The sequence below is a fragment of the Roseimaritima multifibrata genome (assembly GCF_007741495.1).
Lineage (GTDB): Bacteria > Planctomycetota > Planctomycetia > Pirellulales > Pirellulaceae > Roseimaritima > Roseimaritima multifibrata.
The window spans coordinates 3,171,928-3,229,598 of record NZ_CP036262.1; the positions used below are offsets into that span (position 1 = coordinate 3,171,928).

The window sequence follows — 57,671 nt, forward strand, 5'->3', positions numbered from 1 at the left end:
GTTCGAATAAGAGAACGGATGATGGAGGACCCCTCGCGTTTGCAGGGGATCCGGCAATGGCAGCAGGGCGATTCACTCCGTCAGGTGCACTGGGCGGCAACGGCAAGGACGGGGACGCTGCACAGCAAAATCTACGAACAGACTTCCGTCGTAGGAGCAACGCTGGTCGTCGATTTGCATGAAAAGACCAATCCTCCGCAGAATGAACCGATGCGTTCGGAGTTGGCGATCACCATGGCCGCTTCGATCGCGTCGGCTTTGTATGAAATGAACCAGCCCGTCGGTTTGGTAAGCAACGGTCGCGACGCAGTCGATCGGATTCGGACCTCGGGCTGGGCCTCCGATTTTAGGACTCGAAAAATTGCTCGACAGCAAGCCGCGATGAAAGCGGAAGATGATCGGCTCCGCCCCGTCGTGATTGGGGCCGGTCGTGGGCCGCTTGGTTTTCAAGCGATTCAGCGGCAGCTAGCAAGTCTGGAGCGGACGGACGGGCTGACGCTTGCGGAATTGCTGATTGAAGCGGAGTCTAGAATTGCTCGAGATACCTCATTGTTGGTCATTGCACAGGCCTGCGATCCCGCTTCGATTGTCGCCCTGGTCGGATTATCTCGAAGGGGCTGGGCGGTTAGTGTTATCTTAAATGTGTTCGATGCGACCGAATTTGCGAACTCGGCCGGTCCCCTGATTTCCGGGGGGATCGCGGTCATGCAGTTGCGTGAAATGGAGCAGATTCCAGAGGTTTGTCGGCAAGTAGTTTTACGCTAGAGCCCAACTTGCTTGCACACAAACCGAATAAGTTGCGTAGAATACGGTAGCGGCCTGAAATACTGAACTTGCCGCTATCAGCGTACTATCTTAGGATTCGACGGTTCAAACCCCGACCACTCCTTCACTTAAACCCATCACGGATTAGTCGTATGCCTCTCCCCGCCGGACGTTTCGGTTTCCGAATACTTTTAGTGGCATTGGCGGTCTTAACGACCGTCGGTGCGATGCCACGCTTTGCAGCGGCCGATGAGCCTGCTCCAACCGAAAACGATCGCCGCGTTTCTATCATCGTTTCGACGCTTCTACCACGTCGACACCTCTCGCGCCGAGAGTTAGATGACAGTGCCAGCCAACGTGCTTTGGGGCTTTTCATTAAAGCCTTGGACCCCTTGAAGCTGTATTTTTATCAGTCGGACTTCGACGAATTTTCCGCCTATCAGACGACTTTGGATGATTCCGTCAAAAAAGGTGATTTGACCACCACCTACAAAATTTTCAATCGCTTTCTTGAGCGAGTCGATGAACGTGTCGCCGTTGTCGACAAATTGTTGAGCGAACCTTTTGACTTTTCCCGTCAAGAAATGCTGGTCACCGACCCGGATGCCGCACGTTACCCACTGAACGCCGATGAAGCGACCGACCGTTGGCGTAAGCAGCTGAAATACAACCTGCTGGATCTGAAGGATGAAGGCAAAGAGGGTGAAGAAGCGATCGAACAGTTGCGCCGCCGCTATCAGCGTTACGCGCGACGTTGGCATCAGACCGAATCGGATGATGTCCTGGAATTGTTTCTGACTTCGATCACTAGTTCGTACGATCCACACACGACCTACATGTCGCCTAGCTCCCTAGACGATTTTGAAATGCTGATGCGGTTAAGCCTGGATGGTATCGGGGCTGCTCTGCGTGAAAAAGATGGCTACACCGTGGTCACGAATGTGATTCCTGGTGGAGCCGCCGACAAGCACGGCAAACTGAAAGAAGACGATTACGTCGTCAGTGTGGGCCAGGGCAAAGAAGGCGAAGGCGAGATGGTCGACATTGTTGAAATGCCGCTGAAGCAAGTCGTTCAGATGATTCGTGGTGCCGCTGGTACCACGGTTCGCTTAGGTGTGAAACCAGGTGGCGTCGGCGACGTGCTGACCTACGAAATTGTTCGTGCCAAGGTTCAGTTAGAAGACAGTGCCGCTAGAGGCCAGGTCATCGAGCACGAAATGGAAGAGGGAGGTAAGAAAATGAAAATTGGCTATATCAACCTCCCCAGTTTCTATATGGACATGGAAGCGGCTCGTCAGAATCGTCCTGATTACCGCAGTAGCACACGTGACGTCCGCCGCTTGCTAGATGGCTTCCGTGACGAAAACGTCGAATGTGTGGTTCTGGATTTGAGCAAAAATGGTGGCGGTAGTTTGACCGAAGCGATCAGCCTGACCGGGTTGTTTATCGATCAGGGAACCGTTGTCCAAGTCAAAAATTCCGATGGAAGCGTCGATCAGTATGACGACGAAGAAGCGGGCGTCGCTTGGGATGGACCTCTGGTTGTGATGACCAGTCAGTTCAGTGCCAGTGCGAGTGAAATTTTGGCTGGTGCGATCAAAGATTACCGCCGTGGACTAATTGTCGGTGACGAAAAAACCCACGGCAAAGGGACCGTTCAAACGTTGATGGACCTAGCTCGTGAATTGCTAGGAACCAATCGTGAGAACTTTGGTGCCTTGAAGGTGACGTTGCAGCAGTTCTATCTTCCCGATGGAGATAGTACACAGAAGGCTGGAGTCGCTGCCGACGTGATTCTGCCATCGCTGACCACTCATATGGATGTTGGCGAAGATGACCTTGAATACGCACTTGAACATGACCGAGTCCCCCGATCGAACCATCGTATCTACAACATGGTTCCCGCAGATGTCTTGGGACAAGTGCGAGCCCAATCGGCTGATCGTATCGCCAAGAACGAAGAGTTCACAAAACTCCAGAGACAAATCGATTCCTATCGCAAACAAAAAGACGAGCAGTTTATCTCGTTGGACGAGGAGCAATTCTTCGCCCGACGTAAAGAACTGAATGCCGATAAGGAAGACATCGAAGCCGAAGTGGAACAGCAGTCTCCTGATGATGAGGTTTTCACCAAGACGTATTACAACGACGAAGTGCTAAACATCGCACAAGACTACGCGACGGACCTACAGCGACAGAACCTGGCTAGCGCCAAGTAGTTTCTGCAGAGACGTTCAATCAACGCATGATCGACCGGAACTAAAATTCCGGTCGATTTTTTATGGATAAAGAACGCGATGGTTTCGTTAAGTGCGACATCGGGTTAGCGACCAGCGGTTTTTTTCCCGATTCGACCGATAAGGCGCATCCCTGCCCTTCTTAGCGGAACGGCGCAAGCCGTCCGGCCACCGTGCTGGAACTTGTCGCGCATTGGCCGGAGGGCTCGTGCCCTACCTTCTTAGCGGCACGGCGCAAGCCGTCCGGCCGTCGTCCTGGAACCTGTCGCGCATTGGCCGGAGGGCTCGTGTCTGCCCTTCTTAGCGGAACGGCGCAAGCCGTCCGGCCATCGTCCTGGAACTTGTCGCGCATCGGCCGGAGGGCTCGCGCCTGCCTACTTAGCGGAACGGCGCAAGCCGTCCGGCCGTCGGCCTGGAACTTGTCGCGCATTGGCCGGAGGGCTGGTGTCTGCCCTTCTTAGCGGAACGGCGCAAGCCGTCCGGCCATCGTGCTGGAATCTGTCGCGTATTGGCCGGAGGGCTGGTGTCTGCCCTTCTTAGCGGAACGGCGCAAGCCGTCCGGCCATCGTGCTGGAATCTGTCGCGTATTGGCCGGAGGGCTGGTGTCTGCCCTTCTTAGCGGAACGGCGCAAGCCGTCCGGCCATCGTCTTGGAACTTGTCGCGTATTGGCCGGAGGGCTCGCGCCCTGCCGCTAAGAAGTTCTTGCGGAGGGGTCGTGCCCTGCCGCTAAGAAGTTCTTGCGGAGGGCTTGCGCCGTTCCGCTTGGAACATGATCCGTAGGATGCCGGTGTCGGACTTGCTGGGCAGAGGGCGTTCTCTGCTGCGGCTTACTTCAAGTACTGACGGATGGTTTCTGATACTTGGTTTGCCAGTACTTTTTGTGCGGCGGCGGTCATGTGGACTCCGTCGGACGCGATTAGGTCGTCGGTTGACTGACCGTCTGCTGGTGTGGCGATGGCCGCGTTCAGGTCGTTTACTGGGACTTCCAGCTCTTTCATCACCTTCAAGGCGATTGCGTTGTATTGCTGGATGCTTGCGTTTAGCAGTTCGTAATCTCGCCCTTTTCGGTAGTCGCTCGCTCGCTGGTCATGCAGCGGGGTGGTTGTCGCGAAGATTACGATCGCTTCGGTGTTCTCTCGGATTTGCTTGACAATCTCGCGGAGGTTTTTTTCATACTGATCGGGTGAGACCTGGAAAGAACCGTCGGCGATCGTCTTTTTAATGTCATGAATGCCGCAGTTGAAATGGACGATGGCAGGTTGCTTGTTGAGTACCCACGCTGGCAAGTTTTTCAGCACGTTGCGGCTGTCCTGACCGTTTGCCGCAGCACTGATGATTTGTACTTGTCCCTCCAGTTGCTTGGCAACTTTCGGAGCATAACTAAGGCGGATTGAATCGCCCACTAAGACCACTTTAGGGAGGAGTGTGTCAGCTTTTTTTTCAGCGTCCGCTGGCGGAGCTGCGTGCAGTGTCGAGCAAACCGTCAACAGGCCGGCGAGAAAGTATTTCGTGTGCATCTTGAAATCCGAGTTGCTAAGTAACAATGTGCTGTGGGGGATTCCCAATCCGATTACCGCACTAAGTTACCAAGATGGGCCGGGCATTGCCAAGAAGAACGCTATCCAGGGCCGAATCTAGTTTTGATCCCGCCTATTGGCTGTCTCGTTTTAGTCCGCTTCGCGAAGCGAGCGCCTGGGTCGGATCCTCTGGCCAATGGTGTTTGGAATACCGCCGGCGTAGGTCTTTCCGAACCTGCGGGTAGGTGTGTTCCCAAAAACTTGCTAGGTCTTCTGTGATCTGTTGGGGCTGGCGGTTAGGGCCCAGCAGATGTAACAGCAGCGGGACGCGTCCATTGGCCACACACGGTGTTTTGTCCCATCCAAATAATTCTTGCAGGCGAACCGCAAGGATTGGCGGTTTGTCCTCTTGGTACTCGATAGCGACTTCATTTCCGCTGGGGACTTTGATTCGTTCGGGAGCGTGCGTCTGGAGGGCTTGCTGTTGCTGGTAGGAGAGTTTTCCCAGGATGAAATCCCGCCAAGGGGCTTTGGCTAAATCGAGGAAACTCTTTCGTCCTCGACAAAGCTGGAAACAGACCGCGTGGAGGGATTCGGTATCAAGAGCTGGCAGTTCAAGTTCCGGATTCCACTTTTGCAGGAAGCGGATGCGAGCGAGCAGGCGTTGCAGTCCGGTATCTTCCTGCGGGAAGATTCGATCCCAGTTACGGATCGCATGTTCGTGCAACAACGCTTGGCTTTGGTCGTCATCGGCACTTTCGATTGGCGTTTCTTTGAGGAGTAAATCGTTCCAGTACAAACGTCGTCTAGCTGCGATCTGTCGCAGGGAGGGATGGAAAAAAGCTTCGTCCCGTTCCGAAAAACCAGCGGGATCCAGCCATTCATGTTCGACCATGGATGCTTGCCGTACTTTTGCGTCGCCCGTTGCCTGCTGGACGTCGATCACCAAGAACAGATCCCCTTCCTGGACTTTTGATTCGCCGCTCAGTTTGACGCCTTGTCCATTGCCGATAATGGCTCGGTCGCTTCCTCGGGAACGCCGTTTCGCCAAGCGATCGGGATAGGCGGCCAGCAGGGCTCGCATGATCGCGATATCGGAATCTTCTGCATTCGATTCCTGTTTTCCCTTTCCCCCTTCCAGCATCCCTGCCAACTGCTCGGCAACACGGAAGATGTGTCTGGCCGCTGCTTCGTTTGCTTGAGGGTCTTCGGCGCCGTCTGCGTATTTTTCTAAACGATTCAGGGCGTTAAGTATGTCCGATCGGCTATCGAGCAGGTTGTGGTTGCCTCGGTTTTTTCCTCGGACGGTTTTCGGAGGCCCACTGCCGCGGCGAAACGGATCGCGTTCACTCAGCATGGCTGCGGTGACTGCGATACGTTTTGGGATCCCAAATTCTTCGCCTGCTATCAGTAGGCGTGCTAGTCGGGGATGAACCGGCAAACGCAACATTCGTCGCCCGGTCGGAGTGATCCCAGCGTCGTCGATGGCACCCAGGCTTTTCAGCAGGGATTCGGCCGTCGCGACCGCTTCGGGGAATGGAGCATCCAGCCAAGGGAAATCGGCCACACTCCGTTCACCCCAGCCGGCCAGTTGCAGCACCGCTCCGGCTAAATCGGTGCGAAGGATTTCTGGAGTATCAAATTCGGGGCGGCTGCGATGAGTCGCTTGCGTCCACAATCGCTGAGCCATTCCCGCTTCGGTTCGTCCTGCACGTCCGGCGCGTTGATCGGCCGCCGCCATGGAAATAGGTTCGATCTGCAATCGGGGAAAACCGACATCGGGGTCGTAACGCATGACCCTCGCGGCCCCGCTATCGATGACGGCGGTGATCCCGGGGATCGTGACCGATGTTTCCGCGACATTGGTTGAAAGTACGATTTTTCGTTGCCGACTTTCGCGGAGGACTCGGTCTTGTTTGTCGGGAGACAGGTCCCCATACAGGCGGAGGATTTCGGCGCCGCGTGTTTCTGGCAATTGCCGGATCAGAGTTTCGGTTTTCCGGATTTCCCCGACGCCGGGAAGGAACACCAGCAGATGTCCCGGCGTTGCTCGGAGCACGCTTGGTAACGCCGCGGCAACTTGTTCCTCGATGGTGCTGCGGTCCCACTTTTTGGCATAGCGGATTTCGACGGGGTAGCTTCTTCCTTCACTCTCCACCACATCGACTGCGGCGCCGTCCTGGCTGAGGAAATCGGCGATCGGCTGCGGGGCCATCGTGGCACTCATCACGATCAGTTTCAGGTCGGGCCGGACCGTCTGCTTTAATCGCAACAGCATGCCAAGGGAAAGGTCCGATTCCAGACCTCGCTCGTGGAATTCGTCTAGCAGGACCGCATCGATGCCTTCCAGATACGGATCGGCCTGAAGCTGGCGCAACAGGATGCCGTAGGTGACTGCAACCATTTTTGTGTCGCTTCGCCAACGCCGGTCGAAACGTACTTGGTATCCAACGTCATGTCCGATTTGGCTACCCATCAGGTCGGCCAGTCTTGCCGCGGCGGAGCGAGCGGCCAGACGCCGCGGTTGGGCGATCAGGATTCGGCTGGTGATCAAACCGGCCTCTTCCATCGCGATCGGAACGCCCGTTGTCTTGCCGGCACCCGGAGGCGCTTTGATGACGACGGTTCCGCTGGTTTTTAACGCCGCAACGATGTCCGAGAGGACTTCGTTAATGGGAAGACTGCTGGGGATGCGGGTCATGTTGCCTGCAGTTGTTTTTGAATCTCGGCAACCAGGGCGTCATTCATGTCGGGACCAATGGTGTGCGGTCCAGCAAAAGACATGAAGCGAACGTCTAGTTCGGCATTCTTGAGCAGCTGGTAGAGTGCTTCGGCGCTGCTGTAGGGAAGGATGGGGTCACTGGTTCCATGGCTTTGCAGCACTTTGGTATTCGCTAGTCTTGTCGACAGCAACGGTTCCCAGATCGGTTGGCAGATCAACGTGCCGGACATCTGCATCAAAACCGCTGGCGGTTTGTCGATTCCGCGAAGAGCGGTATCCATCGCCAGCATCGCACCCTGCGAAAAACCACCCAGGATCAGCGACGGGTTGGGGCCGTCTAAGGTTTTTACAAGAGCCTCGATCGTTTCGGATAGTGCCTTGCGGGCGACATCTAAACCGGCCGGTTCGTGTTGATGAAGTTCATCAAATTGTTCGGCGTCCATGGCGTCCATCAACCGTTGCATATTCAACGGCCACCAGGCGCGAGCCATCGGCATGCCCAGGTCGGCAAGGTCAAATGGGGCTGCAGGAAAAACAAAGCGGCAACGTTCTGCATCTTCCCCTAACAGATCGACCCATTGGGCTCCGAGGGGAACCAGGTCTTCGCCAGGTGCACCGTAGCCATGGCAAACCACGACCCCAACCGAAGCGGGCTGCTCTCCATCGATAACAATACAGTTCAGAGGGCCCAGTTTCGTTTCGTATGCCTGCATCATTCTTTTTCGGGGTCGAGGTAGAAAGAAGGTTAAGGGAGCGGAAAGCGAAAGCTCAGCTCGCATCGCAGCTCGCTCGCCTATTGTGCGGCGGCTTGCTGTTGCTGCCAGAGCCGTTCCCACTTGTCTGCCATTTCCGAGACGCGCTGCGGGTCTTGTTTGGCTAGGTCATTCGTTTCGGCACGGTCTTTTGCCAAATCGTACAGTTCCCAAGCTTCGCCGGAGGAAGCGACCAATTTCCAGTCCCCGATCCGAATCGCTCGGTTGCCTTCGTGTAACCACCAACGCGTCAGGGAAGGGTTTTGGTCGGCCGAAAAGCTAGCCTGTAAACTTCGTCCCGGCAATGGCATTGGAATCTCGCTAGGCAGGGGAACTCCGGCGACGTCTAAGATGGTTGGAGAAATGTCGACCACATGCGCGACATCATGGCGGAGAGGATCGTCCGCTTTGATTCTTGCCGGCCAATGAACGATCAAGGGCGTCGAAATGCCACCTTCATGAACCAACGTTTTGTGGCGGCGGAATGGGGTGTTCGAAACGGTCGACCAGCCGGGGCCAAGGCATAGGTACGAAGCGGCCGACCCGGGGGCGGCTTGAGGGTCATGCCCATCATTGCGGACCATGATTTCGGCGCTCGCTCCGTTATCCGAGAGAAACAAGATCAACGTGTTTTCCCAGGCATTCATTTCGCGCAGTTGAGCGAAGATGCGGCCAAGTTCTTGGTCGACACGATCGATCATCGCTGCATGCAACGTCATCTTGGTGGCCTGGAATTGTTTCTGTTCGGCTGTTAGGTCGTCCCAGGGAACCGGCCGGTTGATTTCGCCGGGGCCAAGTTGTTCGATTGCGTCGGGGAAAGGGTAGGGGGGCCCCAACTGACGCTCGACGTCTGAGATCGGAGCGTTTACCAAACCAAGTGCTTGGATCCGTTTCCAGCGTTCAGCACGAACCACTTCCCAGCCTTCGTCATACCTGCCTTCGTATTTAGCGATGTCTTCCGGGAGGGCGTGCAGCGGAAAGTGTGGAGCCGTGAAGGCGACGTAGTGGAAGAATGGAGCGTCGACATGCTCTTCTGCATGTTCCTGTAGGCACTCGATGGCATGGTCCGCGATCGCGGTCGTTCCGTAGAAACCTGAATCCCGCGGTATCGCGGGCAGTTTGACGTCATCTTTAAAGTGAGTTTGAGGGCTAAAGAATCGGCCCTGGTCTTGGAGATAGTACGACCGGTCGAAACCCGTTTGAAGCGGTTTGCCATCCAGGTGCCACTTTCCGCTGTGGTAGGAACGGTAGCCCGCTTGAGAGAGATAACTGGGGAGCAGCTTGCCCCATTCCGGACGCTGCCCGCGACCGCCACTTTTAATTCCCGGAACTTGATCTCTGCGGACGGCATGTGGATAAAAACCGGTCAGCAGGGATGCTCTTGTCGGCCAGCAACGGCCCGTATTGTAGAACTGGGTGTAGCGGATGCCGGCGTTTGCCAGGCGGTCCAGATGAGGCGTTTCGATTTCACTGCCATAGCAGCCGAGGTCACTGAAGCCCAGGTCATCGACCATCACCAACAGCACGTTGGGCGGCGTTCGGTCGTCGGCGAATGACGATGAAACGGTCAGCGCCAGCAGGCCCAGCGTTAGCAATCGGCGTGGCAGCGAAATAGCGAAAGGTAACATCCGATTTAAGATCCCGATTGGACGTTTAGGCAGCACAGGCGATTCCCGATGCGGAGCAATAGTCGGCCATCGCTAAGTAGCGGAGTCGCACCGACGGGACCGCCCAAATCGAATTTGGCGATTTCTGCGTACTCCGTTTTCGCAGCCAACACGGTTGCTTCGCCGTTCAGACTGATCACGAGTAGTTTATCGCCAGCGACCAATGGAGACGCGCCGTAGTTTCCGCCGACGCGTTTCATCCAGTGAACGTCCCCTGTGGCGGCGTCGATGCACGAAGCAAAACCTTTGTCGTCGATGAGGAACATCGATGACTGGGCAACAACGGGCGACGGTACGTACGGGGCACCACGAGTGATTCGGTAGACCTCGGCAGCGGAGTCGCCCGTTGGGCGTACGGCGACCAAGTGATTTCCGCCGCCTCCGCTTCCTGCAGTGCCAACGATCAAATCGCCAGCGACCACGGGTGAACTAACGCAGCGTGCGGAGAAGACCTTTTCGTTCCACAGTTTCTTTCCTGTTGCATAATCCAATCCAAACAGGCCGTCGCCGGTGTTGGCGGCAACGATCTGCTTTTTGCCACCGGCGGGTGCGTAGAGTGCGGGGACTCCGTAGCAAACACGGGTTGTCGTCAGCGGGGTTTCCCAGACGGTTTCGCCGGTCGCGGGTTGAACCGCAATCATTCGGCTTTGCCCCGGCGGAACGCCTGCAGGAAGTTGGCCGCCTTGTTGGGAATCAAAAAAGACCAGGAGGTCTCCGATCAGCGCCGGTGAGGTGCCGAAGCCGTGTTGGCTGACCCAGCTGCCAAAATTCCGTGTCCAAACTTCCTCACCATCATGGGTGAAGCATTTCAGAATGGTCTGAGTCGGTTCTCCCCAGGCGACAAACAGGTGCGTGTCATTCGCCGCCGGGGTACTGCTGGCGTAAGTGTTGCGGCTGTGTGTGTGATAGGGCGCGATTGGATAGGAACGCTCCCAGAGGGATTGGCCTGAAGCCAAATCGATCGCAACGACCTTGCGATTTTTGCTGTCGGGGCTGGTTGCCAGCAGGAAAACCTTGCCACCCTGGACGATTGGGCTGCCGACGTCGCGTGAGCCGAAATCGAACTGCCAGTCGTAGTCGTCGGCATCCCACTGGTCCGGGATCGACGCTTGAGGCAGGTAACCATTGCCACCTGGGCCGCGAAAACGAGGCCACTGCGTCGAATCCGCTGCGGGTTCTGCCGCCAGCAATGGGACACAGGCGAGAAGAAGAATCAGCACTCCGCAGAAGCGGATTTGGGGAAGAAGTCGCATCGTGGGCCCTTGTTCGGGTAGGGAATGGTTTGGAGGGGAGCAACTTATTTTAGATCCAAGACCCAAAGAAGCGGTCCTATTATCCCGGAATTTCGCTGTGCGGTTTGTCATTTCGCATTATTTCGCCGTGCGGATGATCATTTCGCCGTGCGGATCGTAGCGATGGTAGCGGTCCGATATCGCAGGAATTCAGACGATTTTAGCCAACCATCCCCGATGACGTGAGGCTCCCTTAGCTCTGACCTACAGTTTCTTGGAAATAGCCCCCTGAAGGACCCCAAGACGTGCTTACGATAGAACGCGAAAACGATTTTGCCTTGCTCGACAACTCGGATCAATGGGATGCCATCAGTGGCGGAATCCCGTTTCGTCAATCGCATTGGCTGCGGACATGGTGGAACGCATTTGCCGAGGATTTGGGACCGTCCGCCGAACCGTACCTCGTCACCGCTCGAGACGAAAATCAGAATTTGGTTGCGGTTTTGCCCCTTTATCGATTTCGCCACCGCGGACGCTCGGTTTTGTCGGCGATAGGCCAAGGAGCCGCCTGCACCGATTTTGTATCCGTCCTAAGTTCGTTGGATGTCGATCGTTTGGAACTGGGGCGTCAGATCGGGATCGGGGTGGGCGAACTGTCGCGGTCGCCAGCAGATGCCTGGGACCGGATCGATTTGGATGGGATGGTCGAAGGGGACGACGCCATTGGCGGATTGGCAAGCGGGCTGCAGGAATGCCGAGCCACCGTCCAAGCGATCTCTCGAATGAGCGTCTGGGCTCGGTCGACCGATGGATTGACCTGGGATGAATACACCAGTCAGCTAAGCCGCACCAACCGGCGTAAAACAAGACAGCGAAGCCTCCGCGTTGAATCGACCGACGATCTCGCTTGGAAATTTCCGGAAACCGAAGCGGAAGTCGTCGAAGCAACCGAAATGCTCATCAAGATCCATCAGAAAAGATGGACCGCCGTTGGTCAGCCCGGCAGTTTTGCCCTGCCAGCGATGAAACGATTTATCGGTGACTTGACGATTGAATTGTTTCGCAAGAATCAACTCAGGATGCCCATCTTGTGCCGCTCGGGAGAACCGATTGCGGTGGAGCTTCAGATCCAGGCGGAAAACCGCGTCTTGTACAACTACTCAACCGGCATGGACTGCAACCACGAGGATATCGAACCGGGGCATATCATGACGATGTCTTCGCTGCGATACGCGTTCGAGAACGGTTTGTTGGCAATGAATCTGATGCGTGGGGACGAACCGTATAAAGCTAGAATGCGAGCGGAGCCTCAGAAGTTGATCCGAATGTTCGCGTTGGCTCCGGCACGCTCGACTCCCATCCAGCGTGCCGCGTGGCAAGCCGCTTGGGATGCCAAGCAGTGGGTTCGCCATCAGCTTGGCCGCCCCTCGGTTGATCAGATCAATCTGACGGGAGAATCGACGGAGTCCGATGAAAAAATTCTGCCGTCGGACCAAAGTGAAACCGCGAATCTGAACTAAACGCTATTACTGAGTGTCGACCAAGAAGGTTCCGTTGTCAGCAACGTTGAACAGTGGCCGGTTGTAACCGTCGCACTTGCCGGTTGCACCACATGGTCGCCAAACCACCGACATCGAAACATTCCAGTTCTCTTCGTGGACTCCGAAGGTCCGTTCGCCGTCGCCTGGATTCAGGTAGGTGAATCCTCCGCGAAGTCCCCAGCGGCCACGCATCGGAGTGGATGCGATGATGCCGAAGAGTGTGTCTTCGTTGTCGGTCGTGCCGATGAAGCCGTCGACGTAACCGTCTCCGCCAAGGTCTCGGCGGTAAAAGAAGCGGTGTTGGTCGGTTGCTTCCAGCGACAGAAGTCCCATCACGGTGGCACCCGTGTCGTCGATCAGAGCGGTACGTGAGGAGGAATCGCTGACGCCTCCGGTGAATCGATAACCAAATTCGTGGCAGGTTCCGGTCTTCCAGCTGAATTCGCCGCGAAGTTGAGCAAGGTTGGCGTTGTAGTACCAGTCGTCGCTCAGGTAATCGATGACCATTCCCATCTGCAACCCGTAATCGACGCGTCGGAAGAATCCACCGGTCACGAAGACTTGGTTGCGTTGGTCATTGCTGAAGGGAGTCTTTTCAAGGTTATTCTGAGTCGTTCGGAAACCGAGTTGGGCTCCCCAGTCGATTCCGATGATCGGTTTCAGCGAGCGGCTTTCGTTCAGTCCTTCGTGAAATCCGAAACTGCCTGCTCCGCTACGATCATTCAGTAGCCCGCCAGCCGCAAAGTTTGGAGCTCCCGTAAATCCTTGAACCCCTGCAAAGAATTCGAATCGACACCAGTTGATCGGAAGGATTGGCAGAAACAGAGGGACACATTCCGCTGTGCCGCAACCTGGCCCGACTCCGCACGATGCACCGTAGACGGCGCTACCGCAGGAGTCACAGCCTGGTTGGCCACACGCGAAACCTTCGACGCCGCAAGCGGGTTCGAAGATTCCACCTGGTCCTCCGCCACAAGTTCCTCCACAGCTACCCGAGCAATACCCTTCGGCTCCACAAGCCGGTTCGCAGCTGCAAACCGGGCCGTCGCATCCACAGGATGCTTCGATCCCACAGGACGGGCCCTGCCCGTAGTAGGATGCTGGCTGTAGGCCGTTGGGAATGGGGGCTGCGTTTAGTTGTCCATGAGCCGCTTGCCGAACCACTGAAGGGCGGCGTGAAACGCTGGCTGGCTTGCTGCCACCGAGACGTCCAAACAGCGGCTGAGGCTGGTTGTTCGTGGGCTGCGAAGCTCGCGTTGTGCGGTTTCGGTTTGTTGTATGGGAAGTCCGAGAGACAACCGGTTTACGGCGGACCGCCGGTGCTGGAACCGCTTTGGTTCGCTGATCTCGATAGACGACCCGTTGGACCGTGGATTCGTCTGCGGGCGGCCGAGGAATCATCAGATCCTCATCGGCATCCGAGCGAACCTTTTGGGTTGCGGTTACCGGTGTCGCATGCTGGAGATCGATTTGACGCGATGCGTAAGAGGAGTCCTCGCCAAAACTCGAGTGACTGCTAGCAATCCCAGTGAGGAGAGCAAATGCACATCCCCAGCATCCACGAGTAGCGATCTTCAATCCGTTTCGCGAAAGCCATTCCATCGACTTCACCCTTTTGACGTTATCAATAACGCTCTAAATGAACGTGCTCGGGAACCTGCAGTCGGTTCCTTATAAACGTCTATCGGCCGGCAAAGTCGTTAACATTAGAAAAGTTCCCCTAACCGGAATAAATTACCGAATCGGTAACTTCAGCCAGTATTTTGCAGGCTATTTCTTTGTCCAATAGTCGACCACCAGCACTTTTTCCAAGTGAGGCTGCAAAATTTTGACAAAAGCTTTGTGGGCTGGATGAGGCAAATATTTTTCGCGGCCCTCTTCCGATTTGAAGGTGACAGTGAAGCAATGCGTGAATCCATCGGCCAAACCTTCCGGGCTGTTGTCGGTCCCGTATTCAAAGTCGACGATCGAATCGATTTGTCCGGGCAACTTAGCGAAAGCTGTAACGATCTCCTGCACTTCCTCAGGCGTAGCCGAATCATTGAATTTGAACAAAACAACGTGGCGAAGCAGCGAGGGAGTTTGGGTTTCTGTTTCTGTTTCCGTAGCCGCATTCGCGGTCGATTGAGTTGGCATGAACGCATTCAGCACGAAAACGGCTGGCAGAACGAGGGCGAGGGTGGTGGCAATAACCGTCAAACGTCGATTCATCGGGGGAGTCTCTTGTGCGATTTAGGTGGGATGGGGAAGAGGTGCCCCTATTCTATCCAACCAAGCGTTCCAGTTCATCTGGTTTGTCGCCCAAGTTTCGCCAAAGCCGGAAAAAGCGGAAGATGTCGCCACGGCTTTTCCTAGCGGAACGGCGCGAGCCGTGCGGTGAATAAATGAAGAAAGTCTGGCTCCCCTCGCCCCTAAGCGAGCTCTTTGTTGCGGAAGAAATCTCTGCTAGCTCGTTACGTAATCTCTGCCTCTTTGTTTGATTTAGTGGAGCTTGCTTGGGGGAGAGGGGCTGGGGGTGGACTGTCAAAAATGGTTTGGTGCTGCATTTTGCACTACCCGAGAGATTCCAGGGATGCTTCGGCAAAGGCGATCCGTCGTTTCGAATTAAGCGTCTGACCAAGATTATCCTCCACCCAGGCACGCATTTGCTTGGTTGAAATAGACGACAGACACGTACGCACTGACGAAGCGTCCCAGCGACGAAGCACCATCGGCATCGCCGATACCAAACTGGTCAATCCGCCTTTGCTCTGCTGACCTTCGAGTTGTTTAAATGCGCCGAAACTTGACTCCATGTTTTCGGTTGATAACCAGGCGCGATCTCGCGTGGCTAGCTTCGATTCGTTAGCCAGCACAAATTCGATGAGCGTTTCGATTAATCTGTCACATACTTCACATGCTGGCTGATCTTGGCATTCGTCTTCAAACGCCTTGCGAAGTTTCTTCGCTGTTCCATGAGCGAGCCCTTCTCGGTTGATCAATCGCAGGCCGATCTGAATAACCCTTTGGCATCGACTCCAAATCGACAAGTCCTCCCGATAGCCACGAATCCAACCGAATTTTTCATTGAAGCGTTTTGCTGTGACACCTTGCCGAGACCTCGACCGCGGATGCGACGCTTGGTAGGACAACATCTGTCCCCAACGCAGAACTGGTCCAAGATTCATGAAGCGAGCCTTGGTCTTGAGCGTTGGCGGTGTGAGGTGACACAGCTCGGTCTGTTGTACCGTAGAGCGACTGCGGCCTAACCAGCTCAGATAGCTTTGGAAGCGATCGTTGCTTTTCAAAATTCGCTCCAATGCATTGGCGGCGAAGTGCTTGAAATCACCCAGTACGATGGTTGATCTTTCTGCGTTTTGCAGTACATCCGCACTCTCACGTAGTTCTACCGCCCCGTCGCTAAGCAAGAATTTTGGCGTGCCGTGGATCGCCTGAAGCTCGCGATACACTTGCCGCATGTCGTCGCGTTTCCACTGGATTCCCGGGCGAACGGCCAGTGGTCGAAGTTGTTCACGAGCGAGTGTTTGACCCGGCGGCGGTAAATCTTTGGCCCGGATGGCGAGTACCTGTAAAACCTTCTCTTGTCCGACTTGGTTGGAGTGATCGACCATCCAGATCCAATCGTCAGCCTCCTCCGGAGGTTCCCCGAGAACTGCCACTCCGGCGCGGCACGCCCATGTACGGATGGTTTCTGCCGTGGGGATTTTACTGATGATCCCAAAGGCTTCAAAGACGATTTGAAGAGCGGACACCGCTGGTCGAAAGCCGATACGACGAGCAAGGTTCAAGCACAAGGCGATCGTCGCAGCACCGTATTGATGTCCTGGCAATGGTAGATCGCCCCGAAGCGTTGGAACTCTGTTGCGGCATTGCCGCTGTTGCTCGCATAGTGATTGGATCTCAGCGTGAGCCTCTCGCAGATCGTGCTTCGCTTGGTCGAGGCATCGCTGCTGCTGCTCAAGAGAAGCTCGTAACTGGCGATTTTCTTGTTTGATCCGTTCAGCCCTGACAGCCTGATTATTTCGACTTCGCAGCAATGTGCGTGCGGTTTCATAAAGAGATGAGCTGTACTGACCGAGAGAATTTGTGAATAATGCCATCGCTGTTGCGTTCCTTCGCTTTGGGAGATTTCGTAACCAACCAATACGAAAGTTCGTAGCAGCTTCCAATCCAAATTTTTACCGTGCTTACCAAAACGGCCTTCTTTTTGACGGTCCAGGCTGGGGGAGAGGGGGAGATTTTCAGGCGGCGATTTTGCAGCGAAGACGCGGTGAAAGCCTCGGATTTCAGCCGATTATGCCACGCCTTGCCCAACGCTGTCGGCCCCTCTCCCCCAGCCCCTCTCCCCAAAAACAAGCCTTTAAATTGACCTTAATTGAATTAGCTGGCGAACCGTTGATCCGGTATCAAACCTGTTTTAGGCGAGCTTGTTTTGAGGGCGAGGGGAGCCAGACTTACTTCATTTACAGATCGTGCGTCCTCTGAGGCGGAGAGCTTAGCAAGCACGAGTCTCGGAGAGACTCTACTACGTGCCATTGCCCAAAAAAAGTGGCTATGAATGAACAATGGTGTCGCGTCGGTCCTGCACTCGTAGCTCCGCCTCTCGGGACGTGCGATAAATAAATGAAGAAAGTATGGCTCCCCTCGCCCCTAAGCGAGCTCTTTGGGGCGGAATAAATCTCTGCTAGCTCATTGCGTGATCTCTGCCTCTTTGTTTGTTTTAGTGGAGCTTGCTTGGGGGAGAGGGGCTGGGGGAGAGGGGGAGATTTCCAGGCGGCGATTTTGCAGCGAAGACGCGGTGAACGCCTCGGATTTCAAGCGATTATGCCACGCTTTGCCCAACGCTGTCGGCCCCCCTCCCCCAGCCCCTCTCCCCAAAAACAAGCCTTTGAATCGACCTTAATTGAATTAGCTGGCGAACCGTTGATCCAGTATCAAACCTGTTTTAAGCGAGCTTGTTTTGAGGGCGAGGGGAGCCAGACTTTCTTCATTTATAAATCGCACGTCCCCAAGCCGTGCGGATCGCCCCCCCTTCCCGCTTCACCGCATCATTGCGATTTCCATTGGCGATCGAGCCGTTACTTGCGGGACGACATTGATGGTATCGCTTGCCGCACAGCGTTGAATGTCCGCTCCAAATCCCAAACGGTCTAAATTCCGGCCCCCTTGAGACTGCCTCAACCGTTCTGCAAGCGATTGGCCTTGCTCGTCCTGCAGCCAGTATCGCCTAGCGATTTCGGCGGAGTCATTATCGATTTTGGCTCCGAACGATTTACAGCAAGCATCGACAATTCGCCCGGCAAGGAGGGTGTCTTCGCCCGTGATCGAACCGTCCGTACCGGCACAGATGATATGGATCGGTTGGTTGGAATGCGGCAGTGCAGCGACCACGGCGGCGGCGTTTGTAAAACTAGCGGTCAGGATCTTTTCAAAAGGCTGCGCGGCCTGCAGAGCCTTTGTCCCGTTGGTGGTTGTTAAGCAAAGGGTTTTGCCTTGAACCGTTTCTCGATCGTATTCCGCAGGCGAATTACCGAGGTCGAACCCTAGGATTGGCTGGCAATTCCTTTCGCCACATAGCAGGACGGCCTCTTGCTGATCCCGCAGCCCCATTGCGTGGGATCGTGCTTCCTCTAAGTCCGCGAACGTCAAAATTCGTTTTGCGCCGTTGGCAAGGGCGGCCGAGACGACGGAGGTCGCGCGGAGGACATCGATCACGATCGCCGTCGCGGGTAAAACACCGGAATCCTGACCGTCCGGAGCAACCGCTCCGAGTGGTTTAGGAAGCAGTTCGGAGGGTAAAAACGAAACGGTTATTCGCATCATGTGTTCGATCGTTCGCAAAATGGTCGACGCCCGGAAGGAGGTGCCTCTTCGCCGAGGAGCCTCCGGAGCGATGAAAAAGCCGCAAGCGGGGGCACTGCCACACTTTTTTAGGCGTTCTTATGGCGGTTCGTCAAAACCGTTAGATTGTAGAGAGCATATTGATCAGGACTTATCCTCTCTACACTACTTTGCTCGGCGAACGGACTCATGTCGCAATCATCGACTGTTGAAGCATCGGAAACGTTGCTGCCACGATTCGGATTGTCGGAGTTCCGTCCGGGGCAGGCTGACGTTGTCCAGAATGTATTGTCTGGCAAGGACGTCCTTTGTGTGATGCCAACGGGAGGTGGTAAAAGTCTTTGTTACCAGCTTCCAAGTTTAGCGATGGAGGGGACGACGATCGTTGTCTCGCCATTGATCGCCCTGATGAAAGATCAGGTCGACACGTTAACCCATCGTGGAATCCCCGCAGCGATTTTGAACAGCACACTTTCTGCCAGTGAACAAGCGGATGTGATGCAGCGAATGTCGCGGGGTGAATTCGAAATGGTTTACGTCGCGCCGGAACGTTTGCGCAATCGCCATTTTCAAGATGCCGTCCGGGGGGCCAATGTGACGTTGCTGGCGGTCGATGAAGCCCACTGCATGAGCGAGTGGGGGCACGACTTCCGCCCTGATTATGCACGTCTGGGGATGTTTCGCGAACGCTACCTGAATAATGTCCAGACGATCGCTTTGACCGCGACCGCAACGCCCACCGTTCGCGAAGACATCCAAGGGCTGCTGAATATGCAGCAGCCAGCCTGCTTCGTCACTGGGTTTGCCCGTTCGAACCTCTATTTCGGAGTCACCCACACCAAGGGCGACCGGGAAAAAGATGAGGAAGTCCTTAAATATCTGAAGGCTCAGAAGGGGACGGGAATCGTGTACGCGGCAACACGTAAACGCTGCGAGGAACTGGCCGATTGGTTGCCCGGAAAACTGGGCCGCCGCGTCGGGGTTTACCACGGCGGTTTGGATGGTAATCAACGCCGCGAAATGCAAAACAGTTTCATGGCCGGGGAACTGGCGGTGATTGTTGCCACAAACGCGTTTGGCATGGGGATCGATAAATCGGACCTTCGCTTTGTCGTGCATTACAACATGCCGGGAAGCTTGGAAGCCTACTATCAAGAGGCCGGACGTGCAGGACGCGATGGCCTGCCAAGTGAATGTCGCTTGTTTTTTGCTTACTCCGATCGCTATGTCCAAGAATTTTTCATCGAGAATCGTTATCCCAGCGCGGAAATGGTCCGGTCGGTATACGAGTATCTGCTCTCGCGATCCGAAGACCCTATCGAACTGACGTTGCAGCAGGTGCGTGACGCTTTGGGAGGCAAGATTTCTGCCGAATCGATCAGCACCGCAGAAGGACTGCTGGCCCGCGCCGGTGTCCTCAAAAGAATGGACAGTAGTGCCAACCACGCCGTGATCCGGATCGACAGTGATTTGTCAACGTTGCAGGACCTGCTCCCCCGCGAAGCGAAACTACGGCGTCGAGTCATGGCGGCGTGCGAGAAAGTTGTCGGGCGGCGTCGTGGCGAGGATGTTTATGTCCGCCCTCAACGACTGGCCGAACTGGCGGGACTGGAAAAGGATCAACTCACTCGCTCACTCCGCGAACTGCTGAAACTGCAGGCGTTCGATTATGTTCCTCCCTTCCGCGGCCGAGCCATCCATTTTCTGCGCCGTGATTTATCGTTCAACGAACTGAATATTGATTTTGAGGAATTGGCGCGGCGTAAGGGAGCGGAGTACGAGAAACTGGAAGCGGTTGTCTCGTTTGCCAGAAATGGTCGTTGTCGCCAGTTGGCAATCCTTGACTATTTCGGCGATCCCAATGCCGCCCGCTGTGGAAACTGCGATCTTTGCAATCCCTCCAAAGCCAAAGTCCTCGACGCGTCCGGGTTGAAATTGACAGCCGGAGTCGACGTCCAAGGAGTCGATAGCGAAGAATTGACGCGTGGGATTCGAGTCGCACTGAGTGGAGTCGCTCGGATGCACGGTCGGTTTGGGAAACAGATGATTGCCCAAATGCTGTCCGGTTCCCAAAGCAAAAAAATGCAGCAGTGGAAATTGAACCGCTTAAGTACCTACGGAATGCTGGGCGGTCTGAAACAGACCCAGGTCTCTGAGGTGCTCGATGCGATCTGCGATGCGGGGCTGGCGGAACAAGTCGAAGTGGATGAACGGCGGCCAACGATGAAATTGAGTGAATTAGGGCACGAGGTTATGAAAGGAGTCACCGTTGTCCCCGCGTCACTGCGATTAACGTTTCCGCTTGCAAAACGATTGGCAGCGTGTGCCGCAAAACTTGAACCTGCTGACATGCCTCGCAAGGAAGCGGGTGAGGAAGGGGCGGGGGATGCCGCCGCCACGTCGACGTCCAGTGATCGCCCTTCGAACGCGTCGTCCGAATCGACTTCCAAGCCAAATGAATTGGTCGTGGAAAAACTGAAACGCTGGCGACGGAAAGTTACCGCGGCGCTTGGAATCCCGGCTTTTCGAGTCCTTTCAAACGCAACGATGGAGCGGATCGCCGTCACGCTGCCAACCGATACCGAACAATTGTCGGCGATCAAAGGAATTGGCCCCTCCACGATCGAGCAGTTTGGATATGACATTGTCGAAATGGTGGTCACCGTCATTTCTCAGGAACCGGATGCGCCGCCGGCTGACCCGCCTGCTGCGGCCGCCGATCACAGCGACCCCGTTGAAGAAGAACCTCGCTCCAGCGAACAGCTCTCGGAACCGGAAGCCAGTCAGCCGCCTGGAAACCCAGCAGGGAACGATTCAACCGGGATTGATTCAACCGGGATTGATTCAACAACCGGTCAACCGACTCAAGATCGGCCTGCGTTGAAGTCGTCTCCTTCGGCGGACGCGTCAAGTACCGTTGCGTCTCGGCCGCAACGGGGCGGTGGCGACGGGCTTTTTAATTTTGAGGATGAGTCCGAAGAGGATTCAGACGTTTCTGCGAATGTGCCACCGTCGCCCCAAACCGCCGACGCCCCACCCGCGGACGATGTTTCTGTCGAAGATCAGCCCGCCTTCTATTGGACTTGGAGACTCTTTTCCGACGGCTATGGTATTCCTGAGGTTATGGCGATTCGGCAGCAGGACGGCTCTTCACTTATCAAAGACCTGTTGGCAGCCGCAGCGGCTGGCTATTCGGTCGAGTTGTCTTGGGTTATCGAAGACGAACTGCGACCGATCGTCGATCGATTCATGGACCTTTCGTTGCCGGAGCGAAGTCGCTTAGCATCCGAACTGCCGGCGGGTTTTGATTTAAATCTGTTGGAATTGGCACATCGACTCAGGTGAGTCGTCCGCGGTCGATGGTTTGAGCGAAAGGGGCATTTTGCCGACAGCCGCCGGATCACCGAAGATCGGACCGTCCTGAGGAAAAACATTCCTCGTTGGCTGGCTGGGCAGTTTGGCTTCGGCAGTCACGTAGCGACGCTCGCCAGGGCGTCAGAGACCGGCAATACGTCACGAATCGATTTCACGTCCCGAGCGAAAGGCGACAATCCCTAACTTGCAGCTCGTAGGTTTTGGGGGGGGCGTGGTTTTTGGGGGTAGTGAGACGCTTAAAATGGTGTCATTTGCAGACCTTCTGCCGATGACTTGTGCCCGGGGGGGACGTTTCCAAGCAAGGCAAGGGTGGAGGCGTTTGGCGGATGCTGGTTTGGGATTTCCGCCCGCGATATCTGATTCGCCGCTCAATTCACCCGTTCCCGGATCTCCTTGGGGACAAATTGTCGCAACGAGCGACCCTCTCTTTCCTAAGGCGGATGACCTTTATTCATGCTCATTCTAAATAAATTGGGTGTCTCTCCTTAGCGACGTTGTTGATGGTTAGCCAACCCTTGTTATGCTCGCTACAATCCTAGATGAGCTGGGACGCTTTTCCCAAAAACGACCATCATTCGGAGCCACGAGAAAGCTGTAATGGAGAACACTTCGGAGAAAAAAAAACGCGATGGAGGTGACGAAGGGAGCGGCGGCAATCGCCGCGGTAACAACGCCCTGCTATTGATGCTGGTTTTTGCCACTGTCCTTGGCATCATGTACTTCAACCGTAGCGTCCAACGCGACTCAATCACTTACAGCTTTTTTCAGAGCGAGCTGGATCGTGGAAATATTGAATCGGTCGAAATTGGTACGACCTATATCTATGGGCAATTCAAAACGCCCCCTCCTCCCGAGAAGAAACCGGGAAAATCGGATCAGGATGCCAAATCAGATGATGGGACACCGACGAAGCTGCGGAAAGAGTTTGTCACCAACCGGCTTCCAGACGATGGTTCGCTTACCGAACTAAAGGCTGAGCTGAAGGAAAAAGGGGTGGTGGTCGATGCGATCCCCCCTGACAACACCATCGAAATCCTTTCGTTTTTGATGATCATTGGCTTGCCGCTGGCCATTATCGGTTTCTTTATCTACACACTCCGCCGCAGCCGTGGCGATATGATGGGGGGCGGATTCCTTTCAGGATTCAGCAAAAGTCCCGCGAAACGCTTCGAAATGTCCGAACAAGCAATCACGTTTAAGGACGTGGCGGGTTTGGAAGGAGTGAAAGCCGATTTGCAGGAAATCGTTGATTTCCTCAAAAGCCCTGAGAAATTTCAGAAGCTGGGCGGTCGCGTCCCCAAAGGAGTGCTCCTCAATGGGCCTCCGGGGACCGGAAAAACACTGCTCGCACGTGCTGTTGCCGGCGAAGCGGACGTCCCTTTCTTCTCCGTCAACGGTTCCGAATTCATCCAGATGTTTGTCGGTGTCGGTGCCAGTCGGGTACGCGACCTGTTCAAGACGGCAAAAGATGCCAGTCCGGCCATCATTTTTATTGACGAAATCGATGCGGTCGGTCGCCAACGTGGTGCCGGTTTGGGAGGCGGTCACGATGAACGTGAACAGACTCTCAACCAAATCCTTAGCGAAATGGACGGGTTTAGCCCCAGCCAAACCGTGATTGTCGTCGCGGCAACCAACCGCCCCGACGTCCTCGATCCGGCTCTCCTTCGTCCAGGTCGTTTCGATCGCCATGTGACCGTCGGCAGGCCAACGCTTAAAGGTCGCGAGGCGATCTTTAAGGTGCATGTTCGCGACGTCCCGTTGGCAGACGATGTCGATCTGCATCGCTTGGCCGCTGGAACCGTCGGACTTACCGGAGCCGATATTCGCAATATGGTCAACGAAGCCGCTCTCTGGGCAGCTCGTGAAAATAAGCAAACGGTTGATATGGCCGACTTTGAATATGCTCGAGACAAAATTCTGATGGGGGCCAAACGTGAAGAGGTCCTGCAGGAGTCGGAAAAAGAGAAAACGGCGTATCACGAAGCTGGCCATACGCTGACCGCTTGGCACTTGGACGGTGCAAATATCGTTCACAAAGTGACGATCATTCCCCGCGGACGAGCCCTCGGCGTCACGCAGTATGTCCCGGCAGAAGATCGCCTGAGTATTTCCAAACGGGAACTCGATCATCAGTTGATCGTTTTGCTTGGCGGACGTGCTGCTGAAAAAATTGTTTACGACGAACAGACTGTCGGTGCCGAAAACGATCTCGAACGGGCGACCAATATTGCCCGCCGGATGGTGACGCACTGGGGAATGAGCGATCGACTGGGACCGGTCAGCTATAAAACCTCCGAAGAGGATCCGTTCTTGGGTCGCGAAATGCACAAGACGCGGCATTTCAGCGAACATACCCAGGAAATGATCGATGAAGAGGTTCACAACATCCTCGCCGCCGCCGATCAAGCGGCCCGTGATCTGTTGACCGAGCACCGAGAAGAACTGGAAAGTATTACTCGAGCGCTTCTCGAACGCGAAGAGCTGAGCGAAGCGGAGTTGACGGAAATTCTTGGACTCTCTATCCAGGTTCGCCAACGTCGTGAAACCGGTAAGGAATCACCGGAAACCGTTCAGGGCCCAGAAAGTGCTTCCGAGCATAGCCCAGGTTCAGCGATTAAACGCGACGATCAAACTGCGGAATGAGTGCTAAGAAAAGCTCTGGCGATGGACGTAAGGTGCGTGCGGAGTTCCGCAAGAAGCACCAAGGCAGAGTCCGCGAAAGTGATTTGACACGGCGCTTCCAACAAGGCGATACCGACGCCTTGGAAGACGCCGTCAAGGAAGAACGTGTCAGTGGAAAAGGTGATCTGACGCGGCACCGGACGATCATGGGCTCCGCTTCAAACCCAGGCGATTCGGCCGGTTTGGCGGTTCACTTGGATGTGGACGCAGCTCAGATCGGTGGCCGAGTCCTCAGCGTGCACGGGCTGCAAAGCCGCGTCCGCGGAGAGGACGGAGTTATCTACGAGTGCACGGTCCGGCAGTTGCTGAAATCGCTGACAACCGATCAGCGTCACGTTGTGGTTGCCGGGGATCATGTTGCGATCCGCGTCGGAGGGCCCAAAACCGGCACGATCGAAAGGATCAAGCCCAGGACCAGTGAACTCTCCCGGACCAGCAAAGGACGGCAGCACGTTATTGTCGCCAATGTCGACTACTTGCTAATCGTTGCCAGTGCGGCGGAACCTGGTCTGAAACCGAATCTGATCGACAGGTTTCTCTTGACCGCGGAACAGTTTCGGATCCAGCCAATCATCTGCATCAACAAGATGGATTTGATCTCTCCTGCGGAATTCCAACCCATTATGGGAGTCTACGCTCAGCTGGGGTACCGCGTTCTGCTTACCTCTGCAGAAACTGGCCAGGGCGTCCCGTTTCTAAAGGCGCTTGTAAAAGACAGCCAGACCGTCGTGGCCGGACAAAGTGGAGTCGGTAAAAGTAGTCTATTAAACGCTTTGGAGCCCGATCTGGCTTTGCGAATCGGCAAGGTGAGTGCAGAGAACAGCAAAGGAAAGCATACCACCACCGCTTCGCAGTTGATCCCGCTGGCCGAAGGGGGATACGTCGTCGACACCCCTGGAATCCGTCAGTTCCAATTGTGGGATATCACCGTGCGAGAAGTAGGCGGGCTGATGCGAGACCTACGTCCTTTTGTGAACGCCTGCCGATACCCCGACTGCATTCATTTCAACGAAGATGAATGTGCCGTCAAAGACGCCGTCGCCGACGGACACATCGATGCCAGACGATACGATGCTTACTGCCAGATCATCGAAGATCTTCAGCCCTAATTTCTAGCGGCACGGCGCAAGCCGTCCGGCCCGTTGGCAACCCCGTGCACTGGCCGGACGGCTCGCGCCGTTCCGCTACTAGAAGGCCCAACATCTTAGCGGCACGGCGCAAGCCGTCCGGCCCGTTGACATCGCCGTGCACTGGCCGGACGGCTCGCGCCGTTCCGCTACTAGAAACCCAAGGTCTTAGCGGCACGGCGCAAGCCGTCCGGCCCGTTGGCATCGCCGTGCACTGGCCGGACGGCTCGCGCCGTTCCGCTACTAGAAACCCAACATCTTAGCGGCACGGCGCAAGCCGTCCGGCCCGTTGGTATCTCCGTGCACTGGCCGGCCGGCTCGCGCCGTTCCGCTACTAGAAGCCCAACATCTTAGCGGCACGGCGCAAGCCGTCCGGCCCGTTGACATCACCGCGCACTGGCCGGACGGCTCGCGCCGTTCCGCTACTAGAAGCCCAACATCTTAGCGGCACGGCGCAAGCCGTCCGGCCCGTCGGCAACCCCGTGCACTGGCCGGACGGCTCGCGCCGTTCCGCTACTAGAACCCCAACATCTTAGCGGCACGGCGCAAGCCGTCCGGCCCGTTTACATCACCGCGCACTGGCCGGACGGCTTGCGCCGTTCCGTTAAGAAAGTCGACGGCATTAGGAGCAAGCGGTCCGGCCTTGCGACCAGCACTCGCACCGCTGCGTCGTTCGATTCCGCTTACTCCGGGATCGCCATTAGCGACACCGAGGTTTGGTAACGCTGCCCATCGCGGACGATCACCAATGGAATTTGAGTCCCCACCGGCGTCAATCCGACGCGAGCCACCAAATGGTCATCGTTTTCTACTGTGTCGGGGCCGAACATGACAATCACGTCCCCTTTACGTAGTTTGGCTTGTTCGGCTGGAGATCCAGGGCGAATTTCTTTGACCAATGCTCCACCTGGAAATTCGATTCCCTTGGCTTCGGCATCCGCAGCCGTATAGTTTGGATCCAGCGTCACGCCCAGGTAAGCTCGCTTCAGTTTTCCGAACCGCACCAACTGGTTGGCAACTCGCATTGCCATGTTGACCGGGATCGCAAAACCGATCCCTTCACTGCCGCCACTGCTACTGGCGATCGCCGTATTCAGGGCAATGATTTCGCCCCGCAGATTCAGCAGCGGGCCGCCACTGTTGCCCGGATTGATCGCAGCATCGGTTTGAAAGAAGTCCTGCAGTTCGATCTTCTCTTCACCGAGGGAGAGGTCGCGTCGCCCTTTTGCACTCAAAATCCCAAAGGTAACCGAGTGGCTAAGTCCAAACGGACTTCCAATTGCCAGAACAAAATCGCCAATTTCAACTTTGGAGCTATCGCCAAGTTTGGCAGCGGACACGTTTGCGTCTTCGATCGCGATTACCGCAATATCGGTGTACGCATCCGATACGACTCGTTGTGCTTTGATCTCGCGACCGTTACTCAATCGCAGTGAGATCCCCTGTGCATCGGCGCCCTTGATGACATGGCGATTGGTAAGGACCCAAAGCGAACCATCGATTTCAACAATGACCCCCGATCCGGCTTCTTCAAACGATTCACGTCGTCCACGCTGTTCTTCGGTCTTGTGGGCTTCGATATGAACAACATTGGGGCGAACCAACGCTGCCACTCGTTTTACCAAGTTCCCCATTCGTTCCAGTGCATCGACCTCGCTTGCCAGTTCCGCATACAACCGTTCCCGTTCAGCGCGTTGTTCACGAGCGGCAGGCGTATCGATTGAGGGAGCCGCCGGGGGCGGCGTCGGCTGACCAAAGACAGGTGGTTGAGCGGTTGCGGTTTGCGATGTCCCGAGAATACAGACGAATCCCAGTACGGTCATCCATGTGGGTAAAAATGTGCGGAGGCGTACGGAGGGCATAAGACGGCTCAAAACACAAGAAAGACGAAAAGGAATCAATGGGAATGATACGCAACGGATCCCGCAACCGTTTTATCGGCACAATCGATCCGTTTTTTCAGAGCAATGATCGAAAGGCGGACGAGCTTCCAGAACTCCCCGCACTGCGCATCCTACCTGTTTTGCCTTGAGGGATTGCTGAAGGCTTTTGTCTTCCTTAAACCTGCCAAGCCAGCACCATCACCATCACGTCTCGAGCGAAGTTCTCCAAGGGCCCAAACCCCACGCCGATCAGTGCGTCTGGAATTTGGCTCAGGCGAGCGAACGTCGCAGTTTGGGAAAACGCTTCTGCAAACGATGCGACTCGCGTCCGATTCGGCTTAACCAATTTTCAAAGGTTGCGAACCGCACGCATCTGGCAACACTGTGGGGCTAGGTTCCGGTTTTTAATTTGCGGTGAAATCCTACAGTTCTGCGCGGCGTTTGACTTTTTCTTTTTCAACCGGAGCTTCCGCAGGGGGGATTGGCTTGGTTGGCTTTGCGGGGCCTGGGATTCCTTTTTCGCGACGTTGATGTTCGGTATCGAGCGTCGCATCGAAAACCAATCGATCTTCGTATTGAGTCAAATTTGCTTGCAGGCCGCGGAACCATGCCAGCATTGGCGCTTGATAGTCCGCAGGGACCTGGGCCGCTGGCAACGCGGTTTTGCTGTCCCAGGCAGAGCTGACCCATCGTTCGCCACGTCTGGTTTTTTCGAAGGTGTAGGTGCCGCGTAGCGGGCAGGCCAAATCGCCGGCAAGTAACCAGTTGTCCATCGCTTCGGCCTGGTCGGGGGCCATCCGCAATTGAGTGCTCAAGCGATTGAGGAATGCGGCTCCGGCCAAGGACATCTGCGAGGCTTGCTTATACAGCTGGCCATTAACCCACCCTTCTAATTCGGTATCCGTCAAGTTTTGGACATGAAGCCGTACCTGTGCCTCGTCGTCGGTGTCCGCTACCGCTAGGTCAGGGAGTGAATCAATTAAGATGTCTTGCTGGAACGAAAGCATGCTGAAGTCTTCATTTTGATAACGGTACAAACCACCGATCAAACGATTCAGGCCGGGTTCCACTTCGACGCCTTGCCCCAATCGGAAGGGGAGCCGGTCAAGCAGCCCAGGCATCGGCCAAGCACCTAAGTAGGCTGGTAGGGTTCGCAGTGCGAGATAGGTCTGCAGGACTCCATCAAACTGTTCGGGATCGGGAAGGTCCGCGTCTTTGACGCCGGCAAACAGGTGATGCGGAGGGATGGTTCCCTGCAATTGATCTGAAACCACATGAGCTTGGATGGCGACCAGATCGTCGGACGGAAACTGAATCGCCGTCTTGGTGGGAGGTCCTAATTGCTTCGCGATGTTGCCGTACTTTCCAGGTACAAAAGGTGCGATTTCGCCATGAATGCGAAGCTGTTCTCGATCGCCTGCACCCTCCACGCGTTCGATGCCGATCATGACCGGATCGACCTCCGGCCAGTTGTTGCTAAAAAAGTCCGCGCGGTTTTTATACCACAAGGCTTCTTCTTCGCTGACGCTGGTCAATTGCACGTCGGCGATGGGAAGGAAGCTGCCGCGTCGGCCACGTTGTGAATCAAGAATCTCGTCACCATTGGCCAGCGGACCACTGCCATCGGCTCGCAAACCAAATCCACTGGGCAAGTATCCTGCGGCGGTTAGTGATTCGATCGTCTCGAGTGGATTCCCTTCGTTGGCGGCGGCCAAGCGGGCAAGTCGAATCAGATTGATATCGGCTTGCGCACGAAGTCGGCGGCGAAGTTCAATCTGGTATTTAGGACCCAGTAAACCTCGCAGCATCCCAGGTGAGAAATAGGCGAACAGCGAATCGTTGCGGTCGACGGGCATCCATTGCCGCGCCAATCGGAACTCCGCCGTCTGACCCAGCGATTGCTCTCCGTCAGCGACTGCATAGAAACGCTCGACAAGGTGCCTGCTATTGGTGACCAAAACCCAGTTGCCATCTTTTGCCATGAACGAGCGGACTCGATTATCTTCGCTGGCGAGCAGGCTGACCGGACGATCGGCGATTTTTTCGTTTGTCAAAGTGACGTCCGAATCGCGATTGGCTCGTTGGATACGATCGGAATTTAGCGACGTTTCCAGCAAGAAGGCATTCTTCGTTTTGAAGAGAACTCCCAAGGAAGCTCCCTCGGACAGGTATAGATCGGTGCCGATGATCGCTTGGTCTTCGATCAGTGTGGGCCCCAGCATTCGAGAAATTTCGGTCAGCTGGATTCCAAGTTGATCCTCGGCTCGCCGCGCCCCTTGGTCGCTGATCCCACGCAGGCTGAACATCGAAGAGATGTCTCCGCCATACAGTTGACTGAGGTCTCGGAACCAAAGGTAGTTGGTGAAAGAACCGAAGCGAAGGTAAAAGCATTCGGGCGGGACATGGTTCGCGGTCGGTTCGGTGACGATGTCGGGAGAAACGTCGATCGGTTGGTCACGGTTCCAACGTGGCTCATCGGGAACGACTAGGCTGGCCAGTGCGGATGGATTGGCGGGCCCGATGGCAGCCGAGGTGAGTGCGACGTTACGCATCCGTTCGGTTCCCAGCAGCGTTTCCAGCGTCGACTTCAGCTCGTTCTCGGGTTCGGTCGAATTGGCAATCAATTCGGGAGGCAGTGGCAAGGAAAGTCGCCGGGCAAGCATCGTCACCAAGTAGGTGTCGACCAATTTGGGATAGCCTGTCATTTCCAAACGCTGGATGGCATCGGTCGTGTACGCATCCCACCACCCATTCAGCAATTCGCTATGCGGTTCCGGTGAAGTCGCCGCTTGTGGACGGATGGTCAATTCACCCGAAGTCAAACCGCTGAATTCAAGTGTTAAGGGTTGGTTGCCACGAAACAGGAACCAAAGTTCGGTTCCTGCAACCCGATCATCGGGTTCGGCCGTTAGATTGCGGATCGCTTTTTCAAGCCGTCCCAATAAGCGACGGCGCTGAGCTCCACGGCGGACGATGGGCGGAGCGTCTTCGGCAACCGTTTCGGCCACAAAGATCTCTTGGGTCACGGAATAGGCGATCCGTCCTTCCCTGTCCGAAACGGTTAGCGGTCGCTCGGAGCGGAGAAATTCAGACATCGATGCAGGCAACGAAATCTTGGCCACACCATACGGCTGTCCTTCGATAGCAACCATTTCGGTGACCAGATTCTGGACGTCCGCTCCATCGGCAGCATTTTCGGTTGGCAGCACCAACAAAACGCAAGAAACGATTGAAATCCAATATGCACGCATGGTCCAGCTCTCCAGCTTGAAGACAAATCCGTTCCCGATTCCCCAAAATCCGGTTCACCGTCGAAACGGTTGAACCGGTATAGGAATAGTCATTCAGCTTAGCATTCCGTCCCATTTCCGAAAGCCTAACCACTGCCCCGCCAACCTTTTTTAGGTTTCGAAATCGAATTCGCCTACTTCGAAATCGAGGGCGATTTTGCACTGCTGAGGTTCGATGCGGTTCACTTTCCAGTCAAGCCGGCGAAAGAACGGGAGCGACTTGGCCCAGGTGTTGATCGACTGACGGAGCAGGCACAGCCTGGGATCCTTCTGGTCACGCAGGTCGTTTAGTACGTCCAACGCACCGCTGGGCGACCCGTACATCAGTAACGCAGTGGCGAAATTGCGGCCGTGCCGCTCGTTGCCATTCAAGCGAACGACGATCGAACCGGGCATGGTGACCAGCTGTCGCAGGCGATTCAACGCGACGTCAATCTGGCCGTCGCGGAGTAGACAGACCGCGATTGCGTTGGACGTTTCAGGGTCTTTCGGTAACGCACTCAGGTAGTCGATCGCCTTGGTGTATTCCCCTTGTCGTACCAGCCGAGCGACGCGTCCGTACTTCGAATCCGAAACTTGGGTGGGTGGTTCGACACCGCTGGCCAGATTCGCGTCGTAAGGTTTGCCAGCGTGAAGGGACGATTGCTCGCGGGAGTTCGGTTGGTCGTTGGAGATCGTTTTTGTTGCGGGAACAGATGATGAAGTCATTGTATAAGCATCCAGGTATGACGGACTCCGGCTGCGCATGCAGCTTTACCGGCGTCCGTTTGAAATCGGAAAAAGGAATCACATCAGCGGAAAACGCTGCGGATTTCTAAACCTGAATGCGTACATTCCAGGAAACAAGCGTCCCGGCCAGGCACGAAGATGTCCCGGTGAACGGAGCCCCGATAGAGGAGACTGTGGGACCGAAAGAGAAGGCAGGGGAGAGGTTCCCGCAACCATCGGTCTCAAGTGAATTGTCCTGTTCCAAGCAGGAAACGGCTCCAAGCGAGCCCGCTCGATACATCCAGGGCTGTGAACCCAATTCGGAGGCACTTAGGGAAGCCGAATCGTTGCCAAAAGAAGTTGGTGGATCCCCAGTACGGAACGCCTCGTGATTCCCAAAGGAAACGAGAAAGGCGATCAGCAGTAGTCCAAGTCGTGAGCTACGACGGAGGGACCGAGGAATCGGCATGAAATCAAATCACATGGCGAACGCTGGGCGAGCTTAGCGGTGGGCCGCGAAACTCATGGATGCTTCTTATTACGAAGTATCGTATGGACCTGCCAAAGGTCAAGAGCGAGACTTGCGATTAAGGCTGGGAAGCATCTTTTCTGAGCGGTTGGCTTGCGCGGATCCGCTAAGAAATCCGGCCGCCGATGCCAAATTAGATGGCATGGGGGTGAAGGTTCCAGTAATTGGAACGCCTGCCAGCGAACGGCCCGAAGGGGCGACACAAAGACAGAGGGGAATGCATCCAAACAACCCGACTGCAAAATGTGTAAGCGAGGGATTGCAGACCGTGTTACACAGCGGATTGGGATTTCGACATCCTGCGGGCCAGTAGAGTCGCCCCAATCAAATGCCGCGCTGAAGCAATGCGAACGGCTTCGGAGATTGTTAATACGTCACCGAAAAATTTCACGTCCCGAGCGAAAGGAGGCCAATTTTTCTCAGCTTCCAATTGAAACGGCAGCCAGGAAACCGAGTGATCATTGCTAGATGGATCACTCGGTTAGGTTTCGGGATCGAAAGACTTAAGCACGATCCGGGAATCGCAGACGCGACCTAATTGAAAGGATCATTGTCTGCTGGAGCGGCAGCGGGGGCCGCTGGATCATCGGCAAACGGGTCGCTTGCGGGAGCTGCTTTTTTGGATCCCGCACCAAATGGATCGGTATCCTTTGCTGGAGCTGCGGCGGGTGCCGCTGCAGGGGCACCAAACGGATCATTGCCGGCAGCCGGAGCCGCGGCAGGTGCAGGGGCACCAAACGGATCAGCATCTTTTGCGGCCGGTGCTGCTGCGGGTGCACCAAACGGATCATTGCCAGCGGCAGGTGCTGCGGCGGGTGCTGCTGCGGGTGCACCAAACGGATCATTGTCAGCAGCTGGAGCTGCGGCGGGTGCTGCGGCGGGTGCACCAAACGGATCATTGTCAGCAGCAGGTGCTGCGGCGGGTGCTGCAGGAGCACCAAATGGATCCGCTGCGGGAGCTGCGTCCATGGCTCCGGCTCCAAATGGATCGGCGTCTGCTGCTGGAGCTGGTTCTGCGGCACCAAACGGATCGGCCTCGACAGCCGCGTCCGCTGCTGCATCCGCAGCTGGGTCCAGAACTGCTGGAGGAGCACCAAACGGCGCGACCGAGCCTTCCGCTAAAGGGGCTGCGTCCATCGCGTCGGCTCCGGCACCAAACGGGTCGGAGTCGGCTGGAACGGCTGGTTCCGCGGCAGGAGCTCCAAACGGATCGGCCGCGGCATCGCCAGCAGGATCGAGAACGGCTGGAGGCGCACCGAACGGAGCGACCGAGCCTTCAGCTAATGGGGCTGCATCCATCGCGTCTGCTCCGGCACCAAAAGGATCGGCGTCCGCTGGCAACTCTGGCTCAGCAGCTGGGGCTCCGAATGGATCGCCGTCGGCGTTGTCAGCAGGACCTGCGTCCATCGCTCCGGCACCAAATGGATCGCCGTCGGCGTTGTCAGCAGGAGCTCCGTCCATCGCTCCGGCTCCGAATGGATCGGCTGCGGCATCGGCCGCTGGAGCTGGTTTTGCAGCCGGAGCTGGATCGGCGGCACCAAACGGATCGGCCGCCGGAGCAGGATCGGCAGCGGGGGCTCCGAATGGATCGGCTGCGGCATCGGCCGCTGGGGCTGGTTTTGCGGCTGGGGCTGGAGCCGCGGCACCAAACGGATCGGCTGCGGCGTCGGCTGCCGGTGCTGGTTTTGCGGCAGGGGCTGGAGCCGCGGCACCAAACGGATCCGCGGCGGCATCGGCAGCAGGAGCTGCATCCGCGCCGAACGGATCGGCTGCAGGGGCAGCGTCCATTGCTGGAGCACCAAATGGATCGGCGCCGGCGTCATCGCCAAAGCCTGCATCGCTGGCACCGAAAGGGCTCGCCCCACCCTCATCCGCGGCTGCGGGAGCTGCGGAATCGTCAGAGAACGGATCGCCTAAAGCGTCTTCGGAAACCACCTTCGGTTCGCCGGTTGCCATCGGATGGTCCGTCGCAAATGGATTGGGTTTGCCTGCGGTGGCGGCTGGTTTGGTGGCCGCTGGATTGCGTAACACGCGGGATTCAGCCGATTGGATCTCGTCATAGCGCGCTTTTGACTGAGCTTCCATGTTGGCCATTTCTAGCAGCCGAACTTCCTGGCGAATCAATTCGATCTTTAGACGCTCGGGACCTTGGATTCGGGCCAGAGACCGACCAACCAAAGTACTGCTGCCGTTCAAGGTTTCCAGTCGTGCGCCTTCCACAAAGTCCGCTTCGGCTTCGTCCGGGCGTCCGGTCGCATCGTTGACCAAGCCGCGGAAGAAGTAGGCGCGAGCGTCGGTCGAGCCATTGTCGATCGCCATCGACAGATACTCGTGTGCTTTGGAGTATTGCCCAGAATAATAGCTGTGCACTCCTTGACCGTACATTTCGGCTAGGACGCTTGATTGAGCGTTAGCGGTAGGTGCTGCAACTAGGGTTGCAGCACAGGTCAATAAGATGGCCCGAAGCATGTTGGGTATTCCCCCAAGGAAATTCGTGAAAGGAGCTGGATTCAAATGGAACCTGAATCCTAATTGTACAGCGATCCCGAGGCAAGAATTGGAACAAAACCATCCTAATTTTGTGTTCTTTTGCACACGAATCGCGCTAAAGCAGACCTTCCAGGTAACCTCGGCTCTTGTTGACAGCTTCCGTTACCTCGCTGGTTTTCTCCAAGATTGGGACCCCGCGAGGAACCGGATGCATGAAAATTTCCATCCAGCCCTGGAAGTTCATTTTTTTCAAGGCCTGGACCATCGGCTGAAAATCTAAGCTCCCCAGCCCAGGCAACTGTTCCATTTCCTCAGCCTTGGGCAGTTTCTTGACCGATCCCTGCCCATGCTGCCACGCGTAAAACACCTCGATACTCTCACCCAAGTCTCCGACCAGTTGCCCCAGTTCCTCCGCCTGTTGAGGCAGGTGGTAAGGCGCAAACGCGATCCCCAAGGCGGATGACGGACGCATTTCGGCAAGCCATTTCAGTGAATCTGGCGATTCGATCAAGTTGTTTGCGTGATTTTCGATCGCCAGAGTGACGCCCGAAGCCTCCGCAATCTCGAGGTGCGGTTTTAGCTTTTCAATAAACTGACCCACCGCCGCTTTCAGTTCGCTTCCTGTAAGCCCCTTCGGACCGGCCCCACCGGAAACGATGGTTGGGCAGCCAAACCGAGAAGCCAAAGCGAATTCATCTCGCAATCCGAAGGGCCCTAGCTTGTACTGGGTGATGCACCCCAGTTGGATGTCGGCTTGTTTGAGCATCTCGGCAAATTTCGCCTCCCCCATCTCGTCCAACTGCTCTCGCTGATTCCCGTGGACCATCGGCCAGATGTCGATCGCGGTCGCTCCTGTTTTCCGTACCTCAGGGATGATGTCTTCGAGTGATTGGTAACCGTACAAAGAGGAACCGAGCAGGTATTTGAAAGCGAATGGAGGCTTTGCGGATGAGGCCGAATCTTCGCCCAGAAGTGGGCTGGCCAGTCCGACAGCCGCAGCGGCTGCACAGGTCGAATTGAATCGTCGGCGAGTGATGGGGCTCATAAGGATGCCTCTTCATTTTTCAGGTAGGGAATCTTGTCGCGGTGCCAGCGGCGGGCGAACGTTGCTGTTAGCGAGCTTGCACTTAGGGAGATGTTAAGCCATTTAGAATGGCTCTTGGGCAAAATACTGCTACACTAGCTCCAGCTTTCACCTCTTTGCACCGTCCCGTTGGGCTCTGTGAAGAGCGATCCAAGAGGAAACGCAAAGCGAATGGATGTGGCGAAATCAATAGCTGCTCCCCTGTGAAATAGTAGTCACACAACGAACCCTCCCCAAAAACAATCCCACCTACCCGCATACTTTCCACGATTGGCTCCTGCCCGTTTGCGTCCATCGATCGATTGGATCGGTCCTGACGGATTCATGCGAGGGCACTGTTAAGCGGAAACCGTATGTCCCACCGCCGTCCCCTGCCTTGCAAAGAGATCACGATGTCTCGATTCAAATCAAAACGACGTTCCGCTTCAGGGTGCCCCGATCTTTTGCGGACGAATCGAACGCAGCGACGCACGTTGCTGCAAGCCGGATCGCTCGCCTGTTTAGGGTTGGGGATGACCGATCTTTGGAATCAGGCTAGGGCGGAGTCGGCGGCCGCTTCGCCACGTGCAAAACCAGCCAAGGCGTGCATCTTTTTGTTCATGTGGGGCGGCCCCAGCCAGCTCGATACGTTCGATATGAAACCGGATGCCCCAGAAGAGGTGCGGGGAACTTTTAAGCCGACGTCAACAAAGGTTCCAGGCATTCAAATCTGCGAACATTTTACCCGGCTGGCTCAGCACACCGACAAGTTGGCGATCATTCGCTCGCTGTCGCATGATGATCCGGCTCACTTGTCCAGCGGCCATGCAACCGTCACGGGGCAGCTCGCGCCGGTACTGAAGAGTGACGCGACTCCGCCAAGCGACAAAGATTCGCCTCACCTGGGGGCGCTTGTCTCAAAAGTACGCCCGAACACCACGGGGGTTCCATCGTTTGTGACGCTTCCCTGGAAGGCTTACCATCCCGCGGCCCCCGGCGGCGAAGCGCCCGGACAACATGGCGGATACTTGGGGTCTAGTTACGACGGTTTCCTATTGACGGGGGATCCCAACGCTCCGGATTGGAAACCCTCCGATCTTTCATTGCCGGCCGATATCTCGCTCGATCGTTTGCAGTCCCGGTACCAGCTGCTGCAAGACCTAGATAAGCAACGTCGCGGCTTGGCTTCGATGGCCGAGGGACATCAGGCTTCAAAAGACCTGGCATCACATCAAGTCCGCGCACTTGACCTGTTGACGTCGCCGCATGTACGCGAAGCCTTTGACCTAAGCAGCGAACCCGAACCGGTACGCGATCGTTACGGCCGAAACACCCATGGCCAGTCCGTGTTGATGGCTCGTCGATTGGTCGAGCACGGTGTCCCGTATGTCTCGGTGAATTGGCACAACGACGGCCGAAACTTTTGGGATACACACGGTAACAATTTCAATCGCTTGAAAGACGATTTGATTCCGCCAGCGGACATGGCGCTGACCGCACTGCTGGAAGACCTAGAGCAAAGGAACATGTTGGATGAGACGCTGGTCGTGTGGGTCGGCGAATTTGGTCGTCGCCCCTTGATCACTCCGGCCAACGCTGGCCGTGAACATTGGCCCTACTGTTACAGCGGTCTATTGGCTGGCGGTGGGATCCGTGGCGGAACGGTTTATGGCAAGAGCGACGCACAGGCGGCCTATCCGAGTGAGAACCCGGTCTCCCCGCAGGACTTTGGGACGACGATTGTCGACGCGTTAGGGATTCCGATTGATTTGGCGCTCCCCGATCGTGAAGGACGGCCGCACCGGGTCACGTCCGGGAAAGTTATCGAATCGCTGTTCGGATAAAATCGGCCAACGAGGGAAGATCCGGTTGCTTGGTCGGATTGTCCCATTAGCCGACTGTCCCATTATCTAAAAGGCCGCAACTAGCCGATCCCCCTTCATGTCGGCTTTATATTCTCGGCACCACTGTTCTGAGAAAGGGCACCGTTTATGATGAAAGCATGTTTCAACTTCGCTGTACCGTCCGTGACTGCTGCCAAATCCTAGAGCCTCGAGAGAACAGTCTGTTCTGCTCGAACGGTCATCATTTCGATCAGGCAAAAGGGGGCTATTGGAATCTGCTTCAGCCTCAGGATCGGCGCTCGCGTAATCCGGGGGACGTTGAGGAAGCGGTACTGGCCAGGCACCGCTGGTTGGAACGCGGGCATGCCCAAGGCTTGATCGACACGTTGCAGCCCTGGGTGGCGGATTCCCGTGGCACGGCGACCGGCAGCGATTGTCGCACGCTTGATCTCGGCTGCGGAGAAGGCTCGTTTGCCTCCGCACTTTTCCCCGACGACATCGACAGTTACTGCGGCATCGATCTTTCCAAAAAAGCGATCAAATTGGCCTCGCGGTCGACTCCGGCTGCGACTTGGGTGTTGGCCAATGCGGATCGAATCCTGCCGGCCCCCGACCGGAGTGTGCAGCGTGTGGTTTCTTTGTTCGGACGTCGGCCGATTTCAGAAATCAAACGGGTCATGGCTCCGGCTGGTTACGCGTTGATTGCACTGCCGGGCGAAGAGGATCTCATTGAACTTCGGCAGCGTGTTCAGAAAGCGGGCCATCGTCGCAGCCGCTGGGAACTGGTTGTTGAAGAAATGGCTGCGGCGGAACTTGATTGCGTCGACCGCAAGAATTGGACACAGACGATCGAATTGGATCCCCCCGCGATCCAGGATGCATTGGCGATGACCTATCGAGCCGTCCGGCATTCACAACAGTCCCAGCTCGATACCCTCACGGCAATGAATGTCACCTTTGCCGCAGACCTTATGTTATTTCGTCATCGATCTTAAGGCTCCCCCGTCTTACGTCCTAAGCCCTACGTCCTAAATCCCGCGAGTGCTGTGATGCGTTACCTTGCCCTTTGTCTGCTTCTTCCGTTCGCTGCGGTTGCATTCGCACAACAGCCTCCCTACGACCAAGCTCCTTTGGCTGAACCACCTTATTATCAGGTTCGCTATGAAGCTTCCGAGAAACCGGGAGAATTGATCTACCCGGTTGTCTATACCGTTTGGATTCCCGCAGATGTCAAAACTTTGAAGGGAGTGATCGTTCACCAACATGGTTGCGGTGAAGGCTCGTGCAAATCGGGACAGACGGGGGCCTACGATCTTCACTGGCAGGCTCTGGCGCGGCGGCATCAGTGCGCGTTGCTCTCTCCGGCTTATGAACAACCGGAAGGGACCGATTGCCAGATGTGGTGCGACCCCCGAAATGGTTCCGATGCGACCTTTCAGCAAGCGCTGGCGGATCTGGGAAAAACGACGGGGCATCCAGAACTGAATGAGGTTCCGTGGGCGTTGTGGGGCCATAGTGGTGGTGGGCACTGGGCTGGCGGAATGTCGTTGCTCCATCCCGAACGTGTTGCCGCCGCTTGGTTGCGATCCGGCGTGCCTTACTTGCAGCCTGTGGAAGGCCGCGACATCAAACCCTACACCGTTTCCGCGGATGCCTTGGCCGTCCCGCGGATGTGCAACCTTGGTACAAAGGAAGGTGTGACGGTAAAAGGGGACCGATTCGCCGGAGTCTGGCCGAGCAATCAAACGTTTTTTGAAGCGATGCGAAAGCAAAACGCGTTGATCGGGATTGCGGTCGACCCGCTGACCGCTCACGAGTGCGGAAATCAGCGATACCTTGCGATCCTTTGGTTGGACGCATGCTTGACTGCCCGCTTGCCAAAAGAACCGGGGCAGCCATTGTTGCCAATCGACTCCGACAAGGCTTGGTTGGCCACAACCCCGACCGATTCGGAAACGGTCACAAAACCTTTTCCCGCCAGCGGATTTTCAGGGGATCTAGAAGAGACCGTCTGGCTGCCCAACGAACGGGTGGCAAAAGCATGGCAGCGGTACGGCGCCGACACGCAGATAGTCGATTCGACCCCGCCACCAGCGCCTCGTCGTCTGCGCATCGAGGGGGGCCAACTGGTCTGGGATGCCGATGCCGATTTAGAGAGCGGGATTTCCCATTTCGTGATTACCAAGGACGGGGTATCGATCGGCTCGGTCCCGGAAAAGCCCAAGAATTCCTTTGGGCGTCCTCTCTTTCAAGGCCTGCAGTACAGCGATACCCCAGCACTTCCGTTGGCGGAGATGCGTTTCACATTGCCCTCCCAGACGACGCATGACGTTGATCAGTACCAAGTGCACGCGGTAAATACCGTCGGTTTGACGTCCAAATAAGACTCTTGCCGGCTACCCCTCGCGAATTCGCCTACCCTTCATTGCTCGTCCTCAACCATCTAAGCTGGTCAATTCGCTTGGGGCTAGACCGAACACTGATTGCATCGACGTAAGGCCGATTAGGGTCAATTCGAATGGACAATATATATTTGCTTCGTTTTACCGGCGAAGATCGAGTCGGATTGACGTCGGCGCTCGCCAAAGCACTCGCTGAATTGGGTGCCACGGTGCTGGACATCAACCAGGCGGTGATTCATGAATCGTTGCTGTTGGGGATGATGATTCGAGTCTCCGCGACATCTTCCATTAAAGCCCCGGTTGAGAAGATCGCTACGGCTTTGGACCTTCGCGTCAAAATCCGCGCGGTCACCGACGTCGATTACGATCATTGGGTCGATCGCCAAGGCAGACCTCGCTATATCTTGACGCTCTTGGCCCGTCGTATCGAAGCGACCCACCTGGCAGCCGTCACTCGAGTGATTGCCGAAGAGGGGCTGAATATCGATGTCATCCATCGCCTTTCGGGACGTCCGCAAAGGTTGGAAAATGACGACGCTCCCAAACGAGCTTGTGTCGAATTCTGGCTGCGTGGCGACCCGTTTGATAAAGCCCGCATGCAGGCCCGCTACATGGATCTAAGCCGAGAATTGGCGATCGATATCGCGTGGCAGAAGGACGATCCCTATCGCCGATCAAGACGTTTGGTTGCCTTTGACATGGATTCGACGTTGATCCAAGCCGAAGTGATCGACGAACTGGCCGTCGAAGCCGGTTGCGGGGATTCCGTTGCAGCGATCACCGAAATGGCGATGCGCGGCGAACTGGATTTTGATACCTCGCTGCGGCGACGTGTCGCCACGCTGAAAGGTTTGCCTGAATCCGCCTTGCAGCGAGTTGCCGAGCGGCTGGAATTGACCGAAGGAGCCGAAACACTGCTGTTGAATTTGCGTGAATTAGGATACCGGACCGCCATCCTCTCTGGCGGATTCAGCTATTTTGGAAATCGGCTGCGAGATCGTTTGGGATTCGATTACGTTCATGCTAATGAACTGGAAATCATCGACGGAAAACTGACCGGAAATGTTTTGCCACCGATCGTGAACGGTCAACGGAAAGCCGACCTGCTTGATCAAATCGCTAAGAACGAAGGGATCAATCGTCGCCAGATCATCGCCATTGGCGACGGCGCAAACGATCTTCCCATGCTCGCCCGAGCCGGCCTCGGAATCGCCTTCCATGCCAAACCGATCGTCCGCCAAGAAGCGGGCCACGCCGTTTCCAATCTGGGGCTGGATGCACTGCTTTACCTGCTTGGTGTCCGAGACCGTGAACGAGTCGCCCATCCGAACCAACGGTAGTGGCGTGACGGGTGATCAAGTTCAGGAATCACCGAATGAGCCGCCCCGGCCTGCTCGTTGATGAATAGACTGGGAATAAATCGATCGCACAATTCTCTCTGTTTTCTTGCCTAGATCCCTCCACCCATCGAGTCATCCATTGATCTTTCAATTGAGAACCGTCGTTTGTTTCTGTCTGCTCGGCCTCGTTCAATCGGCGTTACTTCGGGCTGACGAGATCGCAAAGTCTGTCGGCCGCGGAGGAGACAATCAGCCCTCCGACGTTTTGACGGTTCAATTGGCACTCAATCAATTGCCCCGTGATGGTGCCATTACCAGCGAACTTCTGGAAACGGACGGGCTGGCTGGTCCGATCACCGTGGCGGCGATCGAAAATTTTCAGCGACAGACCTTGGGCGCCGATGCGGTTACCGGTTTAATCGAAGCGGATGGAGCCGTGATGGAGCGGTTAAACGAATTGGTGAGGGCGCAGCCTTTGACGTATCGTATCGCTCGAGTCGCTTTAGGCGAACGTCTGTTCTGGCGAGACGGTGAACGTACCGAACGAGAACCGGTCGTCACCGATCGACTGCGCGACTATTGGCTGGCGACCGACCAAACGTTCACCGCCGAACAGATTCACGATCCGGCGTTCCAGTCAGAATGGCCCTGGAGCGCAGCGTTCATCTCTTGGGTGATGAAGCGAGCAGGATCGGGCGACGATTTTTTCTATGCCGATTCGCATTGGCAATACACCGCGGCCGCCAAAGCCAATCGCCTAAAAAAGAACGACAATCCCTTTCAAGCCTTTCCGATCCGAGACCTTCCGGTCACCGTCGGAGATGTCATTGTCAAACGCCGAAGCACCAGCACCGCGACCTATGAAAACATCGAACGAGGGCACCCGACGCACGGCGATATCGTGATCGAATTCAAAGACGGAGAAGTGGTCACCATCGGAGGGAATGTGAGCAACAGTGTGCGAACCACAATGGTCCCCATCGACGACGAACACAAAGTCACCAACAAGTTGTTCTTCGCAATCGTCGATGTCGACCCAAATGCCAAAGGAGAGTAACCAACACGCACCAAACACCCTCCCAAGTCACCAAGTCACCAAGTCTCCGTGTCTCCGTGTCTCCGTGTCTCCGTGTCTCACCCTCCCCCTACCGAACTTCCACAACCGGCTCCCCGATCACATCAAAATTCGGCGTAATCCCCAGTCCCGGTTCCCGGCTGGCTTGCATGAAACCCTGTTCGCGCTGCGGAGCCCCGGAGGCATTGCTGACAGTCACATAGCTATTGAAGTCGGTGGCGGTAAAACGGAATTCTTCCGGAGTGCTATGAGCGAAATGAGCGATCGCGGCGGTGGTAATGTCGCCGCCCCAGCTATCTTCCAACGTCATTGCGATTCCCATCGATACGCAAAGATCGCGGGCTTGTTTAGCTTTTGTTAACCCCCCAAGTTTGCTGATCTTTAGGTTGATGACATCCATTGCCAGGTCGGCTTTCGCACGCAACAACATTTGAAGGCTGTCGACATTTTCGTCCATCACAAATGGATGGTCCGTATGCCGGCGAATTGCCAAACACTCTTCGTAGGTCAGGCAGGGTTGTTCGATATAGACATCCAAGTCACGGACCGCACGAACGACGCGCATCGCTTCATGTTGTGTCCAGCCGGTGTTGGCGTCCGCGACCAATCGATCATTGTCACCAAGCATCGCTCGTGTTGCTCGAATGCGGGCGATGTCGGTGTCGGGGTCTCCGCCCACTTTTAGCTGAAATCGAGTGTAGCCTTCGCTTTTGTAAGTGGCGACGCTCTCTGCCATCTGTTCGGGGGACTGCTGTGAAATCGCGCGGTACAGACGCACCTTTTCGCCGTGGAAGCCGCCCATCAATGTGCAGACCGGAAGGTTGCTTGCTTTGCCAAGAATGTCCCAGCACGCTATGTCGATCCCCGATTTAACGTAGGCATGTCCTTTGAACGCCGCGTCCATCCGGTGATTAAGAACCCCAAGTTCCCGCGGGTCGTAACCGATTAAATGCGGTCCCAATTCCTCGATCCCCGCCCGGACTCCCTTCGCGTAGGCGGGCAAATAAAACGGACCTAGCGGACAAACTTCTCCATATCCAATCAAGCCGCACTCGGTTTCGACACCCACGATGGTACTGTCAAAGATCGATACGGATTTGCCGCCCGACCAATTGTAGGTTCCTTCTTTCAAAGGTAGGTCAACAGTGTGGGCGAAAATGCGAGCGATCTTCATGGCTAGGCCTTGTGGGAGATAAAACAGAGTGAATGCGTAAGAGTTGGCCGTTAGTTTGTGGATACTGTACGCAGGCAGGTAATTGGTAGATATGATATAGGGGATCCCAAATGAAGTCTCCAACCTACCACCCAAGTTTAAGATGGAAATGCTCGCTCGCGTCTGCCAATTCAGTATCTGCCTGAGCTGGACCCTGTTCGTTGTTTGCTTGGGCGGGAGAACCATCGCTGATGATTTTCCGCAACCGATAAATACCGAACCCGCCAATGCGGTTTTGACTTCCCCAGAAGAAGCCCTTCAGGGAATCGAAGTGCCGAAAGACTTTCAGGTCACACTGTTTGCGTCCGAGCCCGACATCCATCAACCCATCGCGCTTGCGACCGACGATGCGGGCCGATTGTGGGTTGCCGAAAACTACACTTATTCGGATTTGCCAACCAATTTTGATGATTCATTGCGTGACAGGATTGTCATTCTTGAGGATACCAACCATGACGGGAAATTCGACAAGCGAAAAGTCTTCTGGGATAAGGGCAAACGACTGACAAGCATTGAAATTGGGCACGGAGGTGTGTGGGTACTGGATGCGCCCAATCTGCTCTTCATTCCAGATGCCGACGGGGACGACGTTCCTGATGGAGAACCGGTTGTCATGTTGGATGGCTGGGACAGTCAAGCTGCACGTCATACGATCGTCAATGGTTTGCGATGGGGACCCGATGGTTGGCTTTACGGCCGAAACGGGATCATGGCGATATCGAATGTCGGAGTCCCAGGAGCCTCACCGGATCAGCGGACGCGAATCGATTGTGGGATCTGGCGTTTCCACCCTACACGGCACCAGTTTGAGGTCGTGAGTGCGGGAACGACAAACCCTTGGGGAATGGATTGGGACCAGAACGGTCAGATGTTCTTTATCAACACGGTCATCGGTCATCTATGGCATGTCATACCCGGCGCTCGCTACCGTCGTATGTACGGAGAACACTTCAACCCGCACACCTACGGAGTGATCGAACAGACGGCAGACCATTTTCACTGGGATACCAATGAACTCTGGCACGACATCCGTAAGGATGGCAAAACCATCATGACACAGACGACCGATGCTGCTGGCGGAGGACACGCCCACTGTGGGATGATGATTCTTCAAGGGGATGCGTTTCCTGCAGACCTTCAGCAGTCGGTCCTTGCACTGAACCTGCACGGGCGCCGCATCAACCGTGATACCTTGCATCGTCATGGGGCGACCTATACCGCTCGCCATGCGGAGGACTTTCTAAAGGTAGCCGATCCTTGGTTCCGAGGTGTCGAAATACTGGCGGGTCGCGCTGGCGAAATCTACATTGCCGACTGGTCCGACGTTGGGGAGTGTCATGAGAACGATGGGATCCACCGCACCTCGGGGCGGATCTATCGACTAACTCATACCGGACAAACGCAGTCGGAACGGCCAAACGTTGCAGCGGTAAGTGGGCTTTCTCTAGAGGAACTGATCGATCAAGTTGATTCGGGTTGGGAATGGTTGTCCAGGAAATGCCTGTTGGAATTGGCCGAAAGGACCGCGCGCGGCGAAGATGTACAAGCCGTTCAAGAAACGTTGCGGCAACAGTTCCGTCAAGCTTCCTCCGAACACCAGAAGTTGCGTTTGTTGTGGGCGTTGAACGTCGTCGGAGCAGCTACCCCCGAAATCCTGCAGGAATCGCTTCGTGATCCCAGCGAACATGTTCGAGTCTGGGCGATTCAGTTGTTGGCTGAAGCCGATTATCCATCTCCTGCATTGTTGGAAACATATCGCGATCTAGCGGTGTCGGACCAATCGGGGTTGGTGGTGACATGGCTGGCATCGAATCTGCAACGATTGAAAATGGCTGACCGCTGGGCCATCGCCAGTGCAATCGCTCAGCGAGAAGAGTATGCAAACGACCGCGTGTTGCCGCTAATGTTGTGGTTCGGGATTGAACCGGCTGTGTTGTCCGATCGGGAACAAGCCGTGCAGTTAGCTTTGACCAGCAAGATCCCGTTGGTTCGCGAATACATCACGCGCCGCGTGACACAGGAAATCGATCGCCAACCAGAATTTACCGAAGCCCTTTTAGCATCCGATCTGGTTCGTAAGTCAGATAGCGATCCGGCGATTGTTAAAGACATTTTGCTGGGCATGACCGAGGCGCTTCGTGGCTGGCGAAAAGGACCCGAGCTAAAAGGCTGGAGCTCCTTCGCTGAAACCCATTCGGATCACTCTGACGAAGAAATTGGTCAGCTGGTGCGAGAGCTGTCCTTGGTGTTTGGCGACGGCCGAGCGATGGAGGAATTGCGAGCGATCGTGATGGACGGGAATGCCTCGCTGCTCGAACGACGCGCTGCGATTCAAGCGCTGGTCCTTGCCCGAGACGGCGAACTTGTCCCCTCCTTGCAACAGTTGATCGGTGACCGTTATTTGGCGGCAGATGCAATCACGGGGCTGGCTTCTTTCAGTGATCCCAAGACCGGTAATATTCTTGTTGGGCGGTTCAATGGGTTTAATACGGCTTCCAAGCGAGCAGCCATCGCTACCCTCGCTTCCCGCCCCGCCTATGCCACCGTTTTGATCGACGCCGTTGCTGCTGGAAAGATTGAGCGTGAGGAAATCTCCGCTTTCCAGCTTCGTCAAATGCAGAATTCCAGCGATCCAAAACTTGCCAAAAAAGTTGCGGAATTATGGCCAGAGCTTGAGGCATTGTCGGAAGAGAAAACCGCACAAATGCAGGTTCTTCGCGAGCGTTTGAGCAGCGAAAAATTGGCGGACGCCGATCTATCTGCAGGTCGATCCCTTTTTGTTCAGTCCTGCGTCAATTGCCACACTTTGTTTGGTGAAGGCAAAAAAATTGGTCCTGAATTAACCGGCGCCCAACGCAATAACCTGAACTACCTGTTGGAGAATATTGTCGACCCAAGTGCAACCGTGTCGGAGAACTTCAGATTATCCGTGATCCTCATGGAAGATGGACGCGTCCTGAACGGCGTGGTCGTGGGACGTACCGAAAAGACGTTGACGGTGCAAACCGCAACGGAACAACTGGTGGTCCAGCGGCAAGAGATTGAAGAAATGCGGGAGTCGAAGCTTTCTTTGATGCCGGAGAACTTGATCGATTTGCTGACCGAAACGCAGGTTCGAGACCTGTTTGCGTACCTAATGTCGCCAAGCCAAGTACCACTTCCGCAGGCTGATCAGAAGTAGGCATGGTTTAAGGTTTTCGGAGGCCTCTAGCCGAAGTGCAGCAACGTACGTTCGGCTAGAGGGGCGCGTATGCTTGAGAATAGGGGCAAGAAAATGGGGGCAAGAAAATCTGAAACCGTTCAATAGACGGGGACGTAGGTCAGTGCTTTTATCGTACGGCCCTCAAGTGTTTTCTGATGCGAACGTGACGCAGACGTTGCGGGGGAACCAACGCTTGGTCGGAAAAAAAAAGACGCTTGCCCGCATTATCTGCTCTCGCCTGTCTTCGTTGGGTTTCAGAGCGTTTCAACTCTCCGAAGGCATTCAGACTTCGCTACACTGATGAACTCCAGTCAGGCGTCCTCTTGGTTTCATTGTGATTTTTAAGCATGTCTACCGAAAACCCCTACTTGTCTCCAGATTTCTCTGCCGATCCAACGCAGTATTCGGCACAGTCCCCCAATGGTTCGCTCTATACCTACAAGTCCTTAACTGGACTCACGTGGTGGGCGCGGATCTCTTTGTGGTTGACCGCTGTTTCGGTGCTTGTTTTTTCGCTAACCGATCTGATTGCCAATTTTACAGTTGCTGGATATCGGGAAGGCGAATTTGACCTAGATAATGGAACGATCCTTTTTCTTGTTGTCCTCCTCGCTTTGTCGGCCCTGGGAATCGTTTTCCTGATGTTGTCTAACATCATCGCGATACCGATGTGGATGTACCGAGCGAATGCGAACGTTCGCGCACTGGGCACACAGGGTGTAACGTACACACCGGGGTGGACTGCCGGTTATTGGTTCATCCCGTTTTTGAATCTCATTCGTCCCTTCCAAGCGATGAAAGAGATTTACCAAGCCAGTGCAGCAGATCCTACGGCGACTACGCATGATGCTTGGAAATTGCCTGATGCACCTTCCTACATAGGGATCTGGTGGGGGACGTGGATCATTGGCAACATCCTGGCACGGGTAGAATCGCGAATGGTCGATTCGGAGATGGTTGAATTGCCTCTGTTAGCGACCGTTTCTGTTGTCGGAACAATCCTAACGATCGTGAGTGCCTTGTTAGCAGCAAAAATTATTGGAACGGTCAATCAACTCCAGATTAAGCGTGTGAATTCAGGTGTCGTGAATCAGTGGAACGAATAGTCCCCGCATGGCAAGCCATGCGTTGCACCGGATTTAGAGAAGCCGTCAGAAATCGTTTTGGTTGGACGGGCCGATTTAAGCAAGGAAGCATTTTCGCAAAGTAACCCCCCATCCAAATTTTCTTGCCCCCATTTTCTTGCCAAATTTCTAGTCGATATCAAAACGGCTTTCATTTTACGGCTCCTGACCCCTTTTCTCTGGCACAGGTGTCGTGAATCAGTGGAACGAATAGTCCCCGCATGGCAAGCCATTCGTTGCACCGGATTTAGAGAAGCCGTCAGAAATCGTTTTGGTTGTACGGGCCGAGTTAAGCAAGGAAGCATTCTCGCAAAGTAACCCCCAACCAAATTTTCTTGCCCCCATTTTCTTGCCAAATTTCTAGTCGATATCAAAACGGCTTTCATTTTGCGGCTCCTGACCCCATTTTCTCTGGCATCGAAATTTGATTGTTACTGACCGGGGGGGGCGGTAAGATAGCTCGTTCTCGTTAAAGAGTAGCGGATTTTGCAATGACTTGCGGAGTACGTCGATTGTCTGGCGAGTCCGATGGTGGCACATACGAAACATGCCACAACGCTCCCGAATCACTTAATGAATGGGTGGACACGCAAGTATGGACAGGAACCGACTAAGTGCCGTTTTGGGGTGGTTCGTGTTCCTTGCGATCGTTGTGGCGATTAACTGGCCTTACCAGTATTCCACCCATCGAACCACCGGTCCGATGGGGCGGATTGGGGTAAGCATTAACCATTTGGATGGTGATTTTGCATTGCCTGTGATTGCTGGCTGGCCCTGTCACTTCTACTACCATTTCGACTACGGGGAACGCCAACCGAAATACAGTCGCTGGTCTTATGCAGCGTTGTTAGGCAATTTGGTGTTGATCGTGACGACTGTTTTGGCACTTGTTTTCTATCAGCGCCGTCGTCGCTACGCATCATTAAATCAAACTGGAAAGGCAAGCAAAGAGTCGAAGAGGGGGCAGCTCTCGATTGCCGACTTGGTGATCGCCACCATGGTGGTTGCCATGCCGCTGGGATACTGGCAACTCTTAAAACGTCGCGGTGAGCAAGAGCTGGAACGGATTGCAGGAATTGACGAAATTGGTAATTACGCTCGCTCGGCGGAATTGCCGAGATTTCTCGAAGAACATCTTCCCGGACCGTTTGTCGAAGCGTGCATGCGGGTCACGAACGTGACCGTGACCGCCCCCGATCAGCAGCTTCTCGATGGAATCATGCAGCTGCCGCATCTGAAAGAGTTTCGCATTGGCGGAGGCGATTACGCGTTAAGTTCTTTGAGATCGTTGCCAAACTTCCGTGACCTAACCGTTCTGCAGATTTCTGGTCGTGAGTTGGACGTTCAGACGATTCAGATGGTCAGCCAGATCGAACGACTGCGGCATCTGGATCTTGGCCGCACCAATGTCTCTTCTTCAGCGTTGACGTTGTTGAGTGAATTGCCGCGATTGCGACTTTTGAATTTAATCGGGTCGGGCGTGCGACTAGATCAGATACAGCATCCCATCTGCCCTCAATCACTGCAGGTTTTGTGTTTGCCTCGCCCAGAGCCGGGCCATACGGATCATTTGGTGGTGGAGGGATATCCGCGGTTGTCGCAAATCCTCTGCCAATCACATGATGCTGCAGCGAATAGTTCGGTACTGGAAATCGAAATACGCGACTGTCCCGAATTTCTAAGTTTAATGATGGGAGGGATGCAGAAGGTTTCCATTAAGTTGGAGAACCTACCGATGTTGTGGCAGATTGTTTCGATCAACGCTTTATGGCAACAACGCATCGCGGCTTCGGAATCGATCCCAGGTGAGCTGTGGGTCAAATCATTGCAGATAGACGGCGCACCGAACCTGGTCGAATTCGATTTCTTTGTGCGAGATCTTGAGTATTTGCGTTTTAAAAATGTCCCCAAGTTAAAGACCGTCGGCGTCGCTTCTTACCGGAAATTTGGGGATGGTTCGACACGCCAAGAAGAGTTTCTTAGCCCAACAGCGATCAAGGCGATGGTCGAAGGTTTTGCTGAGAGTGATGGTCCTGAAAAAATTGATTTAGCGGCGGTGCCGTTGCAAGGCGTTGACTTGGGGGCTCTTGCCGAAAATCCGCGGATCGTGAGTCTGGACCTGTCGGATAGCAATACCAACTCGCGAGACTGGGAGACATTACGTGAAATAGCGCAACTGCAAAGCTTGAACGTCAGCAGGAACCCAGGGTCGAACATTTCTTTGGCCAGCCTATTGGAAAAGTTTCCCAACCTGCAGCGTTTGACCTGCGATAATCTTTCACAGAGTGATTTCGTGATCGAAGGCAAGGATGAATTGGAAACGATTTTTATAACCACTAACGTCTTTGGCATGGAAGAAAAGGGTTCTTCTTCGACTCTAAACGTTTGGAACCAGCAGCGCATTCGGCTGGCAAATCTTCCCAAGTTCAATAACACCATTTCGATTGGCCCTTTTTCAAGTCACATCGAATTGGTGAACGTTCCTAGCCTGAAAGGGCTGACGATTCATCGACCGCTTTCGCAGGAGAACGTGTTGGCGGGATTTCGGGACTTGAAAACATTTGCTGTCGGTGGAAAGTACGTTGACGATCAGCTTTTGCAAGAATTGTCTACTTGTAGATCTATTCAGCATTTGGCTTTGGTGCACGCCAGTGCCAGTTGGGAGGAAATCGGCAAACTATTGGCGGTCAATCCCATCCTTACTTTGGATCTAAGAGGAACCGTGGTGGACGATCAGCTGCTTGCGCAGATTCGTGACGTGAAGCAATTGGAGGAAGTCTATTTAGATGACACGGGGGTCACCGGAAAAGTGCTGCAGTCGCTGGCTCCGGCAGTTGGGTTGCTGACACTAGGGATCAATGGGGCAGCCCTGACAGAGGCGGAAATCGATTCTTTGAACCAATTCAGGAATCTGAAACGTTTGCATTTGAGCGGCAGCAATCTAACGCCAACGCAGTTAGAGAAGATGTTGGGTCGACCGAGGCTAAAACACCTAGACCTTTCGGGACAGCCGTTTGGTCGCGAGCATGCCCAAGCGTTGCTGGATGCCCGATTGGAGGGTTTGCAGTTTCTGGCGTTAAGTGGGAAGGAAATTGACCCACAGGCGGTCATCATGTTGCTCCAGGGATACCCGCGACTGGAGCTTTCGTTGCCTGACGAATGCCTCCCGGTAGAGTTGTATTCGGAGTTGTTGACAAGAGGTCGGGTTCGGGCAAATGACCAGGGAGATTCGGCGGACCGATTGTGGTCTACCGTATTCCAAATGACGCAAGATCCCGAATTGCAATCCAGCCGCCCCGTGGAAATGATCATCCAGCCTTGGATGTTCGAACCAAAGGAAGAGGTCCAGTTTGATGCTGAATTCTAAAAATGCTCGGAACCGATTTCCTCTCTCAGGACTGCTGGTGCTGGCGTTTGTCGTTACTGCCGGATGTGAGCCCGTTCCTGCTCCGGTAAGTGAATTGCCAGCGGTCCCTGCGGGGATTGAAATGGTCGATATGGATAGCGGACGGTTTGACTGGAATACCGGTGTAGGTGGATTGATCGTCAACAAGCCCGCTCCGTTCACCTTTTTGCGATCGAAGGATGAACCGTTGGTGTCCGCGGAGTTTCTTGCGGCACGCCCGAAACCAGCTCCGTTTGACGCTGAAACCGAACGGAAGCTCGCGAATTTGATGGGCTCCCGTGCTGAGCCTTTTTTCTCTCAACGTCCGTTTTTCTCTGCTCAGGGGGAGATTGATTTAGGAACGGATGCAGGTGCGGTCTCTAGTTTCGCGCTTTCGGCGGACGGGAAGTATTTGCTGGTCGTGGCTAAGGAGGTGGTCGTCTACGAAGTTGAAAGTAGGCAATTAAAGTTTCGCTTAGGTGGCGTTGAAGGATCGGTCAGTCATTGTCTGTGGCCCGCCGGCGATACCTTTTATGTCGCGGATGAAAAAGCAATCCACCGAGCGACCGTGGGGACATCGGAGAGTTTGCAGCAGGTCAAGACGCTCTCGCAGCCACTGGCGACCTGGCAGCACGCCGCAAAGGCCCCCGTGATCTTTGGATGTTATCAGGATGGAAAAGTCTTTCGCCTGGATACCAAGGAAAATCGTTTCGTTGATCTGAAAGTTACCGTTGGCGGTAAATTGAAAGTGTTGGCGGTTCAGCCCAACGGCGATGGCATCCTCTGTACCGCTGACAATGGGGTGACGACCTTTCGCTTTGATAATGAGCGGTTGGTCAACCGACAGTTAACCGCTCTGAATCGTGATAATCAGGTGGTTTCGTTAGCCTGTTGGACCTCTACTTCGCGACTGTGGTCCGATGGCGATAATATTTACTCACTGCCGAGTGAAAATGCGGAGGAATCCGCTAAGCAACCCGAGCGATCGCCCCGCCTGTTGTGGAAGCCATTAGCACTGATCGGTAAGTACGACAAAGAAGACAACCAAAACCAAATCACTGCGGTCGTCCGTCGCAAGGATATTGAAGGTAATCTGCATCTTTCGGTTGCGGACGTCTATCACGAGGATTTAACCCATTCGATCCCCTTCGATCTACAGGTTGAAAATCTGAAGGATGTTGCCCTCGACGGACGAGGGCTTATGGTCGCGCAGCATCTAGGCAATGCGATTCAGATTCATCGACGAGGAGTCTGGGAGTTTCCCAACCTGGCGCGAACGCGTTACATCGTTGCCACTGCGTTCCGAACTCAAAATTTTGATCGGATCGATCAGTTGGCAAAATTTGCGTTGGCTGGAGAAGGCTATCGTTGGGGGCTTGATGCCCAGGAGATGTTTGGCATTGTCCAGGATACTTGTGCAGAGGTCTGGCTGCAGGTTAGGCAGCGATGGGGTGAGACCGAGGATGAAGCGGAAAAGCAAAAGTATGCTGAATTCCTGTCAAAGGCTGAGAAGTGGGCGGAAACCAGTGTGGTAGGGATGTCCAGTCAACTGGATATGAAAATTCAGTTTGGTTGGAAGGCCCGCGGTGATGGTTTGGGGTACACGGTGTCGCAGCAAGGCTGGAAAGTGCTTGAACGCGAATTGGCGGAGGCAGCCGAGATGCTGGACGATTGGTTGAAAGAGGATCCCTATGCACCGGCGATCATGTATGCTCATCGAATGACCATCGCCATGGGGCGAGGCGAATCGCATTCCAGTGTCGAAGAGCATTTGCGTGTGGCAACGGCCCTGTATCCAACCCATGTTAGTTTGCATTCGGCCGTTGCCGAATGGCTAGCGCCAAAATGGTCAGGGAGCGAAGGCGACAGTGCAGGGTACCTTGCCGCTGTGATGAAACATGGAGACCCCGAAGTCGCCGCACGCCAGTACGCGCGGATCGTATGCAATAAATTGGGGCATTACACCGAACCCGTCGGGTTGGTTCTGCATGGTCATTATGATGTTCGAAGCGCCGTATTGGCAGCGGAGAGCATGGTGTCGCTGGAGCCCGCTTACGACTGGCATCTCGTTCGTTTGTTAGCGCTTGCAAACTCATTTGAAATGCGTACGCAGGAGCTGATTCTCGCAAAATACATGCAAGCACATTTTCTGTATGATCCAAGTCGATATGGCGAGCGGTACCAGCAATTCATGCCTGCTCTGTATGAAAACCTTCCTGAATAGCAAGCAGGCAACACCACTGGGGGCCGAGGTCCGCGCACAAGCTACGATTAAATTCGGAGCACCTAGGCGATGGACGTCACCATTTAATCACAATTTACCGCACCGTAGATTTGCAGGCTGGTCGATTTGCCTTTGACGTTTTGACGCGGCAATTCGACAAAGTTCTTGGCGGTAGAGAGTGCATCGTAAGTCGTTCCGGTAATGAGCAGGTCATATCCTGTTGATTTCGTTAACGCTTCGACTCTAGCTGCGACATTCACCGTATCGCCCATCGCCGTATATTCATGGCGTTCGGGGGCTCCGATACTGCCTACCATGGCAATCCCCGTATTGATCCCGACACCGATTTTCATTTGAGACCATCCCAGTTTCTCAAAGTCTTCCTTGAGGGCGTCGATACGTGCGAGGAGTTCACAGCCCGCTTCGACGGCCGCATCGGCATGTTGTCGGTCGCTTGATGGGACTCCACCGCTTCCGAAAATCGCCATGAAACCGTCGCCGAGAAACTTATTGATCATCCCGTCGTGCTTTTCAACGATTTTGACCGCCTCGCCGAACATCAAATTCAATCCAGCGATAACGTCATCGACCGGCGCATCGGCGGATTGAGCTGTGAAATTTCGCACATCCGCGAACATCACCGAAATCAATTGTTTGGTGCCGCCGAGAGTTCCTGAAGCGGATTTGTAATCGACTCCATCCTGTGCCGCCAAGATTTGCTTCGCCGCCTCACGCCCAACGTGCCGACCAAAGGTCGCTTGTAAACGCTCCCGTTCGGCAAGTCCCGTAATCATGGAATTGAATTGATTGATCAGCATGCCGAATTCGTCCGCGCGAAGGGTTTTGATTTGTGCGGAGAAGTCTCCCTCGGCAACCGCCAACGAGGCGCGTTTCAATTCCAGTACCGGCGTCGCCACCAGACGCCCCAGCAGCAAAGACGTTGCCATGCCGAAACTAACTGCGACGGCGGCGACCACAAGTGCAAATGCAGGGGCGGATTCCGTTGCATCGGGTACCAAAATCAAGAGGACCAATGACAATACCGGGCTGACCACGGCGGACGCGGACCACATCAGTCCCCGCTGCGAAATCGTCATCGGTGCGGTCCCGGGGACGTTCGCTGGCGTCCCTGTCTGAAAAAAGACAGGAAACAAAGTTTGTTGAATCACTAATTCAACGGCGAAAAAACTATGGGTGACCGCGATCAACGATGCGATCAGAAAGGACGTCGTTAGGTGAACAACGACATTGCTCGATAGCGGTTCATCTAAACTTGCTAGAGCAAGAGGAAATACGGGGATGCAGATCAACCATCCCACCGACGCGACGGCCAAGAACCACCATGGCAGGTTCACAACTTTTCGTTGCGACGTCTTCAACACATCTTCGCTCACACTTCGACCATCGATTAGGTCTCGGTGGATCGGACGCAATTGAATAATTGGAATCAGGAAAAGGATCACCGCAAGCGGATAAATGACCATGTTGAACCACTGCCAGCAGGATTCGAAACGAGCCATCTGCTGAGCGGATAGCAACGGTTCAATCTGCTGGGAATTGTACAATATGTTAAAGACGCTTCCGACGAAATTAGCGACGACCGGGGACAGGACAACAACTATTAGTCCATGACGCTGGGAGAACGTCCAGTCTGGCGTGGATGGTCGCGGCGGAAAGGTAGCAGAGTTGCCCCGGAAATTTGGATCAATGGCGTCGTTGGGCAAAGTACTTTTCCGTTTAGCAATAAGCGTTCGGCACACGCGCGGCGTCCGTTGGCCTAGATGGTAACCTTAGAACGCAACGATCGTGGGGCTGGCTTCTTCTTTATCCAGTGGATTCGCCTGAAAGACCGAGGCAGTGCCTGGAAGGATTCTATATCTTTGCAAAAGGTAAACCGTCACGTCAGTACCTGCGGCAAGTCTTTTCGGCAAGAAAATGGGGGCAAGAAAATGGGGGCAAGAAAATGGGAGCAAGAAAATGGGAGCAAGAAAATGGGAGCAGGGAATTGGGGGAGTGGATGGAGAGTGCGGAACATAAACCGGTCTCTCCAGACAAATCTCCAGTCACCAGGTTCCTGTCTAATTTAACTTTAGGGATTACAGCCCTAGGCAACATCCTTTTCGCGTATTTCGGTTGTTTCGCGGTTGTCCTCTCTCGTCCCCGGGCATTGCGCGTTTCCGTTTCCAATCGCGAAACAATTCCATCCCTTATTCCCTATTTTCTTGCCCCCATTTTCTTGCCAATTCTAGCCCCCAGGCACGCAGTTCCACGGTCGCCCGATTTGACATCTGAAATCGTAGCGAGGAGACTGTGAGTTGAAATTTTGCTTCCAATAGCCCGTCATTTTTTGATTTGGAATGATATGAGTCGTAGAGCATTCTCGTCGTCCCCATTGCCTGCGAACGATTTGTTACCTGAGGGAAGCATTGTTTTGCGGCGACCATCCAAGGTTCTGTTCGCGTTGGCGCTTTGCTTTTCCGGATTCGCACAGACTTTCTTTGGGGCCGAGCTGCTTGCTGATTCCCAGTCCTCACCGAATTTCATCGTTATCTTCACGGACGACCAGGGCTACAACGATTTGGGCTGCTTTGGGTCGAAGACGATCAAAACGCCCCATATCGATCGACTTGCCGCCGAGGGCCGGAAATACACCAGTTTCTATACGGCTTGCTCCGTTTGTTCTCCGTCCCGAGCGGCCCTCTTGACCGGCAGTTATCCCAAACGTGTCGGGATGCACAAACACGTACTGTTCCCCAAAAGTGATTATGGGTTGAATCCTTCTGAGTATACGATCGCGGACCATTTGAAATCACAAGGGTATGCGACGGCCTGTGTTGGTAAATGGCACTTGGGCCATCACCCCGAAATACTCCCGCGAGCCAACGGGTTCGATTCCTATTATGGAATTCCGTACTCCAATGACATGAACCATCCTGATAACGCTCGGAAATCGAAAATTGCATCGGACCGTTTGTGGGAGAGCCAAGGAACCAGCATCACTTATTGGAACACTCCACTATTTGAGAATGAAGAGATTGTCGAACTGCCTGTCGACCAGCGAACGATCACGCGTCGCTACACCGACAAGGCTATCGATTTCGTAACAGAGAATCAGGACAAGCCATTTTTTCTCTACCTGCCACACTCGATGCCGCACATTCCTTTGTATGTGCCTGAGGACGTTTACGATCCCGATCCGCAGAATGCTTACAAATGTGTGATTGAGCACATCGATGCGGAGGTCGGCCGGTTAGCGGATACGGTTCGCGAGTTGGGATTAGATAAAAACACCTACATCATCTACACCAGCGACAACGGACCTTGGTTGCAATTCAAAAATCATGGTGGCAGCGCCGATCCCCTACGGGCGGGAAAGGGGACCACTTTCGAAGGCGGACAACGCGTCCCCTGTGTCGTATGGGGACCGGGAAGAATTCCTGCAGGAACGCAGTGTGATGCAATGACCTCTACCATGGATTTGCTGCCAACGATCGCTAGTTTGTCAGGAGCCCCCCTTCCCGATATCCCGACGATTGATGGATACGACATCACCGGGACCTTTAAGACAAATGAATCGCCTCGAAACGAGCTGTTGTTTTATTCGTCCGTTGGTGCCTTGCAAGGCATTCGACTGGGAGACTGGAAGTACCTTGAAGTGGTTTCTAGACCGAATGCCAGGAAGTCAAAAACGGGAAAGCCTTCGGTCGGGATCTATCTGTTTCAACTAAGCGATGACATTGGCGAGCAAAACAACCTGATCGACCAACATCCAGAAATCGCTGCGAAATTGAAAGCTCGAATGCAAGAAGCCGATGCCGAAATCACCGCGAACGCACGTCCCGTGTGGCGTAAGTAGCGGATGCTTCAATCGCAAGAACTGCGAGATCTAACCTGGGTGGTTGAAAGTCCGTTCCTGTTAAATCCGCACCCTGACTTGCCGAAGTTTGATTGGCGATCGGTATCCTTATCACAGTTGACAGCGTTCTGTCAGGAGAAACCGTCGCGAAGAGTCGGGCGGTATTTCGAAGGCTTAGTGCTGTACTGGTTGCAGCATGTTCGCAAAATCCAGGTGGTTGCGGAATCGCTCCAGGTTCGGTCTGGGAAACGGACGCTCGGCGAAATTGATTTTCTCTTTCGCGACGAGTCAAGCAAACTGACGCACTGGGAGGTGGCTGTCAAATTCTATTTGTTCCATCCGAACCGGACGTTTGCCGGCAGCCACTACATCGGTCCCAATGCCGGCGATACGTTTGAACGTAAACGAGAGCGGATGTTTCGGCATCAGCTGCCTCTTAGCGAAACCCATTTTCCTGATGTTCAGCAGCGGAACGCATTCGTAAAGGGACGCATTTTTTACCATCCAGACGATGGTTCCCAGCCACAGTTGCCGGAAGGCCTCGCTCCCGATCATCTTCGAGGGAACTGGATCCATGCGTT

Annotated in this window: 35 protein-coding genes (2 of these 35 only partly in view); 18 read left to right on the forward strand and 17 right to left on the reverse strand. The window is 54.9% G+C overall.

Features of this window, described 5'->3' with window-relative positions:
• Window positions 1–765, forward strand: the 3' portion of a protein-coding gene (locus tag FF011L_RS11600; protein ID WP_246109875.1) for a DUF58 domain-containing protein. Its footprint begins 687 nt before the window's first position; the window shows 765 of its 1,452 coding nt (coding positions 688–1,452); its start codon lies beyond the left edge, outside the window; the stop codon is at window positions 763–765.
• Window positions 766–917: 152 nt separating this feature from the next.
• Window positions 918–2,984, forward strand: coding sequence for a carboxy terminal-processing peptidase (locus tag FF011L_RS11605; protein ID WP_145351824.1), 2,067 nt, complete (start codon window positions 918–920; stop codon window positions 2,982–2,984).
• 846 nt (window positions 2,985–3,830) lie between these two features.
• Here the strand turns inward: FF011L_RS11605 and FF011L_RS11610 are convergent.
• On the reverse strand, window positions 3,831–4,520 hold the full coding sequence (locus FF011L_RS11610; protein ID WP_145351825.1) for an SGNH/GDSL hydrolase family protein: 690 nt from the start codon (window positions 4,518–4,520) through the stop codon (window positions 3,831–3,833).
• Here FF011L_RS11610 and FF011L_RS27025 point away from each other — a divergent pair.
• Window positions 4,513–4,641, forward strand: coding sequence for a hypothetical protein (locus FF011L_RS27025; protein ID WP_261342564.1), 129 nt, complete (start codon window positions 4,513–4,515; stop codon window positions 4,639–4,641). The genes FF011L_RS11610 and FF011L_RS27025 overlap by 8 nt on opposite strands.
• A gap of 12 nt (window positions 4,642–4,653) precedes the next feature.
• Here the strand turns inward: FF011L_RS27025 and hrpB are convergent, their stop codons facing one another.
• The 4 genes from hrpB to FF011L_RS11630 form a co-directional block, all read right to left on the reverse strand.
• Entirely contained in the window at window positions 4,654–7,221 is a 2,568-nt protein-coding gene (gene hrpB / locus FF011L_RS11615) for an ATP-dependent helicase HrpB (RefSeq protein ID WP_145351826.1), read from the reverse strand.
• Window positions 7,218–7,958, reverse strand: coding sequence for an alpha/beta hydrolase (locus tag FF011L_RS11620; protein WP_145351827.1), 741 nt, complete (start codon window positions 7,956–7,958; stop codon window positions 7,218–7,220). Before FF011L_RS11620 ends, hrpB begins: the two co-directional genes overlap by 4 nt.
• A gap of 77 nt (window positions 7,959–8,035) precedes the next feature.
• Window positions 8,036–9,622, reverse strand: a complete 1,587-nt coding sequence (locus tag FF011L_RS11625) for an arylsulfatase (protein WP_145351828.1) — start codon at window positions 9,620–9,622, stop codon at window positions 8,036–8,038.
• Window positions 9,623–9,627: 5 nt separating this feature from the next.
• Window positions 9,628–10,914, reverse strand: a complete 1,287-nt coding sequence (locus tag FF011L_RS11630) for an outer membrane protein assembly factor BamB family protein (protein ID WP_145351829.1) — start codon at window positions 10,912–10,914, stop codon at window positions 9,628–9,630.
• Window positions 10,915–11,198: 284 nt separating this feature from the next.
• Between FF011L_RS11630 and FF011L_RS11635 the strand changes: the two genes are divergently transcribed.
• Window positions 11,199–12,413 carry a GNAT family N-acetyltransferase gene (locus FF011L_RS11635; RefSeq protein WP_145351830.1) on the forward strand — a complete coding sequence of 405 codons (1,215 nt, stop codon included), beginning with the start codon at window positions 11,199–11,201 and terminating at the stop codon, window positions 12,411–12,413.
• A 6-nt stretch (window positions 12,414–12,419) separates the two neighbouring features.
• On the opposite strand, the gene FF011L_RS11640 is transcribed toward FF011L_RS11635, so the two are convergent.
• From FF011L_RS11640 to FF011L_RS11655, 4 genes are all read right to left on the reverse strand, one after another.
• Window positions 12,420–14,036 (reverse strand): DUF6666 family protein, encoded by a 1,617-nt coding sequence (locus tag FF011L_RS11640; protein ID WP_145351831.1) that lies wholly within the window; start codon window positions 14,034–14,036, stop codon window positions 12,420–12,422.
• A 168-nt stretch (window positions 14,037–14,204) separates the two neighbouring features.
• Window positions 14,205–14,645: a Dabb family protein gene (locus FF011L_RS11645; protein WP_246109876.1), complete on the reverse strand. Its 441-nt coding sequence runs from the start codon at window positions 14,643–14,645 to the stop codon at window positions 14,205–14,207.
• A 341-nt stretch (window positions 14,646–14,986) separates the two neighbouring features.
• Window positions 14,987–16,534 (reverse strand): hypothetical protein, encoded by a 1,548-nt coding sequence (locus FF011L_RS11650; protein ID WP_145351078.1) that lies wholly within the window; start codon window positions 16,532–16,534, stop codon window positions 14,987–14,989.
• Window positions 16,535–17,474: 940 nt separating this feature from the next.
• Complete coding sequence (locus FF011L_RS11655) at window positions 17,475–18,257, reverse strand: 2-phosphosulfolactate phosphatase (RefSeq protein ID WP_145351832.1); 783 nt, start codon at window positions 18,255–18,257, stop codon at window positions 17,475–17,477.
• Between the two features lie 207 nt (window positions 18,258–18,464).
• Between FF011L_RS11655 and FF011L_RS11660 the strand changes: the two genes are divergently transcribed.
• From FF011L_RS11660 to rsgA, 3 genes are all read left to right on the forward strand, one after another.
• The gene (locus FF011L_RS11660) at window positions 18,465–21,620 is read left to right on the forward strand and encodes a RecQ family ATP-dependent DNA helicase (protein ID WP_145351833.1); all 3,156 of its coding nucleotides are present in this window, start codon (window positions 18,465–18,467) and stop codon (window positions 21,618–21,620) included.
• Between the two features lie 627 nt (window positions 21,621–22,247).
• Entirely contained in the window at window positions 22,248–24,296 is a 2,049-nt protein-coding gene (gene ftsH, locus FF011L_RS11665; protein ID WP_145351834.1) for an ATP-dependent zinc metalloprotease FtsH, read from the forward strand.
• Complete coding sequence (rsgA, locus tag FF011L_RS11670; protein ID WP_145351835.1) at window positions 24,293–25,444, forward strand: ribosome small subunit-dependent GTPase A; 1,152 nt, start codon at window positions 24,293–24,295, stop codon at window positions 25,442–25,444. The genes ftsH and rsgA overlap by 4 nt, the downstream gene beginning before the upstream one ends.
• A gap of 701 nt (window positions 25,445–26,145) precedes the next feature.
• Here rsgA and FF011L_RS11675 read toward each other — a convergent pair.
• The 6 genes from FF011L_RS11675 to FF011L_RS11695 form a co-directional block, all read right to left on the reverse strand.
• Window positions 26,146–27,324 carry a S1C family serine protease gene (locus FF011L_RS11675; RefSeq protein ID WP_246109877.1) on the reverse strand — a complete coding sequence of 393 codons (1,179 nt, stop codon included), beginning with the start codon at window positions 27,322–27,324 and terminating at the stop codon, window positions 26,146–26,148.
• A 196-nt stretch (window positions 27,325–27,520) separates the two neighbouring features.
• Window positions 27,521–27,691 carry a hypothetical protein gene (locus tag FF011L_RS26270; protein ID WP_218933154.1) on the reverse strand — a complete coding sequence of 57 codons (171 nt, stop codon included), beginning with the start codon at window positions 27,689–27,691 and terminating at the stop codon, window positions 27,521–27,523.
• A gap of 76 nt (window positions 27,692–27,767) precedes the next feature.
• Window positions 27,768–30,596 (reverse strand): hypothetical protein, encoded by a 2,829-nt coding sequence (locus FF011L_RS11680; protein WP_145351836.1) that lies wholly within the window; start codon window positions 30,594–30,596, stop codon window positions 27,768–27,770.
• A 150-nt stretch (window positions 30,597–30,746) separates the two neighbouring features.
• The gene (locus FF011L_RS11685; protein ID WP_145351837.1) at window positions 30,747–31,343 is read right to left on the reverse strand and encodes a tetratricopeptide repeat protein; all 597 of its coding nucleotides are present in this window, start codon (window positions 31,341–31,343) and stop codon (window positions 30,747–30,749) included.
• Window positions 31,344–32,406: 1,063 nt separating this feature from the next.
• Window positions 32,407–34,341, reverse strand: coding sequence for a nucleoporin (locus FF011L_RS11690; protein ID WP_145351838.1), 1,935 nt, complete (start codon window positions 34,339–34,341; stop codon window positions 32,407–32,409).
• Window positions 34,342–34,477: 136 nt separating this feature from the next.
• Window positions 34,478–35,407, reverse strand: coding sequence for a sugar phosphate isomerase/epimerase family protein (locus tag FF011L_RS11695; RefSeq protein WP_145351839.1), 930 nt, complete (start codon window positions 35,405–35,407; stop codon window positions 34,478–34,480).
• A 431-nt stretch (window positions 35,408–35,838) separates the two neighbouring features.
• On the opposite strand from FF011L_RS11695, the gene FF011L_RS11700 reads away from it, so the two are divergent.
• The 5 genes from FF011L_RS11700 (at window position 35,839) to FF011L_RS11720 (ending at window position 42,068) form a co-directional block, all read left to right on the forward strand.
• Entirely contained in the window at window positions 35,839–37,269 is a 1,431-nt protein-coding gene (locus FF011L_RS11700) for a DUF1501 domain-containing protein (RefSeq protein ID WP_218933155.1), read from the forward strand.
• A 158-nt stretch (window positions 37,270–37,427) separates the two neighbouring features.
• A complete protein-coding gene (locus FF011L_RS11705) occupies window positions 37,428–38,264 on the forward strand; it encodes a methyltransferase domain-containing protein (RefSeq protein ID WP_145351840.1) in 837 nt (278 codons plus the stop codon).
• Between the two features lie 54 nt (window positions 38,265–38,318).
• Complete coding sequence (locus tag FF011L_RS11710) at window positions 38,319–39,653, forward strand: alpha/beta hydrolase (protein ID WP_145351841.1); 1,335 nt, start codon at window positions 38,319–38,321, stop codon at window positions 39,651–39,653.
• Between the two features lie 134 nt (window positions 39,654–39,787).
• The gene (serB, locus tag FF011L_RS11715; protein ID WP_145351842.1) at window positions 39,788–41,011 is read left to right on the forward strand and encodes a phosphoserine phosphatase SerB; all 1,224 of its coding nucleotides are present in this window, start codon (window positions 39,788–39,790) and stop codon (window positions 41,009–41,011) included.
• A gap of 139 nt (window positions 41,012–41,150) precedes the next feature.
• On the forward strand, window positions 41,151–42,068 hold the full coding sequence (locus tag FF011L_RS11720; RefSeq protein WP_145351843.1) for a DUF2272 domain-containing protein: 918 nt from the start codon (window positions 41,151–41,153) through the stop codon (window positions 42,066–42,068).
• Window positions 42,069–42,156: 88 nt separating this feature from the next.
• On the opposite strand, the gene FF011L_RS11725 is transcribed toward FF011L_RS11720, so the two are convergent.
• Complete coding sequence (locus FF011L_RS11725) at window positions 42,157–43,260, reverse strand: cis-3-hydroxy-L-proline dehydratase (RefSeq protein WP_145351844.1); 1,104 nt, start codon at window positions 43,258–43,260, stop codon at window positions 42,157–42,159.
• A gap of 142 nt (window positions 43,261–43,402) precedes the next feature.
• On the opposite strand from FF011L_RS11725, the gene FF011L_RS11730 reads away from it, so the two are divergent.
• The 4 genes from FF011L_RS11730 to FF011L_RS11745 all read left to right on the forward strand — a co-directional run bounded on the left by FF011L_RS11730 (window position 43,403) and on the right by FF011L_RS11745 (window position 53,234).
• The gene (locus FF011L_RS11730) at window positions 43,403–46,480 is read left to right on the forward strand and encodes a PVC-type heme-binding CxxCH protein (protein WP_145351845.1); all 3,078 of its coding nucleotides are present in this window, start codon (window positions 43,403–43,405) and stop codon (window positions 46,478–46,480) included.
• A gap of 368 nt (window positions 46,481–46,848) precedes the next feature.
• A complete protein-coding gene (locus FF011L_RS11735) occupies window positions 46,849–47,607 on the forward strand; it encodes a DUF4328 domain-containing protein (RefSeq protein WP_145351846.1) in 759 nt (252 codons plus the stop codon).
• A 613-nt stretch (window positions 47,608–48,220) separates the two neighbouring features.
• On the forward strand, window positions 48,221–50,992 hold the full coding sequence (locus FF011L_RS11740) for a leucine-rich repeat domain-containing protein (RefSeq protein ID WP_145351847.1): 2,772 nt from the start codon (window positions 48,221–48,223) through the stop codon (window positions 50,990–50,992).
• Window positions 50,979–53,234 carry a WD40 repeat domain-containing protein gene (locus FF011L_RS11745; protein ID WP_145351848.1) on the forward strand — a complete coding sequence of 752 codons (2,256 nt, stop codon included), beginning with the start codon at window positions 50,979–50,981 and terminating at the stop codon, window positions 53,232–53,234. The genes FF011L_RS11740 and FF011L_RS11745 overlap by 14 nt, the downstream gene beginning before the upstream one ends.
• Window positions 53,235–53,317: 83 nt before the next feature.
• On the opposite strand, the gene FF011L_RS11750 is transcribed toward FF011L_RS11745, so the two are convergent.
• Complete coding sequence (locus FF011L_RS11750) at window positions 53,318–54,799, reverse strand: adenylate/guanylate cyclase domain-containing protein (RefSeq protein ID WP_246109878.1); 1,482 nt, start codon at window positions 54,797–54,799, stop codon at window positions 53,318–53,320.
• Window positions 54,800–55,596: 797 nt separating this feature from the next.
• Here FF011L_RS11750 and FF011L_RS11755 point away from each other — a divergent pair.
• Together FF011L_RS11755 and FF011L_RS11760 are read left to right on the forward strand one after the other, a co-directional pair.
• A complete protein-coding gene (locus tag FF011L_RS11755) occupies window positions 55,597–57,090 on the forward strand; it encodes a sulfatase family protein (protein WP_145351849.1) in 1,494 nt (497 codons plus the stop codon).
• Between the two features lie 3 nt (window positions 57,091–57,093).
• Window positions 57,094–57,671: the 5' portion of a DUF1853 family protein gene (locus tag FF011L_RS11760; RefSeq protein WP_145351850.1), read on the forward strand. It continues 256 nt past the right edge of the window; 578 of the gene's 834 nt are visible here — the first part of the coding sequence; it begins with the start codon at window positions 57,094–57,096; its stop codon lies beyond the right edge, outside the window.

Coding starts and splice junctions, on each gene's coding strand:
- FF011L_RS11660 (WP_145351833.1), top strand. CDS start 18,465: ATGTCGCAATCATCGACTGTTGAAGCATCGGAAACGTTGCTGCCACGA.
- FF011L_RS11695 (WP_145351839.1), bottom strand. CDS start 35,407: ATGAGCCCCATCACTCGCCGACGATTCAATTCGACCTGTGCAGCCGCT.
- FF011L_RS11610 (WP_145351825.1), bottom strand. CDS start 4,520: ATGCACACGAAATACTTTCTCGCCGGCCTGTTGACGGTTTGCTCGACA.
- FF011L_RS11745 (WP_145351848.1), top strand. CDS start 50,979: ATGCTGAATTCTAAAAATGCTCGGAACCGATTTCCTCTCTCAGGACTG.
- FF011L_RS11755 (WP_145351849.1), top strand. CDS start 55,597: ATGAGTCGTAGAGCATTCTCGTCGTCCCCATTGCCTGCGAACGATTTG.
- FF011L_RS11740 (WP_145351847.1), top strand. CDS start 48,221: ATGGACAGGAACCGACTAAGTGCCGTTTTGGGGTGGTTCGTGTTCCTT.
- FF011L_RS11625 (WP_145351828.1), bottom strand. CDS start 9,622: ATGTTACCTTTCGCTATTTCGCTGCCACGCCGATTGCTAACGCTGGGC.
- FF011L_RS11650 (WP_145351078.1), bottom strand. CDS start 16,534: ATGGCATTATTCACAAATTCTCTCGGTCAGTACAGCTCATCTCTTTAT.
- FF011L_RS11680 (WP_145351836.1), bottom strand. CDS start 30,596: ATGCGTGCATATTGGATTTCAATCGTTTCTTGCGTTTTGTTGGTGCTG.
- serB (WP_145351842.1), top strand. CDS start 39,788: ATGGACAATATATATTTGCTTCGTTTTACCGGCGAAGATCGAGTCGGA.
- FF011L_RS11705 (WP_145351840.1), top strand. CDS start 37,428: ATGTTTCAACTTCGCTGTACCGTCCGTGACTGCTGCCAAATCCTAGAG.
- ftsH (WP_145351834.1), top strand. CDS start 22,248: ATGGAGAACACTTCGGAGAAAAAAAAACGCGATGGAGGTGACGAAGGG.
- FF011L_RS11725 (WP_145351844.1), bottom strand. CDS start 43,260: ATGAAGATCGCTCGCATTTTCGCCCACACTGTTGACCTACCTTTGAAA.
- FF011L_RS11730 (WP_145351845.1), top strand. CDS start 43,403: ATGGAAATGCTCGCTCGCGTCTGCCAATTCAGTATCTGCCTGAGCTGG.
- FF011L_RS11710 (WP_145351841.1), top strand. CDS start 38,319: ATGCGTTACCTTGCCCTTTGTCTGCTTCTTCCGTTCGCTGCGGTTGCA.
- hrpB (WP_145351826.1), bottom strand. CDS start 7,221: ATGACCCGCATCCCCAGCAGTCTTCCCATTAACGAAGTCCTCTCGGAC.
- FF011L_RS11645 (WP_246109876.1), bottom strand. CDS start 14,645: ATGAATCGACGTTTGACGGTTATTGCCACCACCCTCGCCCTCGTTCTG.
- FF011L_RS11685 (WP_145351837.1), bottom strand. CDS start 31,343: ATGACTTCATCATCTGTTCCCGCAACAAAAACGATCTCCAACGACCAA.
- rsgA (WP_145351835.1), top strand. CDS start 24,293: ATGAGTGCTAAGAAAAGCTCTGGCGATGGACGTAAGGTGCGTGCGGAG.
- FF011L_RS11700 (WP_218933155.1), top strand. CDS start 35,839: ATGTCTCGATTCAAATCAAAACGACGTTCCGCTTCAGGGTGCCCCGAT.
- FF011L_RS11620 (WP_145351827.1), bottom strand. CDS start 7,958: ATGATGCAGGCATACGAAACGAAACTGGGCCCTCTGAACTGTATTGTT.
- FF011L_RS11605 (WP_145351824.1), top strand. CDS start 918: ATGCCTCTCCCCGCCGGACGTTTCGGTTTCCGAATACTTTTAGTGGCA.
- FF011L_RS11735 (WP_145351846.1), top strand. CDS start 46,849: ATGTCTACCGAAAACCCCTACTTGTCTCCAGATTTCTCTGCCGATCCA.
- FF011L_RS11640 (WP_145351831.1), bottom strand. CDS start 14,036: ATGGAATGGCTTTCGCGAAACGGATTGAAGATCGCTACTCGTGGATGC.
- FF011L_RS11630 (WP_145351829.1), bottom strand. CDS start 10,914: ATGCGACTTCTTCCCCAAATCCGCTTCTGCGGAGTGCTGATTCTTCTT.
- FF011L_RS11675 (WP_246109877.1), bottom strand. CDS start 27,324: ATGCCCTCCGTACGCCTCCGCACATTTTTACCCACATGGATGACCGTA.
- FF011L_RS11690 (WP_145351838.1), bottom strand. CDS start 34,341: ATGCTTCGGGCCATCTTATTGACCTGTGCTGCAACCCTAGTTGCAGCA.
- FF011L_RS11655 (WP_145351832.1), bottom strand. CDS start 18,257: ATGATGCGAATAACCGTTTCGTTTTTACCCTCCGAACTGCTTCCTAAA.